The 57,671-nt window shown below is 71.7% G+C and carries 34 protein-coding genes (2 of these 34 running past the window's edge); 17 read left to right on the top strand and 17 right to left on the bottom strand.

Annotated features, from left to right (window positions below; translation table 11 throughout):
* Positions 1 to 17,479, bottom strand: partial view of a non-ribosomal peptide synthase/polyketide synthase gene (locus K8612_RS06825; protein ID WP_223761662.1) — the 5' portion only. Its footprint begins 14,024 nt before the window's first position; only the first 17,479 of its 31,503 coding nucleotides appear in the window; the start codon lies at positions 17,477 to 17,479; the stop codon falls past the left edge of the window.
* Positions 17,480 to 17,799: 320 nt separating this feature from the next.
* Between K8612_RS06825 and K8612_RS06820 the strand changes: the two genes are divergently transcribed.
* From K8612_RS06820 to K8612_RS06780, 9 genes are all read left to right on the top strand, one after another.
* Positions 17,800 to 19,401: an MBL fold metallo-hydrolase gene (locus tag K8612_RS06820; RefSeq protein WP_223761661.1), complete on the top strand. Its 1,602-nt coding sequence runs from the start codon at positions 17,800 to 17,802 to the stop codon at positions 19,399 to 19,401.
* Between the two features lie 89 nt (positions 19,402 to 19,490).
* Entirely contained in the window at positions 19,491 to 20,498 is a 1,008-nt protein-coding gene (locus K8612_RS06815) for a CPBP family intramembrane glutamic endopeptidase (RefSeq protein WP_223761660.1), read from the top strand.
* A 78-nt stretch (positions 20,499 to 20,576) separates the two neighbouring features.
* A complete protein-coding gene (locus K8612_RS06810) occupies positions 20,577 to 21,056 on the top strand; it encodes a hypothetical protein (RefSeq protein WP_223761659.1) in 480 nt (159 codons plus the stop codon).
* 154 nt (positions 21,057 to 21,210) lie between these two features.
* Positions 21,211 to 22,308 (top strand): 6-phosphofructokinase, encoded by a 1,098-nt coding sequence (locus K8612_RS06805; RefSeq protein WP_223740248.1) that lies wholly within the window; start codon positions 21,211 to 21,213, stop codon positions 22,306 to 22,308.
* A gap of 22 nt (positions 22,309 to 22,330) precedes the next feature.
* Positions 22,331 to 24,397 carry a serine/threonine-protein kinase gene (locus K8612_RS06800; RefSeq protein ID WP_223761658.1) on the top strand — a complete coding sequence of 689 codons (2,067 nt, stop codon included), beginning with the start codon at positions 22,331 to 22,333 and terminating at the stop codon, positions 24,395 to 24,397.
* Entirely contained in the window at positions 24,394 to 25,392 is a 999-nt protein-coding gene (locus K8612_RS06795; RefSeq protein WP_223740250.1) for a tetratricopeptide repeat protein, read from the top strand. The genes K8612_RS06800 and K8612_RS06795 overlap by 4 nt, the downstream gene beginning before the upstream one ends.
* A 20-nt stretch (positions 25,393 to 25,412) precedes the next feature.
* Entirely contained in the window at positions 25,413 to 27,311 is a 1,899-nt protein-coding gene (locus K8612_RS06790) for a sigma 54-interacting transcriptional regulator (RefSeq protein WP_223761657.1), read from the top strand.
* A gap of 19 nt (positions 27,312 to 27,330) precedes the next feature.
* Entirely contained in the window at positions 27,331 to 27,915 is a 585-nt protein-coding gene (locus K8612_RS06785; RefSeq protein WP_223761656.1) for a hypothetical protein, read from the top strand.
* Positions 27,912 to 29,549 (top strand): carboxypeptidase regulatory-like domain-containing protein, encoded by a 1,638-nt coding sequence (locus tag K8612_RS06780; RefSeq protein ID WP_223761655.1) that lies wholly within the window; start codon positions 27,912 to 27,914, stop codon positions 29,547 to 29,549. Before K8612_RS06785 ends, K8612_RS06780 begins: the two co-directional genes overlap by 4 nt.
* A 13-nt stretch (positions 29,550 to 29,562) precedes the next feature.
* Here K8612_RS06780 and K8612_RS06775 read toward each other — a convergent pair whose 3' ends face one another.
* From K8612_RS06775 to K8612_RS06765, 3 genes are all read right to left on the bottom strand, one after another.
* Entirely contained in the window at positions 29,563 to 30,072 is a 510-nt protein-coding gene (locus K8612_RS06775) for a hypothetical protein (protein WP_223740254.1), read from the bottom strand.
* Positions 30,073 to 30,169: 97 nt separating this feature from the next.
* Positions 30,170 to 31,186, bottom strand: coding sequence for a tetratricopeptide repeat protein (locus K8612_RS06770; RefSeq protein ID WP_223740255.1), 1,017 nt, complete (start codon positions 31,184 to 31,186; stop codon positions 30,170 to 30,172).
* Positions 31,187 to 31,318: 132 nt separating this feature from the next.
* The gene (locus K8612_RS06765) at positions 31,319 to 32,053 is read right to left on the bottom strand and encodes a hypothetical protein (RefSeq protein ID WP_223761688.1); all 735 of its coding nucleotides are present in this window, start codon (positions 32,051 to 32,053) and stop codon (positions 31,319 to 31,321) included.
* A 181-nt stretch (positions 32,054 to 32,234) separates the two neighbouring features.
* Between K8612_RS06765 and K8612_RS06760 the strand changes: the two genes are divergently transcribed.
* Positions 32,235 to 32,660 (top strand): YciI family protein, encoded by a 426-nt coding sequence (locus K8612_RS06760; RefSeq protein ID WP_223761654.1) that lies wholly within the window; start codon positions 32,235 to 32,237, stop codon positions 32,658 to 32,660.
* Between the two features lie 4 nt (positions 32,661 to 32,664).
* Here K8612_RS06760 and mutL read toward each other — a convergent pair whose 3' ends face one another.
* On the bottom strand, positions 32,665 to 34,542 hold the full coding sequence (gene mutL, locus K8612_RS06755; protein WP_223761653.1) for a DNA mismatch repair endonuclease MutL: 1,878 nt from the start codon (positions 34,540 to 34,542) through the stop codon (positions 32,665 to 32,667).
* A 102-nt stretch (positions 34,543 to 34,644) separates the two neighbouring features.
* On the opposite strand from mutL, the gene K8612_RS06750 reads away from it, so the two are divergent.
* Both K8612_RS06750 and K8612_RS06745 read left to right on the top strand, forming a co-directional pair.
* Positions 34,645 to 35,616: an SDR family oxidoreductase gene (locus K8612_RS06750; RefSeq protein WP_223761652.1), complete on the top strand. Its 972-nt coding sequence runs from the start codon at positions 34,645 to 34,647 to the stop codon at positions 35,614 to 35,616.
* Complete coding sequence (locus tag K8612_RS06745; RefSeq protein ID WP_223761651.1) at positions 35,613 to 37,709, top strand: 1-acyl-sn-glycerol-3-phosphate acyltransferase; 2,097 nt, start codon at positions 35,613 to 35,615, stop codon at positions 37,707 to 37,709. Before K8612_RS06750 ends, K8612_RS06745 begins: the two co-directional genes overlap by 4 nt.
* Positions 37,710 to 37,738: 29 nt before the next feature.
* Here the strand turns inward: K8612_RS06745 and K8612_RS06740 are convergent, their stop codons facing one another.
* The gene (locus K8612_RS06740) at positions 37,739 to 38,617 is read right to left on the bottom strand and encodes a GGDEF domain-containing protein (protein WP_223740260.1); all 879 of its coding nucleotides are present in this window, start codon (positions 38,615 to 38,617) and stop codon (positions 37,739 to 37,741) included.
* A 97-nt stretch (positions 38,618 to 38,714) separates the two neighbouring features.
* On the bottom strand, positions 38,715 to 41,306 hold the full coding sequence (locus tag K8612_RS06735; protein ID WP_223761650.1) for a carboxypeptidase regulatory-like domain-containing protein: 2,592 nt from the start codon (positions 41,304 to 41,306) through the stop codon (positions 38,715 to 38,717).
* A gap of 194 nt (positions 41,307 to 41,500) precedes the next feature.
* Here K8612_RS06735 and K8612_RS06730 point away from each other — a divergent pair, with 194 nt between their 5' ends.
* Positions 41,501 to 41,800 (top strand): DciA family protein, encoded by a 300-nt coding sequence (locus K8612_RS06730; RefSeq protein ID WP_223740262.1) that lies wholly within the window; start codon positions 41,501 to 41,503, stop codon positions 41,798 to 41,800.
* The gene (locus K8612_RS06725; RefSeq protein WP_223761649.1) at positions 41,797 to 43,407 is read left to right on the top strand and encodes a CAP domain-containing protein; all 1,611 of its coding nucleotides are present in this window, start codon (positions 41,797 to 41,799) and stop codon (positions 43,405 to 43,407) included. The genes K8612_RS06730 and K8612_RS06725 overlap by 4 nt, the downstream gene beginning before the upstream one ends.
* Positions 43,408 to 43,530: 123 nt before the next feature.
* Here K8612_RS06725 and K8612_RS06720 read toward each other — a convergent pair whose 3' ends face one another.
* Positions 43,531 to 43,764, bottom strand: coding sequence for a hypothetical protein (locus K8612_RS06720; RefSeq protein WP_014396719.1), 234 nt, complete (start codon positions 43,762 to 43,764; stop codon positions 43,531 to 43,533).
* A gap of 294 nt (positions 43,765 to 44,058) precedes the next feature.
* Between K8612_RS06720 and K8612_RS06715 the strand changes: the two genes are divergently transcribed.
* On the top strand, positions 44,059 to 46,191 hold the full coding sequence (locus K8612_RS06715; protein ID WP_223761648.1) for a transglycosylase SLT domain-containing protein: 2,133 nt from the start codon (positions 44,059 to 44,061) through the stop codon (positions 46,189 to 46,191).
* A 4-nt stretch (positions 46,192 to 46,195) separates the two neighbouring features.
* On the opposite strand, the gene cmk is transcribed toward K8612_RS06715, so the two are convergent.
* From cmk to K8612_RS06700, 3 genes are read right to left on the bottom strand one after another with little or no spacing between them, the layout of a single operon-like run.
* Positions 46,196 to 46,891, bottom strand: a complete 696-nt coding sequence (gene cmk, locus K8612_RS06710; protein ID WP_223761647.1) for a (d)CMP kinase — start codon at positions 46,889 to 46,891, stop codon at positions 46,196 to 46,198.
* The gene (hisC, locus tag K8612_RS06705) at positions 46,888 to 47,979 is read right to left on the bottom strand and encodes a histidinol-phosphate transaminase (RefSeq protein WP_223761646.1); all 1,092 of its coding nucleotides are present in this window, start codon (positions 47,977 to 47,979) and stop codon (positions 46,888 to 46,890) included. The genes cmk and hisC overlap by 4 nt, the downstream gene beginning before the upstream one ends.
* Before the next feature lie 14 nt (positions 47,980 to 47,993).
* A complete protein-coding gene (locus tag K8612_RS06700; RefSeq protein ID WP_223761645.1) occupies positions 47,994 to 48,962 on the bottom strand; it encodes an acetyl-CoA carboxylase carboxyltransferase subunit alpha in 969 nt (322 codons plus the stop codon).
* Between the two features lie 93 nt (positions 48,963 to 49,055).
* On the opposite strand from K8612_RS06700, the gene K8612_RS06695 reads away from it, so the two are divergent.
* Together K8612_RS06695 and K8612_RS06690 are read left to right on the top strand one after the other, a co-directional pair.
* The gene (locus tag K8612_RS06695) at positions 49,056 to 49,748 is read left to right on the top strand and encodes a tetratricopeptide repeat protein (protein WP_223761644.1); all 693 of its coding nucleotides are present in this window, start codon (positions 49,056 to 49,058) and stop codon (positions 49,746 to 49,748) included.
* A gap of 114 nt (positions 49,749 to 49,862) precedes the next feature.
* Positions 49,863 to 50,330, top strand: a complete 468-nt coding sequence (locus tag K8612_RS06690) for a hypothetical protein (RefSeq protein WP_223761643.1) — start codon at positions 49,863 to 49,865, stop codon at positions 50,328 to 50,330.
* 23 nt (positions 50,331 to 50,353) lie between these two features.
* On the opposite strand, the gene K8612_RS06685 is transcribed toward K8612_RS06690, so the two are convergent.
* The 6 genes from K8612_RS06685 to K8612_RS06660 all read right to left on the bottom strand — a co-directional run.
* On the bottom strand, positions 50,354 to 52,333 hold the full coding sequence (locus K8612_RS06685) for an ArsA family ATPase (protein ID WP_223761642.1): 1,980 nt from the start codon (positions 52,331 to 52,333) through the stop codon (positions 50,354 to 50,356).
* Between the two features lie 328 nt (positions 52,334 to 52,661).
* A complete protein-coding gene (nla6, locus tag K8612_RS06680) occupies positions 52,662 to 54,101 on the bottom strand; it encodes an enhancer binding protein Nla6 (protein WP_206794183.1) in 1,440 nt (479 codons plus the stop codon).
* A 72-nt stretch (positions 54,102 to 54,173) separates the two neighbouring features.
* Entirely contained in the window at positions 54,174 to 54,836 is a 663-nt protein-coding gene (locus K8612_RS06675) for a histidine kinase dimerization/phospho-acceptor domain-containing protein (protein ID WP_223761641.1), read from the bottom strand.
* A 256-nt stretch (positions 54,837 to 55,092) separates the two neighbouring features.
* Entirely contained in the window at positions 55,093 to 55,551 is a 459-nt protein-coding gene (locus K8612_RS06670) for a cytidine/deoxycytidylate deaminase family protein (protein ID WP_120617863.1), read from the bottom strand.
* 83 nt (positions 55,552 to 55,634) lie between these two features.
* Positions 55,635 to 56,525, bottom strand: a complete 891-nt coding sequence (locus tag K8612_RS06665; protein ID WP_223761640.1) for a S1C family serine protease — start codon at positions 56,523 to 56,525, stop codon at positions 55,635 to 55,637.
* Positions 56,526 to 56,674: 149 nt separating this feature from the next.
* Positions 56,675 to 57,671, bottom strand: the end of a protein-coding gene (locus K8612_RS06660) for a serine protein kinase PrkA (protein WP_223761639.1). 1,253 nt of this gene lie beyond the right edge of the window; only the last 997 of its 2,250 coding nucleotides appear in the window; its start codon lies beyond the right edge, outside the window; its stop codon occupies positions 56,675 to 56,677.

The following is a 57,671-nucleotide window of genomic DNA, read 5'->3' as shown; positions in this document are numbered from 1 at the left end:
TGTCGCCCGGCACGTCCTCGCGCGCCAGCACGACGACCTCCGCGACGCCGGGCAGGCCGCTCATCGCGGCTTCGATTTCCGGCAGCTCGATGCGGAAGCCGCGCACCTTCACCTGGAAGTCGACGCGGCCCAGGAACTCCAGCGCGCCGTCCGGCAGGTAGCGGACGCGGTCGCCCGTGCGGTACACGCGCGCGCCCGGCTCCGGGTGGAACGGATCCGCGAGGAAGCGCTCCATCGTGAGGTCCGGCCGGCCCAGGTAGCCCCGGGCCACGCCCGCGCCGCCGATGAACAGCTCGCCGGGCACGCCCACGGGGACGGGCTGGAGCGCCGCGTCCAGCACGTACATCCGTGCGTTGGGCAGCGGACGGCCCAGCGGCACGGAGGCCGTGGCCGACAGTTGCGTGCCCCGCGCCACCTTCCACGTCAGCACGCCGACCGTGGTCTCCGTGGGGCCGTAGTGGTTGAAGACCTCGAGCCCGGGCACGAGCGCGTGCACGCGCGCCACGAGCGCCGGATCGGACGCCTCACCGCCCAGCACCAGCCGCTTGCGAGGCAGGACGCGCTCGGGCGACGGCGACGACAGGAGCGCCGTCAGGTGCGAGGGGACGATCTTCAAGCAGTCCACCGCGTGGCGCTGGAAGTACTCGCCCAGCGCGGCCGGGTCGGACGCGCGGTCGCGGGAGATGAGGTGCAGCGTGCCGCCGCCGCTCAGCGTCGGGAAGACGGCGGTGTGGCCCAGGTCCGCGGCCAGCGTGGACACCGACGCGAAGCTCGCCGCCGGGGGCAGCTCCAGCCGGAGCGTCACGCCCTCCACGTAGTGGTTGAGCTGACGGTGCTCGATGGCCACGCCCTTGGGCCGGCCCGTGGAGCCGGACGTGAAGATGACGTAGGCCAGGGAGCTCGCGTCGCCCAGGCGCGTGGGGTCGTCCTCACGCTCGCGCGACAGCATCGCGGCGTCGGAGTCCAGGCACACGTGTCCCCTGGAGGCGTCCGCCACGTGCGCGGCGAGCGAGGCCTGCGTCACGACGAGTGAAGCCGACGCGTCCTCCAGCACCGTGCGCAGGCGCTCCGGCGGATGCGACGGATCCAGCGGCACGTACGCGCCGCCGGCCTTGAGGATGCCCATCATGCCGACGATGGCCTCCGGGGTGCGCTCGGTGAGCAGGCCCACGCGCGCATCCGGGCCCACGCCGCGCGCGCGCAGCCAGTGCGCGAGCTGGTTGGCCCGGCGGTTCAGCTCCCCGTAGGTGAGCTGGCCGTCGTCGCAGACCACTGCCACCGCGTCCGGCGTGCGGGCCGCGTGGACGGCGAAGCGCTCGTGGACGCAGGTGTCGCCCGCGGGCTGGGAGCCCGTGGCGTTCCACTCCACCAGCAGCTTCTGGCGCTCCGCGTCCGGCAGCAGCCGCGCGTGCTCGTGACGCGCGTGCGGGTTGGCGGCCATCGCTTCGAGGGCGCGGAAGTAGTAGCCCGCCAGCGCCTCCGTCTGGTCCGCGTCGCGCTGCGTGCCGTTGGTGCGCAGCACGAGCATCAGCGCGCCGGTGTCCGGGCGCTGGAGGAACAGCGTGCTCAGCGGCAGCTCCATCCACGCGGTGGACGGCGTCTCCTCCAAGAGGCGCACGCCTTCGAGCTGCGACAGGCCTCCGGCCACGTGGAAGTGGACGAAGTTGAAGATGGTCTCGAACAGCCGCTGGCCCCCCAACTGCTGCTGCAACCGGCCCATGGGGTAGCGGCGGTGCGGCCAGATGTCGCCGTCCGCCTTGGAGACCTGGCGCACCAGGTCCAGCCACGTGCCGTCCTCCAGCGTCACCGGGAACGGGATGCTGTTGAGGAACAGGCCGACCATGCGCTCACTGTCGGCCGTCTCCGGACGGCCGTTGGAGACCACGCCCGTCACCACCGAGCGCTGTCCCTCCATGAGCGCGCGCACGCGCAGGTGCGCCGCCAGCAGCACGGTCTTCAGCGGCACGTTGGCCGCCTGCGCCACGCGCTGCAGGCCGTCCTGGAGCGCGGCGGGCACGTCCACCTGCCGCATGCTCAGCACCGGCTCCTGGCCCGCGGGCAGCGGCGCGCGGGGAGCAGGACGGTCCACTTCCGACAGGCGCGACTTCCAGAACCGCTCGCCCTCGCCGGAGGTGAGCGACTGGTGCTCCAGCGCGACGAACTGGCGGTAGGTGACGGCCAGCGGCGCCGCCTCCGGGGCCGGCGTGCCGCGCAGCAGGTTCACGTAGCCGCGGAACAGCTCCGACAGCAGCGTCGCGAGGCTCCAGCCATCCAGGATGGCGTGGTGGAAGATGAGCGAGAACTGGAGCGTCTTCTCCGAGCGCCGGTAGATGGCGAAGCGCAGGAGCGGCGCGCGGCTCCAGTCGAACGGACGGCAGCGGTCCTCCTCCACGAGCTTGCGCAGCAGCGCGTCCTGCTCGGAGGCAGGCACGTGGCGCACGTCGTGGAGCTCCAGCGGCACCTGGGCCTCGCGGTGCACGAGCTGCAACGGCTGCTCGTAACCGGTGAGGTCGAACGACGTGCGCAGGATGGCGTGGCGGCGGGCCAGCTCGGCCAGCAACTGGCGCATCTTCGCCTCGTCCAGCGCCATCTCCAGGTGGTAGCTGGTGGCGTCGTGGTACATGCCGGACGCCTGGTCCAGCTCGCTCTGGAAGAGCATGCCGGCCTGGAGCACGGCCACCGGGTACGCGTCCTCCACGTCCGAGGGCAGGCGCGCGCGGTCCGCGTCGGACAGCAGGCTGAAGGGCTCCGAGCCCGGGATGGCCTGCGCCGCGGCCTTCGACGGGGCCGCGTGCACCAGGTTGCCCAGCGCGCGGATGGTGGGCTGACGCAGCAGCTCCACCATGGGCAGATCCAGCCCGCGCTCGCGCAGCTTCGCGATGAGCTGGATGCTGCGGATGGAGTCACCGCCCAGGTCGTAGAAGCTGTCGTCGATACCGACGCGCTCCACGCCCAGCGTCTCCGCCCACACCTCGCACAGCGCCGTCTCCTCCGGGGTGCGGGGCGCGGCGTACGCGGTGGACATCTGCGGACGCTCGCTGCCGGGCACGGGCAGCGCGCGGCGGTCCACCTTGCCGTTGGGCGTGAGCGGCAGCGCGTCCAGCGCCATCAGCGCCGTGGGCACCATGTACGCGGGCAGCTTGTCGTGCAGGAACGCGCGCATCGTGTCCACGCCCAGGGGCTCCGCGCCCTCCTCCGTGACGACGTAGGCCACCAGGGCCTTCTCGCCCGCGACCTCCTGCACGGCGACGGTGACGTCGAGCACGGACGGGTGTCCGCGCAGCGCCGCTTCAATCTCTCCCGGCTCGATGCGGAAGCCGCGCACCTTCACCTGCTGGTCGATGCGGCCCAGGAACTCCAGCGTGCCGTCCGCGCGGAAGCGGACCAGATCGCCGGTGCGGTACAGCCGCGCGCCCGGCACGGTGCTGAACGGATCCGGGATGAACTTCTCCGCCGTCAGCTCCGGCTGGTTCAGGTAGCCGTGCGCCAGACCGTCGCCGCCCGCGAACAGCTCGCCGGGGGCGCCCAGGGGCACGGGCTCCAGGGACGCGTTGAGGACGTGCACGCGCGTGCCGTTGATGGGACGGCCGATGGGCACGGAGATGCCCAGCGCGCTCGCGTCCTCCACCGGGTAGCACGCGGTGAACGTCGTGTTCTCCGTGGGGCCGTAGCCGTTGATGACGCGGCAGCCCGGCAGTTGCTCCATCACGCGCAGCACGTGCGCGGGGGACAGCACGTCACCCCCCGCCAGGAGCTGGCGCACGGGACGCAGGCCGTCCAGGTTGCCGTCCACCATCTGGTGGAACAGGCCGGCGGTGAGCCACAGCGTGCTCACGCCCTCGCGGGTGATGACCTGGCCCAGCTCGTCCAGGGTGGGCGCGCGCGGCGGGAACACGGCCAGCTTCGCGCCGTTGAGCATCGCGCCCCACAGCTCGAGGGTGGACGCGTCGAACGCGAGCGGCGCCAACTGGAGGAAGACCTCCTTCGACGACAGGCTCACCCACTCCGGTCCGCACACCAGGCGCACCACGGCGCGGTGGGGCACGGACACGCCCTTGGGCCGGCCCGTGGAGCCGGACGTGTAGAGGACGTACAGCTCGTCCTCGCCCGTGGGCGCGGTGTCGAGGTTCGCCTCCGGACGCTTCGCGAGCGCGGCCGCGTCGTCATCCAGGCAGACCACCTGGAGCCACTGCGCGGGCAGCTCGTCCGCGATGGCGGAGACGCTGACGAGCGCGGACAGGCCCGCGTCCTCGATGAGCATCGAGAGGCGCTCGGTGGGGAAGCTGGGGTCGAGCGGCACGTACGCGCCGCCCGCCTTGGCGATGCCCAGCACCGCCACGACGAGGTCCAGCGAGCGCTCCAGGGACACGCCCACGCGCTTGCCGGGCCTGACGCCCAGCGCGCGCAGGTGGTGCGCGAGCTGGTTGGCGCGCGCGTTGAGCTGGCCGGCGGTGAGCGTCTCACCCTCGAAGCTCACGGCCACCGCGTCCGGGGCGCGGGCGGCCTGCGCCTCGAAGACGCGCGACACGGGCTGGCCGTGCGGGTACGTCCGCGGGCGGTCGTTCCACGCGGCGAGCGTATGGCGCTCATCCGGCGTGAGCAGCGGCAGCGTGCCGATGCGGCGCTCCGGGTCGTCCACGACGGCGCGCAGCAGCGTCTCGAAGTGGGCGAACAGGCGCTCCGCCGACGCGCGGTCGAGCACGTCCGTGTTGTGCTCCACCGTGACGGTGAGCCCGCCCTGCCACGGGAACACGACGACGAGCAGGTCCCACTTCGCGGTCCCGTTCGTCTCCGCGTCCAGGAGGCTCAGCTCCAGGCCGGGGAGCTGGAGCGGCGGCAGCGGCGCGTTCTCCAGCACGAACTTCACGTTGAAGAGCTGGCCACCCGGCTCGCGCGGCGGCTTGAGCGCCTGCACCAGCGTGCCGAAGGGCAGGTCCTGGTGCTCGTACGCGTCCAGGGTCCCCTTGCGCACGCGGTCCAGCAGCGCGCGGAAGGACAGGTCGCCCGACACCTGCGTGCGCAGGACGAGCTGGTTGGTGAAGAAGCCGACCAGGGACTCCAGCTCCTCGCGGGCGCGGTTCGCGATGTCCGTGCCCACGACGATGTCGTCCTGGCCCGTGCGGCGGTGCAGGAGCGCGTCGAACGCGGCGAGCAGCACCATGAACAGCGTGGCGCCCTCCCCTCGTCCCAGCGCCTCGATGCGGGACGTGAGGTCCGGGGACAGGTGGAAGCGGCGGCTGTCACCGTGGAAGCGGTCGCCCGCGGGGCGCGGCGCGTCCGTGCGCAGCGTGATGCGGGGCGCTCCGGCGAGCTGCTTCTTCCACCAGGAGATCTGCTGCTCCAGCACGTCGCCGCTCAGCCACTGGCGGTGCCAGAGCGTGTAGTCCGCGTACTGCACGGGCAGCGCGGGCAGCGGCGAGGGCTCGCCGCGAGAGAACGCGGTGTAGAGCGCCTGGAGCTCGTTCATGAACACGCCCACGGCCCAGCCATCCACCACGATGTGGTGCATGGCGAGGCACAGCACGTGCTCGCGCGCGCTCAGCTTCAGGAGCTGGGCGCGCAGCAGCGGGCCCTGCACCAGGTCGAACGGCCGGGCGGCCTCCGCGTTCAGGTGCTTGCGGGCCTCGGCCTCCGCCTGGTCGGTGGGCAGCGAGGACAGGTCCACCACGGGCAGCACGAACGGCTTCGCCGGCAGGACGACCTGCACGGGAGAACCGGACGCGTCCTGGTGGAAGACGGTGCGCAGCGCCTCGTGGCGCCGGACGATCTCCTCCAGGCCGCGGCGGAGCACGTCGACGTCCAGGTCGCCGCTCAGGCGGGCCGCGCTGGGCACGTTGTAGATGGGCGTGCCCGGCGTGAGCTGCTCGAAGAGCCAGAGGCGCTCCTGATCGAACGACAGCGGCAGCGAGCCCTCGCGCGAGGCGGGCTTGAGCGGCGGCGTCTTGAACTTCCGCTCGGCGCCGGTGGCCTCGTCCACGCGGGCGGCCAGGGCGGCCACCGTCGGGGACTCGAAGAGCGCGCGCAGGGGCAGCTCCACCTGGAACTCGCCGCGCAGGCGCGACACCAACTGCGTGGCCATCAGCGAGTGGCCGCCCAGCTCGAAGAACGAATCCTCCGCGCCCACTCGCTCCACGGTGAGCACGCGCGCGAAGAGGGCGGCCACGCGCTCTTCCGTCGGCGTGCGCGGGGCCACGTAGGCGTCAGGACGCGTGAGCGCGCCCGTGGGGGCCGGCAGGGCCTTGCGGTCCACCTTGCCGGCGGGCGTCATCGGCAGCGCGTCCAGCACCATGAACGCCGCCGGAACCATGTACTCCGGCACGCCGTCCTTCAGGTGCTTGCGCAGCGAGGCCACGTCCACCGTCCGTCCCGGCTGCGGCACGACGTAGCCGACGAGCCGCTTGTCACCCGGCACGTCCTCGCGAACCACCACCGCCGCCTCGCGCACGTCCGCGTGGCGCAGCAGCACGGCCTCGATCTCTCCCAGCTCGATGCGGAAGCCACGCACCTTCACCTGGTGGTCGATGCGGCCCAGGTATTCGATCTCGCCCTCGGCCAGCCAGCGCACGCGGTCGCCGGTGCGGTACAGCCGCGCGCCGGGCTCGTTGCTGAACGGATTGGGGACGAACTTCTCGGCCGTCATGTCCGGCCGGCCCTGGTAGCCGCGCGCCAGGCCTTCGCCCGCGACGTACAGCTCGCCGGCGACCCCCACGGGCACCGGGTGGTGCAGGGCGTCCAGCACGTACACCTGCACGTTCGCCAGCGGCTTGCCGATGGTCAGGCGCTCCGCCCGGACGCCGCCGTGCGTGAGGGTCGCGCAGACCGTGGTCTCCGTGGGGCCGTACGCGTTGATCAGCGTCCTCCCCTGCCCCCACTTGCGAGCCATCTCCACGCTCAGCGCCTCACCGGCGGAGACGATGGTGGACAGCCCGTCCAGCCCGTCCGTGCTCAACTGCGCGAGCACCGACGGCGTCAGCGTCACGGTGGTGATGCGCTGCTGCTGAAGCAGCGTGCGCAGCGGCTCGTCCGGCAGCAGCCGGTCGCGAGGCGCGAGCACCAGCGTGGCCCCGGACACGAGCGTGCTGAACACCTCCCACACGCTGGCGTCGAAGCTGGACGCCGCGTACTGCAATGCGCGGCGGCCCGTGCCCAGGCCCTTCGCCGCGGCGGCCTGCCGGGCGGTGTTGTTGAGGCCCCGGTGCGGCAGGAGCGTGCCCTTGGGGCGGCCCGTGGAGCCGGACGTGTAGATGACGTACGCCAGGGTGTCGGCGTTGGCGCTGGAGGCCGGAGCGGTCTCCGGCAGCGTCCGGAGGTGCGCCGACTCCACGTCCATGCGCACCACGCGCAGGCCGTCGGTGGGCAGTTGCTGGCTCAGCGACGCCTGCGTCACCAGCACGGGCGCACCGCTGTCCTCCAGCATGAAGGACAAGCGCTCACGCGGGTAGGACGGATCCAACGGCACGAAGGCGCCACCGGCCTTCTGGATGCCGAGCATCGCCACCGCGAGCTCCAGCGAACGCTCCACGCAGAGCGCCACGCGCACCTCGGGCCCGACGCCCAGCGTGCGCAGGTGGTGCGCCAACTGGTTCGCCCGCGCGTCCAACTGCGCGTACGTCAGCGAGGCATCCTCGAACACCAGCGCCTGCGAGTCCGGCGCGCGACGCACCTGGGCCTCGAAGAGCACAGGGAACGTCACGTCGCCCGCGACGTCGCCGCGCGTGTCGTTCCACGCCACCAGCACCTGGTGACGCTCCTGCACGCCCATCAGCGCCAGCTCGGACAGCTTCGCCGAGGGACGCGCCGACACGGACTCCAGCAGCACCCGCAGGTGCTCCGTCATCCGCCGCGCCGTCGCCGCCGCGAACAGGTCGGTGTTGTACTCCAGCGTCCCTTCCAGCCCGCCCGCCGTCTCCGTCAGGGACAGCGTCAGGTCGAACTTCGACGACTTGGACTCCACCTCGTACGGCGACAGCTCCACGCCCGAAAGCTTCAGGTGCGGCAGCACGTCCTGCTGCAACGCGAACATCACCTGGAACAACGGCGCGTGGCTCAGGCTGCGCTGAGGCTGAAGCTCCTCCACCAGCTTCTCGAACGGCACGTCCTGGTGCGCGTACGCGCCCAGCGTCGTCTCGCGCACCTGCTGGAGCACCTGCTGGAAGCTCGGGTTGCCCGAGAGCTTCGCGCGCAGCACCAGCGTGTTGACGAAGAAGCCGATGAGCCCTTCCGTCTCCGCCTGCGTCCGGCCCGCGATGGGCGAGCCCACCGAGATGTCGTCCTGGCCGCTGTAGCGAGCCAGCAGCACCTGGAACGCCGCCAGCAGCAACTGGTACGGCGTGACGCCTTCCTGCTTCGCCAGCGCGTTCAGCGTGCGGCTCAGCTCCGCGCCCAGCTTCACCGGGACGTTCGCGCCGCGGTACGTCTGCACCGCCGGACGCGCGAAGTCCGTCGGCAGCTCCAGCACCGCCGGAGCCCCGGCCAACTGCTGCTTCCAGTAACCGACCTGCTTCTCCAGCACCCCGCCCAGCAGCCACTCCCGCTGCCACTGCGCGAAATCCGCGTACTGCACCGCCAGCTCCGGCAGCGGCGACTTCTGATTGAGAACCTGGGCCTCGTAGAGCGCGGCGACCTCGCGCACGAGCACGCCCATGGACCAGCCGTCGGAGACGATGTGGTGCATCGTCACCAGCAGCACGTGCTTCGCCTCGCCCAGCTTCAGCAGCTTCGCGCGGAAGAGCGGGCCCGTGCCCAGCTCGAACGGGCGCGCGGCTTCTTCCTCCGCCAGCCGCCGCGCTTCCGAGTCCAGGACACCGGAGACCTCCACCACCGGCAGCTCGAAGGACTTCGCCGGGTGGATGACCTGCACCGCCTGACCGTTCTCCTCGCGGAAGGTCGTGCGCAGCGACTCATGCCGGCGGACGATCTCCTCCAGGGCCCGCCGCATGGCTTCCACATGCAGCGCGCCCTCCAGCTTCACACCGCCCGCCACGTTGTAGAAGGCGCTGCCCTGCTCCAACTGGTCCAGGAACCACAGACGCTGCTGCGCGAACGACAGCGACTCCGTGGCGCTCCGGGGCCGAGGCGTGATCGCCGGGGCCTTGGACGCATCACGGCCCGAGATGGCCGTGTCCACGGACGCGGCCAACGTCGCCACCGAGGGCGACTCGAAGAGCGCGCGCACGGGGATCTCGACACCGAAGGCGGCGCGCAGCCGGGAGACCAACTGCATCGCCAGCAGCGAGTGGCCGCCCAGCTCGAAGAACGAGTCCTCCGCGCCCACGCGCTCCACGCGCAGCAACTGCGCGAAGAGCGTGGCCACCTGCTCCTCCGTCGCCGTGCGCGGGGCCACGTACTGGCCCTGCGAGGTCTGGGCCTCCGGCGCCGGCAGCGCCTTGCGGTCCACCTTGCCGTTCGGATTGAGCGGCAGCGCGTTCAGCACCACGAACGCCGACGGCACCATAAACTCCGGCAGCCGCGCCTTCAGCCCCTTGCGCAGCTCGGCCACATCCAGCGACGCGCCCGCGACGTACGCCACCAGGCGCTTGTCACCGGGCACGTCCTCGCGCACCAGCACCACGGACTCGCGCACGCCGGGCTGCGTGGACAACACCGACTGCACTTCACCCAGCTCGATGCGGAAGCCACGCACCTTCACCTGGAAGTCGAAGCGGCCCAGGTACTCCAGCTCGCCGTTCGGCAGCCAGCGCACGCGGTCGCCCGTGCGGTACATGCGCGCGCCGGGCTCGTCGCTGAAGGGATTGGGGAGGTACTTCTCCGCCGTCAGCGCCGGCTTGCCCAGGTAGCCTCGCGAGAGGCCCGCGCCCGCGATGTAGAGCTCGCCCGGCACGCCCTGAGGCACCGGACGCAGCCACGCATCCAGCACGTACCCCCGTGAGCCCGTGAGGAGCCGGCCCACCGTCGGCTCCCGCGTCGCGCCCTTCTCCACGAGCAGGTACGTCGAATACGTCGTGTCTTCCGTCGGACCGTAGAAGTTGTAGACGGCCTCCACGTTCTTCAGTCCGTAGACGGACTGCGCCAGCCGGTTCAGCAGCGGCTCGCCCGCGAGGTTCACCGTCCGCACGGTCTCCGGCACGCCCTGGCTGCGCACGAGCTCCGCCATCGCGGAGGGCACCGTGTTCACCAGCGTCACCCGGCTCGCGTCCTTCATCGTCGGGAGCGCCAAAGCGTTCTCCGCGACGATGACCGCACCACCGACGCTCAGCGGCGCGAAGACCTCGAACACCGAGATGTCGAAGTTCAGCGACGTCGACGCCAACATGCCCGACAGTTGCCGCGGCGTGAAGAACGCCGTCGCCCAGCGCAGGAAGGCCACCACACTGCGCTGTTCAATCGCGACGCCCTTCGGACGGCCCGTCGAGCCCGACGTGTAGAGCACGTACGCCAGGTTCCCCAGGCTCGTGCGCGCATCGACGCGCGACACAGGGTGCTTGGAGATGGTCTCCCAATCCGTATCCAGGCAGACGTTGCGCGCCGAGTGCGCAGGCAGCGTGCCCAGCAGCTTCTGCTGGGTCAGCACCACGGGCGCCTGCGCGTCCTCCAACATCCAGCCCAGGCGATCACGCGGGTACGCCGGATCCAGCGGGACATACGCGCCACCGGCCTTCAGCACGCCCAGCAGCGCCACGACCATGCGCGCCGAGCGCTGCATGCTCACGCCCACCAGCGTGTCCGGGCCCACGCCCATGCCACGCAGGTGGTGCGCGAGCTGGTTCGCCTGCGCCTCCAACTGCGCGTACGTCAGCACCTGCCCGTCGAAGTAGACGGCCGGCGCATCCGGCGTGCGCGCCGCCTGCGCCTCGAAGAGCGCCTGCATCGTCCCACTCACCGGGGCCGGCAGGTCCGTCCCCGAGATGTCCTTGAGCAGCGACTGCTTCTCCTGCGCGCTCATCAGCGCCAGGTCGAACACCTTCGCCATGGGGCGCACGGCCACGGACTCCAGCAGCACCCGCAGGTGCTCCGTCATCCGCCGCGCCGTCGCCGCGGTGAAGAGGTCGGTGTTGTACTCCAGCGTTCCTTCCAGGCCGCCCGCCGTCTCCGTCAGGAAGAGCGTCAGGTCGAACTTCGCCGTCTTGGACTCGACGTCGTACGGCGACAGCTCCATGCCCGACAGCTTCAGGTGCGGCAGCACGTCCTGCTGCAACGCGAACATCACCTGGAACAGCGGCGCGTGGCTCAGGCTGCGCTGAGGCTGGAGTTCCTCCACCAGCTTCTCGAACGGCACGTCCTGGTGCGCGTACGCGCCCAGCGTCGTCTCGCGCACCTGCTGGAGGACCTGCTGGAAGCTCGGGTTGCCCGAGAGCTTCGTGCGCAGCACCAGCGTGTTGACGAAGAAGCCGATGAGCCCTTCCGTCTCCGCCTGCGTCCGGCCCGCGATGGGCGAGCCCACCGAGATGTCGTCCTGCCCGCTGTAGCGGGACAGCAGCACCTGGAACGCCGCCAGGAGCAACTGGTACGGCGTGACGCCCTCCTGCTTCGCCAGCGCGTTCAGCGTGCGGCTCAAGTCCGCGCCCAGCTTCACCGGCACCGTGGCGCCCCGGTACGTCTGCACCGCCGGGCGCGCGAAGTCCGTCTGCAGCTCCAGCAGCGCCGGAGCCCCGGCGAGCTGCTGCTTCCAGTAGCCGACCTGCTTCTCCAGCGCGCCACCCAGCAGCCACTCCCGCTGCCACTGCGCGAAGTCCGCGTACTGCACCGCCAGCTCCGGCAGCGGCATGGCGCGGCCCTGCGAGTGCGCCTCATAGAGCGCGGCCATCTCGCGCACGAGCACGCCCAGCGACCAGCCGTCGGAGACGATGTGGTGCATCGACACCAGCAGCACGTGCTTCGCTTCACCCAGCTTCAGCAGCTTCGCGCGGAAGAGCGGGCCCGTGCCCAGATCGAAGGGCCGCAGGGCCTCTTCGTTGACGCGGTGCTGGGCCTCCTTCTCGCGGGCCGCCTCGGCCACGGCCGACAGGTCCACCACGGGCAGGTCCATCCGGCCCGCGGCGTGGATCACCTGCACCGCCTCGCCGTTGTCCTCACGGAACGTCGTGCGCAGCGACTCGTGCCGCGTGACGATCTCCTGGAGCGTCAGCCGCAGTGCCTCCACATCCAGCGCGCCCTCCAGACGCACCGCGCCCGGCACGTTGTAGAGCGCGCTGCCCTGCTCCAGCCGGTCCAGGAACCACAGGCGCTGCTGCGCGAACGACAGCGGCAACGTGCCCTCACGCGACACCCGCTTCATCGGCGGCAGGTTCGCGCCTTCCGCCTGCTGCTTCTTCCCGTCGACGAACGACGCGAGCGAAGCCACCGTGCTCAGCTCGAAGAGCGAACGCAGCGGGACCTCGACGCCGAAGGCCGTGCGCAGCCGGGAGACCAACTGCATCGCCAGCAGCGAGTGCCCACCCAGCTCGAAGAACGAGTCCTCCGCACCCACGCGCTCCACGCGCAGCAACTGCGCGAAGAGCGTCGCGACCTGCTCCTCCGTCGCCGTGCGCGGCGCCACGTACTGGGACCGGGCCTGAGCCTCCGGCACCGGCAGCGCCTTGCGGTCCACCTTGCCGTTCGGATTGAGCGGCAGCGCGTTCAGCACCACGAACGCCGACGGCACCATGTACTCCGGCAGCCGCGCCTTCAGCCCCTTGCGCAGCTCGGCCACGTCCAGCGACGCGCCCGCGACGTACGCCACCAGGCGCTTGTCGCCGGGCACGTCCTCGCGCACCACCACCACGGACTCGCGCACGCCGGGCTGCGACGCCAGCGCCGATTCGACCTCACCCAGCTCGATGCGGAAACCACGCACCTTCACCTGGAAGTCGATGCGGCCCAGGTACTCCAGCTCGCCCGTCGCCAGCCACCGCACGCGGTCGCCCGTGCGGTACATCCGCGTTCCAGGCTGCTCCGAGAACGGGTTGGGCACGAAGCGCTCCGCCGTCAGCGAAGGCTTGGCCAGGTAGCCGCGCGCGAGGCCCGCGCCCGCGATGTACAGCTCGCCCGGCACGCCCTGAGGCACCGGACGCAGCCACGCGTCCAGCACGTACGCGCGCGAGCCCGTCAGCGGACGGCCAATCGTCGGCTCCCGCGCGCCGTCCTTCTCCACGCGCGTGTACGTCGAGTACGTCGTGTCTTCCGTCGGGCCGTAGAGGTTGTAGACGCCCTCCACGTTCTTCAGCCCGTAGATGGCTTGAGCCAGCCGGCTCAGCAGCGGCTCACCGGCGAGGTTCACCGTCCGCACGGACTCCGGCACACCCTGGCTGCGCACCAGCTCCGCCATCGCGGAGGGCACCGTGTTCACCAGCGTCACCCGGCCCGCGTCCTTCAGCGTCGGCAGGGCCAGCGCGTTCTCCGCGACGATGACGGCGCCACCGCTGCTCAGCGGCGCGAAGACCTCGAACACGGACAGGTCGAAGTTCAGCGACGTCGCGGCCAGCACGCCCGCCAGTTGCTGCTTCGTGAAGGCCGCCGTCGCCCAGTGCAGGAAGGCCACCACGCTGCGCTGCTCGATGGCCACGCCCTTCGGACGGCCCGTGGAGCCCGACGTGTACAGCACGTACGCCAGGTTCCCCACGCCCGTGCTCGTCGCGACAGGCGTGGTCGGCTGCCGCGCGATCACGGCCCAGTCCGTGTCCACGCAGACGGTCTTCGCGGAGTGCTCGGGGAGCACGCCCAGCAGCTTCTGCTGCGTCAGCACCACCGGGGCCCGAGCGTCCTCCAACATCCAGCCCAGGCGATCACGCGGGTACGCCGGATCCAGCGGCACGTACGCGCCACCGGCCTTCAGCACGCCCAGGAGCGCCACCACCATCCGCGCGGAACGCTCCAGGCTCACGCCCACCAGCGTGTCCGGGCCCACGCCCATGCCACGCAGGTGGTGCGCGAGCTGGTTCGCCTGCGCGTCCAACTGCGCGTACGTCAGCACCTGCCCGTCGAAGTAGACGGCCGCCGCGTCCGGCGTGCGCGCCGCCTGCGCCTCGAAGAGCGCCTGCATCGTCCCGCTCACCGGGGCCGCCAGGTCCGTCCCCGACACGTCCTTCAGCAGCGTCTGCTTCTCCTGCGCGCCCATCAGCGACAGGTCGGACAGCTTCGCGCCCGGATCCGTGAGCAGCGACTCCAGCAGCACCCGCAGGTGCTCCATCATCCGCCGCGCCGTCGCCGCCGCGAACAGGTCCGTGTTGTACTCCAGCGTCCCTTCCAGCCCGCCCACCGTCTCCGTCAGGTAGAGCGTGAGGTCGAACTTCGCCGTCTTCGACTCCACGTCGTAGGGCGACAGCTCCACGCCCGGCAGACGGAAGTGCGGCAGCACGTCCTGCTGCAACACGAACATCACCTGGAACAGCGGCGCGTGGCTCAGGCTGCGCTGAGGCTGGAGTTCCTCCACCAGCTTCTCGAACGGCACGTCCTGGTGCGCGTACGCGCCCAGCGTCGTCTCCTTCACCTGGGCCAGCAGCGCGCGGAAGGACGGGTTGCCGTCCAGCTTCGTGCGCAGCACCAGCGTGTTGACGAAGAAGCCGATGAGGCCCTCCGTCTCCGCGCGCGTGCGGCCCGTGATGGGCGAACCGACCGAGATGTCGTCCTGCCCGCTGTAGCGCCCCAGCAGCACCTGGAACGCCGCCAGGAGCAGCATGTACGGCGTGACGCCTTCCTTCTTCGCCAGCGCGCCCAGCGCCTTGCTCAGCTCCGCGCCCAGCTTCACCGGGACGTTCGCGCCGCGGTACGTCTGCGCCGCGGGACGCGCGAAGTCCGTCGGCAGCTCCAGCACGGCGGGCGCTCCGGCCAGCCGCTGCTTCCAGTAGCCGACCTGCTTCTCCAACACGCCGCCCAGCAGCCACTCCCGCTGCCACTGCGCGAAGTCCGCGTACTGCACGCGCAGCTCGGGCAGCGGAGAACCCCGCCCGCCACGGAACGCGTCGTAGAGCGCGGCGACCTCACGCACGAGCACGCCCATGGACCAGCCGTCGGAGACGATGTGGTGCATCGTCACCAGCAGCACGTGCTTCGCCGCACCCAGCTTCAGCAACCGCGCGCGCACCAGCGGCCCCGCGCCCAGGTCGAACGGGCGCACGGCCTCTTCGTCCACGCACCGCCGCGCCTCCGCCTCGCGCGACGCCTCCGGGAAGCCCGTCAGGTCCACCACCGGCAGCTCGAAGGCCTTCGCCGGGTGGATGAGCTGCACCGCCTCGCCGTTCTCCTCGCGGAAGGTCGTGCGCAGCGACTCGTGCCGGCGGACGATCTCCTCCAGGCTCCGCCGCAGCGACTCCGCATCCAGCGCGCCGTCCAGCCGCACCGCGCCCGGGATGCTGTAGAGCGCACTGCCATGCTCCAGCCGGTCCAGGAACCACAGGCGCTGCTGCGCGAACGACAGCGGCTGCGTGGCACCTCGCGGCCGGGGCGCGAGCGCCGCCGCCTTCGGCTCCTGCTTCGACGCGGTGACCCGCTTCGCCAGCTCCACCAGGCTCGGGCCCTGGAGCAGCAGCTCCATGGGCAGCGAGATCCCCAGCCCCTTCTCCACCGCGTGCGCCAGCTCCACCGCGCTCAGCGAGTCCAGGCCGTAGCGCGTGATGGGCTCACGCACGTCCACCGTCTTCGCCGGCACCTTCAACTGCTCCGCCACGCGCTCCACCAGCCACGTCAGCGTGGCCCGGGCGGCCTCCGGCACGTCCTCACGGACCGGCGCCGCGGCGGGCTCCGGGGACTCCTCCGACGCCTCCGCCTCCTCGAACCCCGGCTCGCGCCACACCAGCACCGTGCGCAGCTCGTCCGCGAGGAACTGCGCCTTGCACGCGTGGCGCTGGATCTTCCCGCTGGAGGTCTTCGGGATACTGCCGGGCTCGATCAGCGCCACGGCGTGCACCTGCACCTCGTGCCGCTCGGCGACGCGCTGGCGGATCTCCTTCACCGCCGCCTCCGCCATGTCCACCTGCTTGCGCAGGTTGCCCGCCTTGCGCAGGTCGATCTCCTGCACCACCACCAGGCGCTCCTCGCCCGCCACCTCCAGGGACACCGCCGCGACGCTGCCGGCGCGCAGCGCGGGGTGGCTCTCCTCCACCGTCTGCTCGATGTCCTGCGGGTAGTGGTTGCGGCCGCGGATGATGATCAGATCCTTGGCCCGGCCGGTGACGAACAGCTCGCCGTCCCGCATGAAGCCCAGGTCGCCCGTGCGCAGGAACGGCCCTTCGTCCGTGCCCTTCACGCGAGCCTGGAACGCCTCCGCCGTCGCCTCCGGCTTGTTCCAGTAGCCCTGCGCCACGCTGGGGCCGCGCACCCAGATCTCCCCCACGCCGCCGGGCGCGCACGCCTCGCGCGTCTGGGGATCCACGATGACCACGGGGTGTCCCGGCCGCTCGTCGCCGCAGCCCACCAGGACGCGCGCCTCCGGCTTCGCCGCGTCCACCAGCACCGCCCGGCGCTGCTCCAGCGCCTGGGCATCCAGCGCGCAGCGCACCGGCGGCGCCTCCACGCGCCCGCCCGACACCAGCAGCGTCGCCTCCGCCAGGCCGTAGCACGGGAAGAAGAACTCACGCTTGAAGCCGTGCGGCCCGAAGGCCTGCTCGAAGCGATCCAGCGTCGCCGGGCGGACGGGCTCCGCTCCGGTGAACGCCACCCGCCACGAGCTCAGGTCCAGCGCCTGCCGCTCCTCCGCCGGGATGCGCCGCACGCACAGGTCGAACGCGAAGTTGGGCCCGCCGCTGATGGTGGCCTTGTAGCGGCTGACGGCCTCCAGCCACACGCGCGGGTTCTTGAGCATCGTCAGCGGCGACATCAGCGCCGCGTGGAACGTCGCGTACAGCGGCGTGAGGATGCCGCCGATGAGCCCCATGTCGTGGTACGGCGGCAGCCAGATGACGGCCGAGCTGCTGGGGCCCAGCTCGAACGCGTCCGTGATCAGCGCCAGGTTGTGCGCCAGGTTCCCGTGGCTCAGCATCACGCCCTTGGGCGAGCCCGTGGAGCCGGACGTGTACTGGAGGAACGCCAGCGTCGACGCGTCCACCGCCGGCGGCGTCCAGTCCGCCTCGCCCCCCGCCGGGAGCTCGTCCGTCCCCATCCAGTGCAGCGAGCGCAGGTCCGGCGCCTGCTCGAAGACGAACTCCGTCATGGACAGGATGCCGGACGTGGTGAGCACCACCGTCGCGCTCGCGTCCTGGATGATCGCCCGCAGGCGCGGCAGCGTGCGCTCCAGCCGCATCGGATCCGGCGGATACGCCGGCACCGCGACGAGCCCCGCGTAGAGGCAGCCGAAGAAGCCCGCCACGTACTCCAGGCCGGGCGGATACAGCAGCATCACGCGCTCGCCCGGCTTCGCCACCTTCCGCAACGCCACCGCGATCCGCCGGGCCCGCGCGTCCAGCCCCGCGTAGCTCAGCGTTCCGTCTTCCTGACCCGCGTCATCCAGGAAGGTGTACAGCGGCTGATCGGACCGCGACTCGGCCCGGCTCCGCAGGATTTCGACGAGGGTGGAATGCGAGGGCGTCAGCTCAAGGGAACGCGACAAGGAAGAACCCATCAGGAAAGCCGGAGAACACCGCAAGGGCTTCAGTGGGCCGACTGCCTGTAGGGCTCACGCACACAACGTGCGTGGCACAGGCGCCCTTGCAATGGATCCGGGGGAGCAGAACTGGATACGAGAATACCACTAGGAATGGGTTCTACTGAACTTGAACAATTTGCTCGAATCGCTCAGATTCGCTTGTCAGCTCTGCATCCTGGTCTTCAGCATCCGCCCCGACCTGCCTTGACTCCGCGAGTTCCACCCTCGGAACCGCTTGGAGCTTTGTCAGGGTGTGGGCGTCTCTCCGATTGCACGCACCCATCATGACCGCTCCCCTGTATCGCCTCGCGGACGCCACTCTCGTTGAACCGCTCGTCCAGGATTTCCAGGCCTGGTGGATGACGGTGGCGCCCATGCCCGCGAGCCTGCATCTGCAGGCCTACCTGCTGCCGCTCCTGAAGGCCTACCTGCAGACGCCGGACTTCCACGCGAAGGCGGCGAAGGACCCGGCGCTGAGCGGCAGCTCCTTCGTGGGCATCGCGCCGGAGCGCGCGGACGAGGTGCGGGCGCTCATGCAGCGGATGACCGCCGCGCAGGAGGACAACATCAAGCTGGCGGAGGCGTTCGACGAGTTCCAGACGCAGTTGTTGGCGGAGGCCAAGGGCCAGTCCCTGGAGCCGCTGTACGCGCGGCTGCCGGAGCCGCTCAAGGGCGTGGTGGAGCTGGTGTACGACTACGTGAACCGCCCGTCGATGCGCGTGCACGAGGGCCTGCTGTACCGGGGGCGCCACTACAAGTCGGACCTCCAGTCGATGCGGATCCGCCGGCTGAAGGCGGACGCGGAGCGCGACTCGCTGCTCACCACGCCGCGCCTGATGGAGGCAGGGCACCTGGACTGGAAGGTGCCCTTCCACGACGAGCGCCTGGACAAGCTGTTCAGCCTGGACCTGGAGCCCAAGCCGCTGGAGTGGATCCGCGACCTGCTGGGCGACGCGGTGAAGTCCGACGCGGACCTGATGCCCCTGCTCACGGAGGCGCCGCAGACCCTTCCGGAGACGTGGAGCGGGCCGGGGCCGCGCATCCGCTACGTGGGCCACGCGTGCGTGCTGGTGGAGTGGAAGGGCACGTCCATCCTCATCGACGCGGTGGTGCCGGTGCGGCCGGAGAAGGTGGGCCCGCTGGAGCGCATGTCCTTCGCGGACCTGCCCCGCCGCATCGACTACGTGATCGTCACCCACAGCCACCCGGATCACCTGGACATCGAGACGCTGCTGCGCCTGCGCCACCGCATCGGGACGCTGATGGTGCCGCGCGCCAGCGGCGCCCTGGCCGGTGACTACTCGCCGCGGCTGTTGGGCAAGGCGCTCGGCTTCAAGAACGTGCTGGAGCCCTACTTCTACGAGTCGCTGCCCATCGCGGACGGGGAGATCATCGCCGCGCCGTTCATGGGCGAGCACGGCGACGTGGCCCACGCCAAGACGGCGTGGATCATCCGCACCGGCGACGAGCGCCTGTTCTTCGCCGCCGACTCCATGTGCGTGGACGAGACGACGTACCGCGACCTGCGAAGCACGGTGGGCGAGCTGCACACGGTCTTCATGAACACGGAGATCGAAGGCGCCCCGCACACGTGGATGATGGAGGGCTTCTTCCCCAAGAAGCGCGACCGCAAGCTGGAGAAGAACCGCCGCTGCCGCGGCAGCAACTCCACCGAGGGCCTGCGCCTGCTGGAGCTCGTGGGCGCGAAGCGGCTCTTCAACTACGCCATGGGCCTGGAGCCCTGGATGGAGCACATCATCGGGCCGGCCGCCACGCCGGAGACGCCCCGCATGAAGGAGTCCGATCTGCTGCTCACCACCGCCCGCGAGCGCGGCCTCCAGGCCGAGCGGCTCCAGGGCGCGCAGCAGGTCCACCTCAAGGGCTGAAAAGCGCACGCGGGCGCGGGGCGGCCTGGCCCGCCCTCCCCTCGTACGTAGGGCTCGACGGGACGAGCCCAACCGGTATGCTCCGGAACATGAGGAATCCCCGGAAAGAAACCCTCACGTTCATCGCGGTGACGCTCGCGGTGAGCTGGACGATGGCCGTGGCGTTCATCGCCGGCGGCGAGAAGTCCGTGTGGTTGATGCGCTGGATGATGTGCGTGCCCGGCATCGTGGGGCTGGCGTGCTCGTGGTTCTTCCGTCGCGAGCCGCCCTCCGCGGTGGGCTTCGCCTTCCCCGGCTGGAAGTGGTGGCTCGTGGGGCTGGCGCTGCCCCTGGCGTACGGCGCCGTCATCGCGCCGCTGGCCTACGCGATCCGCTTCGTGACCGGGGACGCGGCCTTCATCACGTACCAGCCGGAGCTGCTCAAGGGCCCGTTCGGGGTGACGGGCCTGGCGACGGTGCCGGTGATGATCCTCCTGTTCTGGGCGCTGACCATCACATGGTGGCTGGCCGCGGCGTCCGTGCGCTGGCGCTGGGTGGAGAAGCTGGGCGCGAAGCTGCCCGAGCGCTGGCGCTGGCTGCGCCACGGCCTGTTCGCGCTGGTGTGGTGGCCCGTCGTGGGCTTCGGCGTCCCCAGCGAGCTGGGTGAGGAGGTGGGCTGGCGCGGGACGCTGGCGCGCTGGTGGATGCACCGGCCTGCGCTGGCCGCGGCCATCACCATGCCGGTGTGGGCCGCGTTCCACCTGCCGCTCATCTTTTCCTCCACGCAGCGCGGGCACGTGGGGCAGAACGTGACGTTCCTTTTGTCCATCGCCGTGGCCGCGGTGGTGTTCGCGCAGCTCTACATGGCGTCGCGCTCCATCTGGCCGCCCGCGCTCTTCCACGTGAGCTGGAACCTCATCAACCCGCTGCTCTTCGGCAGCGTCTACAACGGCCGGCCGGGGCTCTTCGGCGGTCAGGTCTGGGTGTTCAACGGCGAGGGCGTCTTCGGGCTGCTGCTCAACGGGCTGGTGGCCGTGTGGCTCTTCCGCCACTGGAGGCGGAGCGCCCGGAGCGCGGAAAGCGCGGTATTGCCGGAGTCCTCCGCGACGCCCGCCTGAGAAGCGATGCGGCCCGCCGAGCGCAGGCTTTTCCGCATGTGACATCCCGGGTGGGCAACAGTTACTCTGCCGCGCGAGATGACCCCTGCCGCCCGGGCCGACATGGAAGCACGTGCCGACCGCGCCCTGCGCCGGGGTGAGCTGGCGGAGGCGTTCGAGCTCTTCGAGCACCTGCTCGCCGCCTTTCCGCGCGAGGAGGCGCTGGCGGCCAAGCTGGCCCACCTGCGCGACAGCCTCCAGCCGGAGGAGCTGCAGCACCTGAAGAACCGCGTGCGCGAGCCCCAGCGCCTCCCGCTGGGACCGGCCTCGCCCATGCAGGAGGGCGAGCGGCTCTTCACGCTGGGCGACTACGTGGGCGCCGCCGCCGCGTACCGCCGGGCGCTCCAGGAGCGCCCCGGCAACGAGCTGGTGCTGGAGCGGCTGGAGGAGCTGTACCGGATGGCCCGCGAGATGCCCGTGCAGTCCCCCACGGACCGGGCCCTCCCCGCGCAGAAGGAGGACCGCCTCCAGGCCCTCCTGGACCGGCTGGCCTCCCGGCGTCGCATCAAGCGCGACTGAGGGGCCGCCCCCGCGTCCCTCCGAGCGCGGATCCGACAGCACCGCTGATTCGTGCGTTGCACCCCCTGGGGGTGGCACCTACTATCCGCACCGACGTTGCTGTCATAGTGTCGCCCGTCCCCACTGACACCCGCGTCCGACTTTCATCGTTCCTATGGCTCGACCTCTTCGACTTGGCGTCCTCACCGGCGGTGGTGACTGCCCCGGACTCAACGCGCTCATCCGAGGCCTCGTGCGACGGGGTGTGCTCGAGTTCGGCCACTCGTTCGTCGGCATCGAGAACGGCTACATGGGCCTGGTGGAGCCGGAGCTCGTCCGCCCGCTCGGCCTGGAGGACACGCGCGGCATCCTGCCCAAGGGCGGCACCATTCTTGGCACGTCCAACAAGGCGAACCCGTTCTCCTACCCGGTGCGTGAGGGCACGGGCTGGGTGACGCGGGACGTGTCGGATCAGGTCCTGCGCCGCTGCGAGGAGCTGCGGCTGGACGGCCTGGTGGCCATTGGCGGGGACGGCACGCTGTCCATCGCGCACCAGTTGGCGGAGAAGGGGCTGAAGGTCGTCGGGTGTCCGAAGACCATCGACAATGACCTGTCCGGCACGGACCAGACGTTCGGGTTCGACACCGCGCGGCTCATCGTCACGGAGGCGCTGGACCGGCTGCACTCCACCGCGGAGGCGCATGACCGCGTGATGGTGGTGGAGATCATGGGCCGCCACGCGGGCTTCCTCACGCTGGAGAGCGGCATCGCCGGCGGCGCGGACCTCATCCTCATCCCGGAGATTCCGTACCGCGTGGAGTCCCTGCTGGAGACGCTGAAGAAGCGGGCCACGCGGCGGCGCAGCTTCTCCATCATCGCGATTTCGGAGGGCGCGTATCCGGAGGGCGGCGCGCTGTCCGTGCTGGCGGAGGCCGCGGACATCCCGGGCCGGGGCGTGGTGCGGCTGGGCGGCTCCGGCAAGGTGTGCGCGGATCTGCTGGCCAGCCACATCGAGGCGGAGATCCGCGTCACCGTCCTGGGCCACCTGCAGCGCGGCGGCAGCCCGAGCGCGGCGGACCGGGTGCTGGCCACGCGCTACGGGTGCAAGGTGCTGGACCTGGTGCGGGACGGACAGTGGGGGCACATGGTGGCGCTCAGGAACAACGACGTCATCCCCGTGCCGCTGAGTGAGTCTCGCAAGGAGCGCCGCGTGGACGTCCGGGGAGACCTGGTGCGGTTCGCGCGGAGCATGGGCATCGGGTTCGGGGACTGAGGGAGAGCGCGCAGCGCACGCCATGACGCTCGTCGGCCGCCATATCGGTCGCTATCGCATCCTGGAGGAGCTGGGCTCCGGGGGCATGAGCGTCGTGTACAAGGGCCTGGACACGGCCCTGGACCGCGAGGTCGCGGTGAAGGTGCTGCACCCGCACCTGGCCGGCAAGGACGAGTCGCGCCGTCGCCTGGCGCGCGAGGCCCGCGCGGTGGCGAAGCTGCACCACCCCAACATCCTGGAGGTGTTCGACTTCTCCTCGGCGGAGGCGCACGACGCCTTCATCGTCACGGAGTACATCCGGGGCCGGACGCTCAAGACGTACCTGGACGAGGGCCCGCTGGAGCCGCCGGAGCTGGCGGCGATGATCATCCACGAGCTGGCGGCGGCGCTGGCGCACGCGCACGAGGCGGGCGTCATCCACCGCGACCTGAAGCCGGAGAACGTCATGGTGCGCGAGGACGGGGTCCTCAAGCTCATGGACTTCGGCATCGCGCGGCTGCTGGACATCGAGGACCGGATGACGGTGACGGGCGCGCTGGTGGGCTCGCCCGCGCACATGTCGCCGGAGATCATCGAGGGCCTGGAGGCCGGGCCGGAGGCAGACGTCTTCAGCCTGGGGATCATGTTCTACGCGCTGATGACGGGCCGGCTGCCCTTCACGGCGTCGAACACCACGGCGACGTTGAAGCGCATCCTGGACGGCGCGTACGAAGACCCGCGCCGCCGCGTGCCCACGCTGTCGGACGAGCTGGCGGAGATCTGCGCGACGTGCCTCCAGCGCGACCCGGCGCGGCGCTACCCCAACGCGGGGAAGCTGCGCGACGCGCTGGCGGACGCGCTGGCGGGGCTGGGGTTCTCCCGGGTGGGCGAGGAGCTGATCTCGTTCTTCGCGGATCCGCCGTCGTACCAGCGGCTCGCGCGCCAGCGCATCGTCGCGGCGCTGCTGGAGCGCGGGGAGCGGCAGCTCGCGGAGAAGCGGACGCCGCGCGCGCTGGCGTGCCTCAACCACGTGCTGGCGCTGGACGCGACGAATGAACGGGCGCTGGGGTTGCTCAAGGGCATCCAGCGCCAGCAGCGGCGGCGCACGTGGCGCAGGCGTGGCATCCGCGTGGGAATCGGGGCGGGCGTGGCGCTCGCGTTGGGGCTGGGCGGCTGGCAGGTGTCCCGGATGAACGCGAGCGCGCCCGAGACGCCGAAGGCTCCGGGAGCGCAGGTCGCGGCTGGCGCCGCCGCGTCCGCGGGAACGCAGGGCACGGGCGGCACGGTGGTCCCCAACGGCACGGGCACCCTTCACGGCGGACAGGGCACGGGCGGCCCGGCGGGTTCACCCGGCGGTACGGGCATCCCCAATGGCGCGCAGGGCACGGGTGGCGTAACGGGTTCACCCGACGGTAAGGGCGCCCTTCACGGCGGCACGGGCACGGGCGGCACGGCGGGTTCGCCCGACGGTACGGGCGCCGCGCAGGCCCCGGGCTCGCGGCCCACCGGCACGGGGACTCCCGGTCGCGACGCACCCGCGCCTCCCACGGACTCCTCGCCCCGCGTCCCCTCCCCTCCGGAGCGCACGCCCTCGCGCCCCACGGTGGTCGCCAGCCTCGACCCCCAGGACGACTCCAGGCCCGCGCGCGCGGGCAGGATCCCCGTGTCCATCCTCGTGCGCCCCTACGGCTCCATCCGCGTGGACGGCGGCCCCGCCGGCACGCAACAGCTCGCGCAGCACGACGTGCACCTGTCCCCGGGCCAGCACACCGTCACCGTCTCCTGCGGCTACTGCGAGGACGCCACGGAGACCATCGACGTGAAGCCGGACGGCGAGAACGTCTTCCGCCTGCGCGCCCTGCTGAAGGCCTCGCAGCTCGCCATGGACTACCAGCCGCCGGACGCCACCGTGCGCGTGGGCGACGTGGAGCGCACCGCGCACGACAGCCTCCAGCACCCCTTCGACATCCGCTCCCCCCGCGGCCCCGCCAGCTTCCAGCACCGCGTGGAGGTGGAGATCTCCTCCCCCGGCTACAAGACGGAGAAGCGCGTCGTCCTGCTGGAGCCCGGCAAGCCCACCACCCTGCGCGGGAGACTGGCCCCCGAATGAGCCGTGGCCCGTTGCTCCTCGTCGTCCTCCTGCTGGCCGCCCTGCTCGGCCCCGCGTCCGCGCGCGCCCAGACGCCCATGGGCGCGGATCCGGAGGTCGCCGCGCTGCGCTCGTCATTCGAATACGGCAAGTACGCGGAGGTGCTGGAGCGCGCCGGCCAGCGGATCGACCGGGGCGACCTGCCGGAAGAGGACCTGGTGGAGCTGCACAAGCTCGCCGGCCTGTCCGCCTTCAACCTCAACAAGACGGACGAGGCCGAGCGCCACCTGCGCGCCGTGCTCCGGTTGGATCCCGACTTCAGCCTGGACCCCTTCGTCGTCCCGCCCCCGGCCGTCGCCTACTTCGAGGACCTCAAGAACCAGATGTCCGGCGAGCGCGAGTTCCTCCGCCAGGAGCAGCGCCTGCGCCTGGAGCGCGAGAAGGCCGAACAGGAGCGCCGGGAGCAGGAGCGCGTCGCCCTGGAGACGCAGCGCCGCCGCGCGGAGGAGCTGGCCCGCCAGGTCACCGTGCGCACCGTGGAGAAGCGCAACTTCCTGGTCAACTTCGTCCCCTTCGGCGCCGGCCAGTTCCAGCAGGGCCGCAACGGCATGGGCATCGCCATCGCCGCCACCGAGGGCGTGCTGGCCATCACCAGCATCATCGCGTTCTTCGCGTACGACTCGCTCTTCGAGGAGCGGCTCGTCAACCTGGACAACGTGCTGGATGAGGACGGCCGGGCCTCCATCCCCATCCGCTACATCCCCACGGACCGCGCCCGGCAGGCGGACACCTGGCAGTTGCTCAAGCTCGCGTCCGCCACCGGCTTCTACACCGTCTACACCCTGGGCGTGGTGGACGCCGTCTACCACCACGAGGACCAGGTGGTGACCAGCACCACCGTCGAGTCCCGCCCCGAACCGAAGCCCTCTCCCTCCGTCTCCCAGGCCGCGCCGCCGCGCGTGCGGCTGTACTCCACCCGTGGTGGGCTGGGCGCCGGCTTCTCCCTCACGTTCTAGCCCCGAACCAAAGTCCACCCATGGCCAGCCTCACCGTCCGCACCCCCGATGGAAAGGTCCGCACGGTCTCCCTGCTCAAGCGCATCACCAGCCTGGGGCGGGGATCCGACAACGACGTGCCGCTGGAGGACTCAAGCGTCCCCGCCAGCGCCCTGCACGTCACCTTCGACGGCACCCGCTACGAGGTGGGCAGCCTGGGCGCCACCTTCCACGTCAACGGCAAGCGCCGGGACAACCACGCGCTCGCCACCGGCGACGTGGTCAAGGTCGGCGGCACCGAGCTGACCTTCTCCCGCGAGGACGCCCCCCGCGAGCCCGTGCGCCGCGAGGTGCCCGAGCGCGAGGTGTCCCTGCCCTCCGCCGCCACCGCGTCGTCGGATTCACACACGGCGGAGCTGCCCGGCGTGGTGGGCCGGGAGCTGGTACTGCTCAAGCGGCTGACGGCCTTCAGCGAGCGGCTCTTCGGCAGCTACGACGTGGACCGCATCCTGGAGAGCCTGCTGGACGAGGCGATTGAGGTCACCCGCGCCGACAAGGGCTTCCTCATCCTGATGGAGAGCGGCGAGCCGCGCGTGAAGGCCGCGCGCAACGTGGCCCGGGAGAACATCGAGGACGCGGTGGAGAAGCTGTCCGACTCCATCATCGCCAAGGTGGTGAAGGACCAGAAGGCCATCATCGTCGCGGACGCGCTGGACGCGCCGGAGTTCAAGGCCAGCGAGTCCGTGGTGAACCTCAAGGTCCACTCCGTCATGTGCGTGCCCGTCATGCACAAGGGCGACCTGTTCGGCGTGCTCTACGTGGGCAACGACCGGCTGGTGAACCGCTTCGAGCCCAAGAGCCTGGACATGCTCACCGTGTTCGCGGCGCAGGCGTCCCTGCTGTTGCAGAACGCGCTGCTCGTGAACGACCTGAAGCTCGACAACACGGAGCTGCGCCGCAAGCTGGAGGACCAGCGCTACGGCGACATCGTGGGCGCGTGCCAGGGCATGCGGGACGTGTACAAGCGCATCGACAAGATCGCGCCCACGGACATCTCCGTCCTCATCACCGGCGAGACGGGCACGGGCAAGGAGCTCATCGCCCGGGAGATCCACCGCCGCTCGCCGCGCACCAAGGGCCCGTTCATCACGGTGAACTGCGGCGCCATCCCGGAGAACCTGCTGGAGAGCGAGCTGTTCGGCCACGCCAAGGGCGCCTTCACCGGCGCGGTGGCCACGCGGCCCGGCAAGTTCCAGGCGGCCATCGGCGGCACGCTCTTCCTGGACGAAATCGGAGAGATGCCGCTCCAGCTCCAGGTGAAGCTGTTGCGCGCGCTCCAGGACAAGGTCGTCTACAAGGTCGGCGAGAACCGCGGCGAGCCGGTGGACATCCGCGTGGTGGCCGCGACGAACAAGGTCCTGGAGGAAGAGGTGAAGCGGAACACGTTCCGCGAGGACCTCTACTACCGGCTCAACGTCGTCACCGTGAAGCTGCCGCCCCTGCGCGAGCGCGGCGAGGACGTCATCGTCCTGGGCCGCTTCTTCCTGCAGAAGTACGCGCGCGAGTTCAGCTCCAAGGCGCGCGGCTTCACGCCCGCGGCCGCCGTGTCCATGAAGAAGTACGGCTGGCCGGGCAACATCCGGGAGCTGGAGAACCGCCTGAAGAAGGCGGTGGTGCTGGCGGACAAGCCGCTGCTCGGCGCGGACGACCTGGACCTCAAGCCGGAGAACCTGGAGCCCATCATGCCGCTGCTCCAGGCCAAGGAAGAGTTCCAGAAGCGTTACATCAACGAGGTCCTGGCCCGGAACAACGGCAACCGCACCAAGACGGCCAAGGACCTGGGCGTGGATCCCCGCACCATCTTCCGCCACCTGGAGAAGCTGGAGGCGGAGAAGACGGGCGGTCCGCTTCCTCCCGAGGAGAACGAGGAACTGTTATAGCGTTCCTCCAAGCCACGCCATGCACCGTCACGCGACGCGACAGTCCCGGGGCCTCCTCCAGCCGCTGGTGACGGCCCTGGGGATCGCGGCGATCGCGACGGGCTCCGGGTGCCTCATCCCCCAGGACGAGGCGCTGCTGGAGAGCGTGCCCCAGTTCAAGAACCGGCCGCCGCGCATCCTGGAGGAGCAGGTGGAGCCCTCCGAGCGCATCCTGCGCGCGTTCGGCGTGGGGAGCTGCACCCAGGACTTCAACGTGGTGGTGGAGGACCTGGACGTGGACGACCGCATCACCGTGGAGTGGTACGTGGACTACAACCCGTCCAACCCCACGGGCTTCTACCGGCAGATCGTCCTCGCCAACACCGGCCAGCCCCGCCGTGACGACCGGGGCACGCTGCGCATGGACCTGCGCTCGGCCAACAACCCGCTGGCCCCGCCGGGCATCCACCTGGTGGAGGCGCTCGTCACCGACCGGCACCTCACCAACCGCCAGCCGGATCCGCCGGACGAGGTGTTCCTCGCGGACGGCGGCGTGGTGAAGAACCCGGGCTTCGTCACCTCGTACTCGTGGGTGGTGAACACCGTGGCGGGGGACTGCCAGTGAGGCGCGCGCTCCGGGCCCTGGCGCTGGCGCTCGGGCTGACCGGGGCCGGGTGCGACTTCCTGAAGGAAGAGCCGCCCCCGGAGCAGTTGGTGTGCCGCTCCGACGCGGAGTGCGCCGCCGGCCAGGTGTGCTTCGTGGACGGCTGCGGCAACCCCGGCGGCGACATCGTCGTGGAGGTGCAGCCCCACCCCAAGGCGGGCCTGCTCGCGCAGGACTTCCCGGTGGACCGGCTGCGGGCGGAGCAGAACCTGGAGCTCTTCAGCCCCGTGCGCCTGGCGGGCACCGTCACGCGCGGCACCACCGCCGCGGCGGACGGCGGCACGGCCCCCCTGCCCTACCGCGCCCCCATCCACCTGCTGGCCACGGGCGACAGCCGCCTCATCCCGGGCGTGGCGCGGCGCTATGAGACGACGCTCACCCCGGACGACGGCGCGTGGGTGCTGCCCGTGGGCAGCGGCAGGTACACCGTGACGCTCACGCCGGTGGACCCGACCCTGCCGCCCCTGTCGCGCGACGCCGTCGTGGATCCCTCCTCGGGGGGCGCGGTGGCCTTCGACCTGCCCACCGCCTCGCGCGTGGTGACGCTGACGGGGACGCTGGTGCTCCAGGGCTCGAAGCGGGTGGACGCGGACATGGAGGTGCAGGTGCTGGATGAGTCCCTGCGCCCGCTGTCCCAGCGCGCCCGCGTGGCCCGCGACACGGGCGCGTTCCAACTGGTGCTGAGCGCGGAGGACGCCGCGCGCGCCACGGTGCTCCTGCGCGCGACGCCCGTGGACGCCGCGGACCTGGTGCCCTGGAAGACGTTCGTGGTGGTGCCGTCCAGCACCCTCCCCGCCCCGCTGGAGCTGGGCGACCCCGGCGCGCCCGTGCGGGTGGAGGGCCGCGTGCTGGAGATGGACGGCCAGACGCCCATGGCCGGCGCGCGCGTGTCGCTCCAGGGCCGCGTGGCCGGCGGCGGCACCTTCAAGGGCGTGCCGGTGCTGACGGACGCGCAGGGGCGCTACCAGCTCACGTCCCTGCCCGGCGCCGCGGAGTCCCCGCTCACGCTGGTCATCGTCCCGCCGCCGGGCTCCCGCTCGCGCCTGACGCCCCAGCAGGTGGCGGTGGCGGCGGTGGACACGGTGCTGCCGGACGTGGCGTGCCCGGCGCGCATGACGGTGGCGGGCAGCGTGAGGAACCCGGAGGGCACCGGCCCCGCGTCGGGCGTGCGCGTCGTGGTGGAGCCGGTGGGGGCCCTGGAGGGCTATCCGCAGCCGCCCCTGGGCTTCGAGTCGCCCCTCACCACCAACAGCGAGGGCAGCTTCTCGCTGGCGCTGGACCCGGGCGAGTACCGGCTGGACTTCCTGCCCGGGGAGAACCTGCCGCGCGTCAGCCGCTTCGTCACCGTGCCGGCGGGCACCGCCGAGTCGGACGTGATGACGCTGGCCGCCTTCACGCTGTCACGGGGCCGTTCGCTGAGCGGCCGCATCACCCTGCCCCCGGACCCGGCCCTGGCGCCGGACGGCATCGCGGCGAACGCGTCCGTGCGCTTCTTCCGCGTGGTGACGGTGGGGGGACGGCCGGAGTCCATCCTGCTCGCGCAGACGGTGTCCGACAGCACCGGGCGCTACTCCACCGTGCTGCCCACGCGCTGAAAGCGGCGCGCGTCTACCGGCCGCTGTCCTTGCGGCGCGCGGTGTCGAAGGCGGCGTGCAGCGCGTCCACCGCGCCGCCCACCTCGCCCGCGTACTGCACCGCGTGGATGGTGTAGAGGTCCTGCACCCGCGTGAGGTGGCGGTACACCGAGCGCAGCTCCACGCGCGCCGGATCCCGCGACTCCAGGGCGCACTCGGACTCGGACTTGCGCACGCGCGTCAGCCAGTCCGTGCGGAAGCGCATCCACTCCTGGTCGACCTTGCGGGCGGGGAGGACGTGCACCAGCTTCTCGCGCTCGGACTCCAGGTCCTTCCAGTGCGCGGTCGCGGCGTCCAGGCACTCGCGCACGGTGAGCGGCGGCGTCACCGGCGGGGGCCTGGAGGGCGTCATCGCCGCGACGGAGTGCCCCACGTTCCAGATCAGCCACAGCGAGACCAGCGAGGCCAGCGTGATGTGGACCGCGTACGCGGCGCCACGGTAGCGGCGGAAGCGGGGGTCTTTCTGCGAGTCGGGAGCGGACACGGGGTCCAGGTCTTACGACCCTGGACCCCGGGTGGCAATGCTTCCCTTGCGCACCGTCCGGAAGGCGAACCCTCCGGGAGGACGCCAACGGCGGGGACTACTGGCCGGGGGTGCCCACGGCCGGAGCGGCCTGGGGCGCGGCGGCCGGAGCGGCGGCGGGCACCGCGGCGGCGTCACCACCGGCGGCGGCGCGCTTGGCGGAGCTCAGCCGGCCGCGGAACTGCGACAGGTACTGGGTGGCCGGGTACGTGGCCAGCGCGTCGCGCACCGTGTCCGCCGCCTTATCGAACGCGCCCGTCTCCTGGTACGACTGGGCCAGCAGCAGCATGGCGTAGTCACGCGTCTTGGACTTCCTGTCGCCTTCCACGAAGCGGGCCAGCAGCGGCACGGCCTTGTCGTGCTGACGGAGCTGGTTGTAGGCGGTGCCCAGGAAGAAGGACGCGTCCAGCGCGTCGGCCTCCTGCGGGTTCATGGCCAGGAAGCGCGACAGGTTCTCCACCACGGCGGGCATCTCGTTCTTGCGGAAGGCGATCTTCCCGCGCTCCAGGGCGGCGTCGCCCGTCTCGCGGCGCAGGATGGCGGCGCGGTCGTTCAGCGCCTGGCGCTCCAGCGAGGACAGCTTCTGCGTGTCCAGCTTCACCAGCGCGTCGATGCCCTTGAGCCGCTCGTCGCCCGGCAGCGTGGTCATCATCTTGTAGACTTCGTTCGCGGCGCGCTGGGCCGTCAGGTGCGCCGTGGTGTCCGCGCGCTGCTTCTCCAACTGCGAGGACAGGTCCGCGACCTGCTTCTCCAGCCGCTCCCGCTCGTTGGTGTTGCTGGAGCTGCGAGCGCCGTTCACCAGCACCGCGCCACCGACCGCCAGCACCGCGAAGAGCGCGTAGGCCACCGCCGAGGAGATCCACTGCCGCTTCTGGAAGTCCTCGTGGCGCTTGCCCACCGCCTTCACCTCCGCGTGGAGGTTCTTCAGCAGGTTGTCCGTCTTGATGACGAGGTTGCGCGACTCGATGACCTCGCGACGGAGCTCGGAGAGTTCCTTCTCGACGTCGGTCTTCGGTTGTTCAGAGGGCATGGACATCTTCCTGGGACCGGAAATGACTTCGGCCGACTCACGCATGCTAGGGGACTCTCCGGGATGAGGGGCGGGTTCTTTTTCCGCTCCCCAACAGGGCCCTTGGTGGCCACCATTCCCCGAAGTCCCTGCTCCGCGCGCGCTCGCCTGCCCTGGTGTTGGAACTTTTCCAGACCTCTAGAACGAGGCCATGGGACGGGATGGATTCGGCGGGAACGTATACGTCAGTCCGAGCGCGAACCAACTGCCTCCGTGACTGAAGCTGAAGGGCCCGCGCCACGCCTCCGCGTTCGGGGACTCCACGGGGCCGCGCAGGAACATGAAGCGGTACTCGGCGGTGATGCCCCACTCCGCGGACAGGCGGAGCGTGGCGCCGAGCGAGCCCACCCAGGCCTGTGAGACCTGCTCCTTGAGGGACGAGCCCTCGCGCGTCGAGGAGATGACCGCGGGCCCGGTGAGCACGCCCGCGAAGGGCACCAGTCCCTGCGGCCCCACGTCGAGCACGCCCTGGAAGCGCAGGCCCAGCAGCGCGCCGTAGGACACGGTGCTGACCTTGCGGAAGACGGTGCCGTCGGCCCCGGGCTCGGACAGGCGCAGGTTCTGAGCGGTGCCGAACAGATCGATGCCCACCTCCACCAGGTCCGACACCGCGTAGGCGAACGAGGCCACGCCCAGCGGGCCCCCGGAGGACTCCGGCGCGCGCTCCAGGCCGGCCCCCGGTCCCTTGGCGCCATACCAGGCGTCCTGGAGCGTGCCGTTGGAGGTGAGCCGGTAGCCGGCCTGCACGGTGATGCGGCCCACGCCATCCAGGTCGGTGGGGGCCCGCTCCGCGCCCCAGTCGCCGTCATCCTGGGCGAGGGCGAGGGCGGGCGCGACGGCGAGGGCGAAGACGAGCGGCAGACGGCGGAGCATCAAGGCGCGGATCCCGGGGCTTTCTGCCGGCACGGGCGCTCGCGGCCCGGTGCTACAGGCGTGTCGCACACCGTAGCCGGGGACCCCGCCGCGTCAATTTTCCGGACCGTCCTCCGCCGTGTCGATTCCGCGCCCTACCATTCGTCGCCATTTCGAACCCGACGTTCCAGGAGAACTCCCCATGCGCTTCATGATGATCGTCAAGGCCAGCAACGAGAGCGAGACCGGCCGCCTCCCCTCTTCGGAGGAGCTGGGCGAGATGGGCAAGTACAACGAGGAGCTGGTGAAGGCCGGCATCCTGCTCGCGGGGGAAGGGCTGTACCCCAGCTCCAAGGGGTCGCGCGTGACGTTCTCCGCCACGGGCTCCACGGTGACGGACGGCCCCTTCGCGGAGACGAAGGAGCTGGTCGCCGGCTTCTGGATCATCGAGGTGAAGTCGCGCGAGGAGGCCATCGCCTGGGCCCGCCGCGTCCCCTTCAAGGACGGACAGGTGGAGGTGCGCCAGGTGTACTCCGCGGAGGACTTCGCGCCCAGCGACCCCACGGGCGAGCATCGCGCGAAGGAAGAGGAGCTGCGCGCGCAGGTCGAGGCGAAGGCCAAGGCCTGAGCCGTCAGCGGGCGCGCCGCTCCAGCTCCAGGAGCGGCATCTCCAGCACCACCACCGTGCCGTGCGTGCACGAGGGGGTGAAGTCCGCGCGATCCAACTCGCCCAGCAGCGCGCGCAACTGCGCGTCCGTGAGCGGCGAGGAGGACGCGCGGCGCGCGGCGTGACAGGCCATCACGCGCACGGCCTCCGCCAGGCTCGTCACGTCCAGCGGAGCGCTGCGCGGAGGCAACGCGCGTGACAGGGCCTCCAGGAGCGCGCGCGGGTCCACGCCCTCCAGGCCCGCCGGCACCGACTTGAGCGCGAGCGCCGTGCCGCCGAAGGGCTCCACGTCCACGCCCAGCTTGAGCAGCGCCTCGCGGCCGTCCACCAGCGCCTTCACCGCCGCCAGGGACAGGTCCACCGTGGTGCCGAACAGCGACGGCGGCGGCGCCTTCGCGTCGTCCTCCAGCCGGCGCAGGTACGCGGTGAGGCGCGCGCGCTCCAGCGCGGCGTGCGGATCCAGCACCACCAGCGTGCCGCCGGGGCCCTCACAGACATGGAAGCGGCTGCCCAGCAGGCCCATGGGGCGCAGCGCCGCGAAGTAGCCCGGGGGCGGCGCCTCGTTGAGCTGCGGCTGCGCCTCGCCGAACCCGAGCGACCGGCCCGGCACCTGGGGCGCCTGGAACGGACCGGGGAACGCGCCGCCCTGCGCTCCGCCGTTGGGCGCGAAGTAGGACGGCGTCAGCGGGCGCGCGGGCGTGGAGCCCCCCGGTGCGTCCATCGCGGTGGGCAGCGGCGCGCCCCAGGTGGCCTCCTGCGCGCGGGTGAGGAAGCGCTCCACGGCGTGCGCGTAGTGCGCGGCGTCCCGGGGCTGCGGGTTCGCGGCCTGCTCCTCCGGCGAGCCCAGCCACGGGGCCGCGCGCAGCACGCGCGAGAGGGCGGCGCTGATCGCGTCCTGCACGCCGCGCGCGTCCGCGAAGCGCACCTCCATCTTCTGCGGGTGCACGTTGACGTCCACCGCGGCGGGCTCCACGTCGATGTGCAGCACCACCACCGGCTGGCGGCCCGCGGGCAGGTAGTCCTGGAACGCGCGCTGCACGGTGCTGATGAGGCCGCGGTCGCGGATGTAGCGGCGGTTGACGAAGGTGTAGAGGCCGCGCGCGTTGGGCAGCGTGTACTCCGGCGACGCGAGGTAGCCCGTGACGACGACGCCCAGCCGGCGCTCCTCCACCGGGAACAGGTGCGGGAAGGACGCGGGGCCCAGGGCCGCGGCGATGCGCTCGCGCGGATCATGCTCGCTGGCGGGGCTGGAGAAGAGCTCGTTGCCCTCGTGCGAGGCGAAGAAGCCGACCTCCGGGTGCGCGAGCGCCAGGCGCACCACGGCCTCCTCGCAGTGCTTGAGCTCGGTGGCACCCTGGCGCATGAACTTGCGGCGCGCGGGCACGTTGAAGAACAGGTCCTCCACGGTGATGACCGTGCCCACGCGGGGCGGCGCGTCCTCCACCGTGGGCGGGCCACCGCCCTCCACCGTGACCTTCGTGCCCTCGTGCGCGTCCGGCTCCGCGGTGTGCAGCGTGAAGCGGGACACGGAGGCGATGGCGGGGATGGCCTCGCCCCGGAACCCCATGGAGTCGATGTGGAAGAGGTCGTCCAGCTCGCGCAGCTTGCTGGTGGCGTGGCGCTCCAGGCAGAGCGTGGCGTCCTCGCGGCTCATGCCGTGGCCGTCGTCGGAGATGGTGATGCGCCCCACCCCGCCCGCCTCCAGCTCCACGCGCACGGTGCGGGCGCCGGCGTCGAGCGAGTTCTCGCACAGCTCCTTCACCACGGAGGCGGGGCGCTCCACCACCTCGCCGGCGGCGATCTTGTTGATGAGCACGTCGCTCAGGCGCGCGATTCGGGACATGGCGATCAGCCACCCTCCGCCACCTGGATGACGTTGTCCAGAACATCACGGGCGCGCTCGGCTGACATTCCTGGACGGCTGGGCTAACACCCGCCCCTGCGAATGGAAGTGATCCGAGCAGGCAAGGGCCCGATGCGAATCGCGGTGACAGGCGCCAGTGGCGACTACGGCAGGCTGTTGCTGCCGAGGCTGGAGGCGGACCCCGGCGTGGAGAGCATCCTCGTGCTGGACACGAAGGAGCCCCCGCCCATCAGCAAGGTGGAGTTCCACCGCGTGGACCTCACCCGCTACGACGCGGAAGCGGAGCTGACGGACGCGCTCACCGAGCGCCCCGTGGACGCCCTCTTCCACCTGGCGTTCCTCTTCGGGCCCATCCTCAACGGCCCGCTGGCGCACGAGCTGGAGGTCATCGGCACCATGAACGTGCTGACGGCGGTGGGCCGCGCCCGGCTGCCCCGGCTGGTGGTGCCGTCGCTGACGGTGACGTACGGCGCCAGGGGCAACAACCCGGCGCTCCTGCGCGAGGGCTCGCCGCTGTTCGGCTGCCCGCACAGCCGCTTCGTGAACGACAAGGTGGAGGTGGAGGGCCAGGTGCGGGCGTTCCGCGAGCGCAACCCGGACACCCGCACGCTGGTGTTGCGCTTCGCTCCCCTGCTCGGCCCGAGCCTGGACAATCCGGCGACGCGGTTGCTGTCGCACGCGGTGGTGCCCACGCTCCTGGGATTCGACCCGCTCTGGCAGGCCATCCACGAGGAGGACGCGGGCCGGGCGCTGCACCTGGCCCTGCGGGCGGAGGCGGCGGGAGAGTTCAACATCGTGGGGCGCGGGGTGCTGCCCCTGTCCGGGCTCATCCGGCAGGCGGGCGCGCAACCGCTCCCCCTGCCGGGGCCGTTGTTTCGTGGAGCACTTCGCGCGCTCGGGGTGGTGGGAGCGGGCACGTTGCCGGTGGCCCTGCTCGACTACATGCATTACTCCTGGGTCGCGGACGGGGAGCGCGCCGAGTCCGCGCTGGGGTTCGTGCCCCTCCACCATGTCAGGGACGCCGCCTCGGCGCTCAGAAGGAGCCAGTCATGACCAAGGGTGTCCTCGGGAATGATCCCTTCCAGCGGGGCGCCGCGCCTCGCACGGGCGAGGTGAAGGACGACGCGGCCCACCCGAAGGCCGCGAAGAAGTCCGCGGCGGCGAAGGGCGCGAAGTCAGCGGGCAAGGCGAAGAGCGCCAGGGGCGGCGCGTCGAAGTCCGGCGCCCAGGCGAAGGCGCCAAAGGGTGGCAAGGCCGCGGAGGCGAAGCAGGGCCCCGCCACGCCGAAGACGCCCGCGGCCAAGGTCCACAAGTTCGAGGCCCGCTCCCACGAACGCGGCGGCGCGAGGCACGAAGAGGACGCGCACGCCTCGGGCCAGCACCCCGCGGGCGAGGACGTGTCGCCCCTGCGCGAGCCCTCCGTGCCCGGCCCCGCCGCCGGGCCCCGTGCGTCGCGGCCCCAGGTGCTCGCGGACGAGGTGGGCGGCTCGCGGCCCCAGGAGCGCACGGTGGACCGCGCCCTGACGGAGGCCATCGCCTCGGAGGCGGCGGAGACCGCGGCGAAGACGGCCGTGGATGAGCTGTTCGAGGGCCGCACGGGGCCGGACCGCGACATCGAGCGCGTCCTCGCGACGGAGCTCGTCGCAGAGGTGGCCGAGTCCGCCGTGCGGCAGGTGCTGGACCTGGGCAACGGTGACGCTGGCGAGCGCGAGGTCGCCACCGCCATCGCCACCCAGGTGGCCGAGGCCACCGCGGGCGTCGCCGTGGACGAGGTGATGGATCGCAACGCCGCCAGCCCCGAGGAGCGCACCCTGGCCTCCGCCGAGGACCGGCCCGGCGAGGCGCGGGGCCTGGACGAGGACGAAGGCGCCGACGAGGTCTGGACCGCCGACGCCTGGCGCCGCGACCCGAAGGACGCGCCGCCGCCCGAGGAGCTCGAGGAGGTCTGGACCGCCGACGCCTGGCGCCGCGACCCGGAGGGCATGGCCGCGCCGGAGGAACCGGACGAGGACGACCGGGTCACCGGCGTCGAGCGCGTCGAGGAGGACGGCGTGCACATCTCCGTCTCCATCATCGAGGGCGCGGCCCCCACGGACGTGGAGCCGGAGGTGGAGCTGCCCGACGAGTCCCACGACGAGCTGCCGCCCAGCCGCCGGCCCCTGTCGCTCGTGAGCGACCCCGGCGAGGCGCCGCTCCCGGACGAAGCGGAGCGGGACGCGCGGGGCTTCGGCCGTCCGGAGGAGCCGGCCGCGCCGTCAGGCTTCGCGGGCCGCGCCGCGGGCATGTTCTCGCTGGCGAAGGAGATCGCCGGCCAGGCGCTCGCGAGCGAAGGCCTGGGCCGCGCCGTGGGCGCCATGCACGGCCTGATGGAGGCCATGCGCACCAGCCTGGGCACCGGCGGCGGCAGCCGGCTGGACGACTACGGCAAGGACGCGGGGCTGGTGGAGAGCCTCCAGCCCGTGCTCGACTTCCTCTACGAGCAGTACTGGCGCGTCTCCGTGGAGGGCGTGGATCAGGTGCCGCGCGGCGCCTCCATCCTCGTCGCCAACCACTCCGGCGCCCTGCCCTACGACGGCCTCGTGATGGCGCAGGCGCTGCTGCGGGAGCGCCCGGATCTGCTCGAGGCCCGCTGGCTGGTGGAGGATCAGGTCTTCCACGCGCCCATGCTGGGCACCCTCTTCAACCGCCTGGGCGCCGTGCGCGCCTCGCCGGAGAACGCGCTGCGGCTGCTCGACGAGCACCGGCCGCTCGTCGTCTTCCCGGAGGGCTACCAGGGCGCGAGCAAGCCGTTCGCGGAGCGCTACCGCCTCAAGCGCTTCGGCCGGGGCGGCTTCGTGAAGCTGGCCCTGCGCACCGGCGCGCCCATCGTCCCGGTGGCCATCGTGGGCGCGGAGGAGACGTCCCCGCTGCTGGGTCGCATCCCCGGTGGCTTCCTCGGGTTCCCGTCGCTGCCGCTCACCGCGCCCGGCCCGCTGCCCGCCAAGTGGACCATCCGCTTCGGCGAGCCCCTCACCATGGAGGGCCTGGCCCCGGAGGCCGCGGACGACCTGGGCGAGGTGCAGCGGCTCACCGAGCGCACCCGCGAGTCCATCCAGCGCATGCTCCAGGCCCTGCTGCGCGAGCGCCGCTCCGTCTTCACGGGCTGAGGGCCCGGCGGGAGGGGTCCCCGGGGGCGTCAGCCGCAGATGCGGTTGCGCCCCTGGCTCTTCGCCGTGAAGAGGTGCTCGTCCGCCGTGCGCACCAGCTCCGCGGGCTCGCGGTGGTGTGGCTCCAGCGTGGCCACGCCCATGGACAGCGTGACGGGAATGACCTGCTTGTCGAACTCGAAGCGCTGCCGCTCCACCAGCTTGCGCACCTTCTCCGCGAGCTGGCGGGCGCCGGTCAGGTGGATCTCCGGCAGGAGCAGCGCGAACTCCTCGCCGCCGTAGCGGGCGAAGACGTCCTCGCGCCGGATGCGCGTGCGCACCGTGGACGCCAACTGCTTGAGCACCGAGTCCCCGGCCAGGTGCCCGTAGGTGTCGTTCACGTCCTTGAAGTGATCCAGGTCGAACATCACCAGCGACAGCACGCGCTCGTAGCGGCGGCTGCGGGAGACCTCGCGGTCCAACTGCTCGTCGAAGTAGCGGCGGTTGTAGATCTGCGTGAGGCCGTCCATGGTGGTCAGCCGGTAGATCTCGTCGTGGTACGCCGCCTCGATGTTGCCGCCCGCGATGAACTTGAAGATGGTGCGGCCAATCTTCACCAGGTCGCCGTTCTGCAGCGACCGCGCCGACGACGCGATGTCGTCGTTGACGAACGTGCCGTTGGTGGACCCCAGGTCCTCGATGCGCACGCCCTTGGTGGTGTTGGTGATGCGCGCGTGGTTGCGGCTCACCGCCTCCTGATCAATCTGGATGTCCGCCTTGGACGACCGGCCGATCAGCGTCTCCTGACGCGCCAGGTCGTACTTGCGCCCCAGGTCCAGGCCGTAGATGACCACCAGCGCCGCGTCCAGGTTGACGGGGCGCTCGGAGATCTTCGAGATGACGGTGACGACCGTCTCCTTCTGGCCCATGACGCCGCCAAACGTATCACCGCGCAATTCGCGAAAGCGAATTCACGGCCGGCGCGGGTACCCCGCCAGGTCGTAGACGCACTGACACCCCAGCACGTCAGGGCACCCGCACCGTGCGCGCGGCGCTGACGGCGGGTCTCAGCGGCAACCCCAGCGTATCCACCAGGGACGCCACCACCGTCACCTCCGCTCCGGAGCAGGAGGTGGGCAGGGCGAAGGACACCTCGCCCGAGCGCGAGGCCACGTCGATCCGGGCCTGCGCGAGGAAACACTCCACGCCGCCGCCGCTCAGCGTGATCAGCACGCCGCCCTCGTCGCCGTTGGCGGGATTCGCGCCCACCTGGAAGCCGTCCACCCGCAGGCGCAGGGTCGCGCCGCGAGCCACGGTCGCCCCCTCGGACGGCGCCAGCCACGTCACCTGGGGCCGGCCGTAGTTCAGCGTGGACACGGCGCGCACCGACCGGACGAGCGGCTCGGGCGAAAGGCCCCCGGACTCCGCCAGCGAGGAGAGGGTCTGCGAGCGGCCCTCGGACGGCGCCACCGTCAGCGCCTCCACCGCCAGCGACGCGCGCGAGCCCTCCGTGTCGCCCTGGAAGGTGCGGTCCTCCAGGCCCGCGGGAGGCACGGGCAGGCGCACGCCGGTGACGGAGCGGCGGCTGTCCACCCAGACCGTCCAGCGCCGGCCCGCGGCGTTGGTGAAGGTCGCGCGCACGAGCGTCGCGCCTGACACGGAGGCGTCCATGCGCCACTCGCGCGGCAGCAGGCCATGCCATGGCAACACGTCCGGGTTGTAGCGGGCGCCCTCCGGGATGCCGAGGAACGCGTCCGCGAGCGGCACCGGCTGGAGTCCCTCCGGATCGAAGCGGGGCGCGTCCAGCGGGGCCGTCACCGCGCTGGTGGCCCGGCCCACGGGCTCCTCGCCGCCCAGCGCTCCGGACGACGCGACCGCGACCAGCCGGTACGCCTGTCCCTCCAGGCCGTGATGGGCCGGCGCCATGCGCACGCGCACGAGGCCCGGCGAGGACAGCAGGGGCTGCGTGTCCGTGTTCGGATCCACCGGGTTGGCGTTGACGGCGGCGCCCAGGCCCAGCGGCACGGTGCCCTGTCCGGGCGCGGTCACCGAGCCCACCACCAGCGCGCGCGCCAGGTAGCTGTCGCGGAAGCGCGGAAGCGGCGGGACGCGCACCACGAACGGGAAGGCCAGCGGCACCTGCTGGAAGTCCAGCGACGTCAGCGGCCCGGCGGGCGGAAGCCGCCCTTCGATGGGCGCGTACAGGGGGAAGCGCACGTCGCGATGGACGGCGGAGGAGAACCGCCCCGACTGCGGCAGCGCGCGCGCCAGGAGCAGCAGCGGATCCGTGCCCGGATCCATCATCCCCGCCGGCAGCTCGCCGGACGGCACCTGCGCGGTGAGGGCCCAGGCGGTGCGCGTGCCACAGGTCCCGGTGCGGGTGGCCGTCTCCGGATCCGTCCCGTCCGCGAGCGCCGCGTCGCACACGCCCGGGATGCCCGGCACCTCCACGGACTCCAGCGGAAGGACGCCCAGCCCGTTCACCCAGACGTTGGCGGGCACCTGGAACGGGCGCGTCACCCCGCCAAGCGACAGGTCCACGCTCCGGTCCGGCCCCTGCACCTGGGCGGAGGCCGAATCCGACAGGAGCCCCGGCACGGACAGCCCCGCCAGGCCCAGGGCCAGCGCGCCGCCGGTCCCCACGGGCGCCAGGTGGGTGAACCGGGCGCGCACCCCGCCCACGCGGTCCGCCGGGTTGCGGCGCAGCGGCAGCCGGAGGTCCCGCGTGCCGTTCACGTCGTAGTTCGCCACGGTGAGGTAGCCGAAGTCCGGGTGGAAGACGGACACCGTCGAGTCGCTCCGGGCCGCCAGCACGGCCACGCCCAGCGCGTCCGTGGACTCGCGCGCCGTCTCGCCGCCCAGCGCGTCCGCCACCACCACCGAGGCCCCCTGGACGGGGTACCCCGTGAGCGCGTCCGTCACCACCACCCGCACCTGCCCCGAGGCCGTGTGCGGCGGCAGCACGGTGACGCGCGCACGGCACGCGACGGAGCCCACCCGGGCCTCCACCGCCTCCTCCTCCGCGCCCGCCGCCTCCAGCGTGAACGTGGCCCCGGCGCCGGTGCCTCCGCCCTTCACGCGCGCCGACACGGCGGCCCAGGTGAGCCCGTCGCGCGGGACGACAGGCTGGCCCGCGACATCGGACACCCAGGCCTCGAAGCGCAGGGCGGCGCCCACGGGCGCGATGACGCGCTCGGGCACCACGTGGCAGGCCGCGACGCGGGACTCCGCAGGGGGCGCTCCACAGGCGCCGTCGCGGCACAGCTCCCCGTCCTCGCAGTCAGCGTCTCCGGTGCAGAGGGCGGGGACGCAGCGGCGGGCATCACAGCGGCAGCCCAGCGCCTGCGACTCACAGCCTGCGATGGCGTTCAGCTCCCCTCGGCGCTGCTCCGAACAGTCGAGGTCCGTCCGGCACGCGGGCTCGCAGCGCGACAGGGCGGTGTTGCAGAAGAAGAGCGCCGGGTCCCCGCAGTCCTGATCCACCGTGCAGAAAGCGTCCGCCCTGCCCCCCTGGATGAACGGCGCATCCATGTCGGACATCGCGCAGCCCATGGCGCACGCCAGCAGGCATGCGAGCACGAGGCCGGGGGACCGGACCGGGTGGGGGATGGAACGCATGGGAACTCCGAGGGGGACCGGCCTTGCCCCGACCTTACAGGGGGATGGGCCGCGACGCACCCGCCGATGACACCGGACCGGCGCGCGCTGAACGTCCGGATGCCGGGCGGAACCGGGGGCCCGGGAAAATCGGACGGACGGGCAGGCAAGTGTCGGTTGGCTTCCGTCGCCAGGGGTTCCAGAATCACCGGACGATGGCGCGCGGTGAACCGAAGACCTTGGAGAGCCTGCTGCCCCGGGTGCTGACGCGCCTGGCGGGAGAGTCGGGCCGCGCGTCGTCGCTGATGCCGCTGTGGACCGCCGCGGTGGGAGAGAACATCGCGCGCCACAGCCGGCCGCACCAGTTGGACGGCACCACGCTGATCGTCACCGTGGAGAGCGCCGAGTGGGCCCAGGTCCTCTCCCGCCAGGCCGACTCCCTGCGCGAGCGGTTCAACGAGAAGCTGGGCGCCGGCACCGTGAAGGCGCTCGTCTTCCAACTGGAGTCGCGATGAGGGGCGCGCTCTGGGGCCTGCTGCTCGCGGGCGCGGCCGTCCTCCCCGCCTCCGCCGCGCCGCCGGCCCCGGCGGTGGCCTCCGTCTCCCTCCCCGCCCCGGAGGGCCAGGAGTCTCCGCCCCGCGTGCCAGAGGAGACGCCCCAGGCCCACGAGGCCCGGGCCCGGCTGCACGTGCTGCGCGAGTTCGAGCGCGTGGGCCGCCGCGCCCCCACCAGCGACAAGGCGCTGGAGGCCGCGGCCCGGAGGCTCGCGCGCGAGGCCCTGAGCGAGTTCACCACCGGCGCCCCGGACCTGCGCACGTTGACGGAGGCGGTCAGCGACTCGGGCGCCGCGGATCCGTCCCCCAAGGTGCTGGTCATCCGCGCCTGGGTGCGCGCGCACGCCATCGAGACGTTCCTGGCCCGCACGGACTTCAACGACGAGCGCGTGAGCCACTTCGGCGTGGGCGTGGCCTTCCTGGGCGAGCGCGCCGCGCTGGTGCTGCTCGTCGCGGACCGCAAGGCGGAGGTGCTCCCCGTGCCCCGGACGCTCGCGAAGGCCGGGACGGAGAAGCGCGTGTGCGGCCGGCTCGTGCCGCCGCTGCGCGCCCCACAGGTCTTCGTCACCCGGCCGGACGGAGAGGTGGAGGCCGTGGCCCTGAGCCGCGCGCCCTCCGGCACCAACGGCTTCTGCGCCCTGGTGGGCTTCGACCTGCCCGGCGGCTACACCGTGGAGGTGGTGGGCCAGGGGAACGCGGGGCCGGAGGTGGCGTCGCTGTTCCTGGTGCAGGTGGGGGCCCGCGCCGCGCGCGGCGGACAGGAGTCCCAGCAAGAACCCACCACGCTGGCCGAGGCCCGCGCCGCCCTCTACGAGCGAATCAACACCCTGCGCCGCGCGCACCAGCTCCCGGAGCTCACGCCGGACTTCACGCTGGAGGACGTGGCGCTGCGCTACAGCACGCGCATGGCGACGGAGGGCTTCTTCGCGCACATCGCGCCGGACGGCTCCACGCTCACGCGCCGCCTCCCGGAGGGCACGCGCTACGTGCGCGCCGGGGAGAACCTGGGGCTGGCGGCGGGCCCGCTCGCGGCGCACTTCGGCATCGAGCACAGCCCCGGCCACCGCAAGAACCTGCTGGACCCCGCGTTCCGCTTCATGGGCGTGGGCGTGGCGTTCCAGAAGGTGGACGGCCGCGACCAGGCCATCGTCACGGAGGTGTACACCGCGGCCTCGCCCGGCGCGGCGCTCCCGGTGGACCCCGTGTCGGACGTCTATGACGCCCTGGCCCGGCACCGCGCCGCGCTCAAGCTGCCGCCCCTGGTGCGCAGCGAGGCCCTGGAGCAGTTGGCGCGAGGTCACGCCCGCCGCGCGCTGTCGCAGGACGAGCCCTCGGCGGGAGACGGAGACCCGTCCCCGCTGCACGAGCGGGTGTTCTCCGCGCTGCCGGACGCGGGCACCGCTTCGGTGGACTTCTTCGTCGTGGGAGACCCGGGTGCCGTCCCGGAGTCGCGCAGCCTGGCCACCGCCACCTACACCCGGGTGGGCGTAGGGCTGGTGCGGGGCAACTCCAAGCGCTTCGGCCAGGGCCAGTACTGGGTGGCCGTCATCTACGCCGCGGTCCCCTGAAGGGGAGGCACCGGCTCCGCGGAGAAACGCCGACGCGGACGCCGGCCACGTCCGGTGTTTCGGGCGTGACCGGTTGCAAGCTCGCGCGGGGCCGGTGGACCGGCCCCATGTCAGACGTCCCGGTTAGACAGGCCGGCGCTGCGTGGCGTACGCCTCCAGCCCCATCTGCGGAGGCGCGAGGTTGGCGTACATCGGGCACTTCATGCACGTGAACGACTGCCAGCCGCGACGCACGGCCTCATCGAGGCAGTTGTCGTAGTGGTTGCAGTTCAGGTTGCGATGCGTCTCGACGCCTGCCCGCTTCGGGCCGGCTTCGGGATTGATGGTCTGCGGCAGATCGGACGGACACGGCTTCATGGAGCCTCCCCTATGAGCTGTTTCCCCCCCCGAGGTCTGTGAACGAGCAGTGCTACCGACGACAGGTCTGACTGACACACATCGGTCCGGAGTAGCGCTCAACAGCGGCGCAACGTAAGGATTCCCTCCGGAGAGCGCAACGGGTCGACAACCCCGCGGGACGAGCCCGCGGCGGCGGGATCTAGGACTTGTCGGGCCGACTGTCAAACCGACCCCCGCCCACCTGGTGGGGAATGTCGACTGCAAACCTCTCGTTCCGAAGCCGCAAGGCCGCGAAGTGAAAGGAAGAAATCCATGAGTTGGACCGGCTGGGTGGCGGGATGGGTGACGGGGGTGGCGCTGGGGCAGTCCCCGGCGACGCTGGAGGCCGTCCGCCTGCACCGGTCCGACGCGGCGGCGCTCGCCCGGGCGGAGCTCACCGCCTGTGAGCAGGCGAAGTGCCCGGACGCGGGCCGCCTGGGCCTGCTCGCCGGCACCCTGGTCCTTTCGGACGGGGACGCCGCCCAGGCCCGGGACCTGCTCACCCGCCACGCGCCCCCCGCGCCCCTGGAGGCCTTCCACGCCTTCTACCTGGGCCAGGCGCGCTTCTACGCGGGGGACCCCAACGGCGCGGCGAAGGACTTCGAGCGGGCCCTGGAGAAGGCCTCCCCCGCCCTGGCCGTGCGCGCCCGCGCCCGCCTGGGGGAGTCGCTCCTGGACGCACACCGGCCCAGGGACGCGGCCCCGGTGCTGGAGTCCGCGGCGGCGGCGCAGCCCACCCCGGAGCTGCTCTTCCAGCGCGCCCAGGCGCGCGCGGCCACCGGCAACGCGGCGGGCCAGCGGGCGGACCTGAAGACCGTGGCGCTGCGCTTCCCCACCCACCCCTACGCGGACGAGGCGCTGGAGCAACTGGCCGCGCTGAAGCCCGCGGTGAAGCTCACCCTGCCCGAACACCTCCAGCGCGCCCGGGGCTTCCTCTCCGACGACGCGGCGCGGGCCGAGGCGGAGCTCGTCACGGCGGAGAAGCGGGGGCTGGTGAAGGGCGCCCCCGCCCAGGCGCAGGTGGCGCTCCTGCGCGCGCAGGTGCTCTTCGCGCGAGGCAAGCGCGAGGAGGCGGAGAAGGCGCTCGCGGTGGCGCGCAAGGGGCCGCCGGCCATCGCCGCGGAGGCCGCGCTGGTGGTGGCGCGCCGGGCGCTGCGCTCGGATGACAACGAGAAGGCCCGCAAGCTGATGGCGGCGCTGGACAAGGCCTATCCCTCCCAGGCGGCCGGCGAGGAGGGCGCGTTCTTCGCCGCGTGGCTGGACCTGCAGGGCGGCCGCTTCGAGGACGCGGCGAAGTCCTTCGCGGACTACGAGAAGCGCTACAAGGGCTCGCGCCGCCGCGATGAGGCGATGTGGTTCCGCGCCCTCTCGCACATCCGGCTGGAGCAGCACGCGAAGGCGCGCCAGGCGCTGGACGACCTGGTGACGGCCTATCCGAAGACGAGCCTGGCGCCGCAGGCGCGCTACTGGATGGCGCGCACGGAGGAGCTGGGCGGCGGCAAGCCGGCGACGGTGGGGCCCGCGTATGAGGCCGTCATCAGCGCGGCGCCCGCGTCGTTCTACGCGCTGCTCGCCACGGAGCGGCTGCACGAGCTGGGACGCACGCCGCCCGCGGCCTTCCCGCAGCCTCCGAAGCAGCTCACCCTCCCCCGCCCGCCGGAGCTGGAGCTGGCGGTGGCGCTGACGCGCGCGGGCCTCTTCCGCGACGCGGCGGACGAGGTGCAGTCGCGCGTGTCGGGCCTGCGCGGCCCGGACCAGGCGCTGCCGTTCGCGCACGCGCTCCTGCAGCTTGGCGAGTTCGGCCACGCGCACGTCGTGGCGGCGCGCTACCTGTGGGGCCGGGCCTTCGGGGCGAAGGCGCCGGACGCGCTGGCCGCGTTCTACCCTCGCGCGTTCGCCCAGGCGGTGGAGACGGAGGCCACGCGGCAGGCGCTGGATCCGTTCCTCGTGTGGGCCATCATGCGGCGGGAGAGCGCCTTCCGGCCGGAGGTCATGAGCGCGGCGGACGCGCGCGGCCTCATGCAGATCATCCCGCCCACCGCGACGGAGATCGCCCAGAAGATGGCGGAGCCCGCGCCCGCGCCCGCGGACCTGTTCGCCCCGGAGCGCAACATCCGCTACGGCGCGTGGTACCTGGCGCAACTGATGAAGCGCTTCGCGCACCCCGCGCTCGCGGCGGCGGCCTACAACGCGGGCCCCAAGGCGGCGGTGCGCTGGACGCAGGAGCGCGGCGGCATGCCCCTGGACCTGTTCGTGGAGTCCATCCCGTACCGGGAGACGCGCGGCTACGTGAAGCAGGTGGTGGCGGACCTGTACCTCTACCACCGCTTCTACGAGAAGGACGGCCCCCAGGCCCGGCTGGCCCTGACGGTGCCCGCCCCCAGCACGGACGGCGTCAGCTTCTGACGGCTCAGGCGCCGCGCACGGCCCGGCGGCGCTCGATCTCCTGCTCCAGCGACTGCACGACCTCCGACAGCGGCATGCTGCTGGAGTCCACGTGCACCGCGTCCTCGGCGGGCTTCAGCGGCGCCACCTCGCGGCCGGAGTCCGCGGCGTCGCGGCGCGTCTGATCCTGGAGGACGCCCTCCAGGCTGCTGTCCACGCCCTTCTGGAACAGCTCCTCGAAGCGGCGGCGCGCGCGCACCTCCGGGTTCGCCTGGAGGAAGAACTTCACGTCCGCGTCCGGGAACACCACCGTGCCGATGTCACGGCCCTCCAGGATGGCGCCCGACGCCGCCTCCAGCGCCAGCCGCCGCTGGAGCGCGAGCAGCCCCGCGCGCACCACCGGCCGCCCGGACACCTGCGACGCCCCCATGGAGATGGGCGGCGTGCGGATCTCCGACGACACGTCCTCGCCGCCCAGGAAGACGTGGTTCTCCTCGCCCACCACCTGGAAGTGGATGCGCACGCGCCCGAGCAGCTCGCCCAGCTTCGCGTCGTCGTCGAACGCGATGCCCTCGCGCGAGGCCATCAGCGCCACGCAGCGGTAGATGGCGCCGGTGTCCACCAGCGCGAAGCCCAGCCGCCGCGCGAGCAGCTTGGACACGGAGGACTTGCCCGCCCCGGCCGGCCCGTCGATGGCGACGATGAACGGACGCGCGCTCATGACAGGACCTCCTTCAGCGCGGCCACGCAGCGCGCGTTCTCCTGGGGCGTGCCCACGGAGATGCGCAGGCAGTTCGGGTGGCCGTTGCCCGCCATGGGCCGCACGATGACGCCCCGGCGCAGGAGCTGCTCGTACACCTCGCCGGACGGACGGTGGCAGTCCACGAAGACGAAGTTCGCATGGCTGTCCGTCAGCGTGAGCCCCAGCTTCGGCAGCTCCTCCGCGTAGAAGCGCAGGCCCTCGCGGTTGTTCTCCCGCGTGCGCTGCACGTGCTCCGTGTCCTCCAGCGCGGCCATGCCCGCCGCCTGCGCCACCGTCGTCAGGTTGAACGGCATGCGCGTGCGGTGCACGTAGCCCGCGAGCTTCGCGTCCATCACCGCCGAGCCCAGACGGATGCCGGCCAGCCCGTGGATCTTGCTGAAGGTGCGCAGCCCCACCAGGTTCGGGTGCGCGTGGAACAGCTCCACGGCGCTCGCGTAGTCGGGCCAGTCGACGAACTCCGCGTAGGCCTCGTCGTGGACCACGAGCACGTCCTTCGGCACCGCCGCCAGGAACGCCTCCAGGTCCTTGCGCCCGAACGTGGTGCCCGTGGGGTTGTCCGGGTTGGCCAGGAACACCATGCGCGTGCGCGGCGTGACGGCGCGGGCCATGGCCTCCAGGTCGTAGCGGAAGCCCTCGCGCATGGGCACCTCCACGAACGCGCGGCCGTGCGCCTGCGCGGAGATGCGGTACGCGGGGAACGAGCCCTTGCACAGGAGGATCTCCTCCTCGGGCGTCGTGAACGTGCGCATCAACAGCTCGATGAGCTCGTTGGAGCCGCTGCCCAGCACGACCTCCTCCGGCTTCACGCCCAGGTGCGCGGCGAGCTTGCGCACCAGGTGGAAGCTGGTGGCGTCCGGGTAGAGGTTCACCTGGGCCGCGGCGTTGCGCATGGCCTCCACCGCGCGGGGCGACGGGCCCAGCGGGTTCTCGTTGGAGGCCAGCTTGATGACGCCCTTGAGGCCGTACTCCCGCTCCGTCTCCTCGATGGGCTTGCCCGGGACGTAGGCCTTGAGCGTCTCGACGTAGGGAGGGACGAGCGGTCGCATGCGGTGGGAACCCTCTACTTGCCGGAGAACATGCCGAGCGCGCGGAACTTGTCGTAGCGGTCGCGCACCAGCGCGTCCGGCGACAGCTCCGCCAACTGGCCCAGGTGCTTGCGCAGCGTCTTGCCCAGCGCCTCCGCCGCCTTGGCCGGGTCGCGGTGCGCGCCGCCCGGGGGCTCCGGAATCACCTCGTCGATGATCTTCATCTCCAGCAGGTCCTGCGCCGTGGGGCGCATCGCGTCCGCGGCCTTGTCCGCCTTGGTCGCGTCGCGGAAGAGGATGGAGGCGCAGCCCTCCGGGGAGATGACGGAGTAGACGCTGTTCTGGAACATCAGCACGCGGTTGCCCACGCCGATGGCCAGCGCGCCGCCGGAGCCGCCCTCGCCCACCACGGTGGAGATGATGGGCACGCGCAGCCGGCTCATGACCTCCAGGTTGATGGCGATGGCCTCCGCCTGACCGCGCTCCTCCGCGCCGATGCCCGGGTACGCGCCCGGCGTGTCCACGAAGGTGAGGATGGGCTTCTCCATCCGCTCGGCCAGCTCCATCAGCCGGCGCGCCTTGCGGTAGCCCTCCGGGCGCGGCATGCCGAAGTTGCGCGCCATGTTCTCCTTGGTGTTGCGCCCCTTCTGGTGCCCGATGAGCATCACCGTCTTGCCGTCGAAGCGCGCGAAGCCGCCGACGATGGACGGGTCCTCTCCGAAGTGCCGGTCGCCGCACATCTCGAAGAAGTCCGTGAAGAGGTGGTGGACGTAGTCCAGGAAGTACGGGCGCGCGCTGTGGCGCGACAACTGCACCACCTGCCAGCGGGTCAGGTCGCTGAAGATCTCCGTCTGGAGCTTCTTCGCCTTCTTCTCCAGCTTGGAGATTTCAGAGGAGAAATCCACGGTGCCGCTGGTGGAGAGGGCCTTCAGCTCCTCGATCTTCTTCTCCAGCTCGATGAGCGGGCGCTCGAAGTCGAGCGCGTAGCCAATGCCGGTTGCCATGGCGCCGAACTAGCACCAGGGTTCAGGCCAATCAACGCGCAAGCGGTTACGCACCCCCTGGAATGTCCGGGGAGACCGCCCGTCTGGAGCAACATGGTCCTCGCCCTGTCCCTGCTGGCCCTGACACTGTCCGCCGCCCCGGCCGCGCCCCCTCCCGGCCGGGCCCTCAACACGCAGGGGTTCCGGCTGTACCAGTCCGGCCGCTATCCAGAGGCCCTGGAGAAGTTCCAGGCCGCTGCCCGGGCCACCCCGGACTACGCCCTGGCCCACTACAACGCCGCCGCCACCCTGGGCGTCCTGCGCAAGCAGGGCAAGGTGTGCGAGTACAGCGCCCACCGCGACGCCATCATGGAGGAGCTGGCCACCGCCGTGCGCCTGGACGCGCGCCGCCTCCAGCGGGCGAAGGAGGACCGGGACCTGGACGTCATCCGGGACACACTCGGCTGGCAGAAGCTGCTGGGCCGCACGCCCGAAAAGGAGGCCGACGTGCCGGCCCTCCTCCGGGCGGTGTCCTGGTACGGCCCCGGCGTGGGCGTCTACGGCACCATCCGGGCCCTGCAGTTCCAGGGCGGGGGCCGCGTGGAGCTCTGGAGGCGGGAGGTGGGCGACTCCGGCGCGCCCCGCGAGTCCCGGACCCCGGGCACGTACACCGTCCGGGGCCGCACGGTGGAGGTGAAGCTCCCCAACGCCGCGCCCGTCACCGGCACGCTCAGCACCACGGGCGCCCTCACCTTCCCGGAGCCCCTGGGCGCCTTCACCGACAGCCCCTCGGAGTGCGACGCCTGAGGTGGGCGCCGTGAAGTGACGCCCGGTGCACGCCTACCCGCGTCCACGGGACAGCGCCCTGGCGCGCCTGCCTGCCGGTGCCCACCTTCCTGCCGCAAGCCGAGGGGGGAAGCCGTGCACCGACTCAACGCCAGACACTGGGGGCTGGTCGCCATCGTCGCGGTCGCGCCCGTCATCCTCGCCTTCGTGCTGGGAGCCCTGGCGCCTCCGCTGCTGGAGCCGGTGCTGGGCACCCCGGTGGGCGGGCTGAGCTGGGGGCTGGCCACGGTGCTGGGGCTCGTGGGCGGCGCTCTCTTCGCGCGCATCCTCGCGGCCCTGCAGCGCCCGCGCATCCAGGCGTCGCCGGTGCTGCGCGTGCTGGGCACGGCGGGCGGCGCCAGCCTGGTGGTGACCCTGTGCATCGTGCCGGCGGTGGCGCTGATGCTGCTGGGGCCGGGCTGGGTGCTCCACCAGCACCTGGAGGTGCCTGAGGCCCCGGCGGTGCGCTCACTGGAGGCGACCGCCGTGGACCTGCTGGGCCAGGTGCGCCGGGCGGATCCCCACCGGCTGCCCCTGTCCCTGCTCCTGCCGGGCCCCCACTGAAGGAGCCCGGCGCGGCGGAAGGCTCAGGCCGCCTTGATCTTCGCCGGCGGCGCGGACAGCGCGTACCAGGCGGTGCGGAACGCCTTCAGCTCGCGCAGCCCCGCGGGGTGACGGCCCAGCGCGGGCGCCATCGTCACGGGCAGGCCGATCTTCTTCTCCATGGCCTTGGCCGCGTTCAGCTCCAGCTTGCGGCGGTTCTCGCACTTCTCGCAGGTGGACTTGGGGCCCACGCGGTTGACGAGCACCCGCTCCACCTGGAGCTTCTTCTCCTTGAGGTACTCCACCAGCCGCTCCGTGCGGGACGACGCCAGGTCCTCGCCGCGCGTGACGACCACGAAGCGCGACTCGCTGGGGGACGCCAGCGCGTCCTCGAAGCGCTTCACGTGCTTGAGCATCGCGGCGAAGTCATCCGCCAGCTCGCCCAGGCCCTTGGCGCGGTGCTTGTTGAGGATGCCGTGCAGCGCGCCCAGCCACGTCTTTGCTGTATCCGCCAGCTCCACCACGCGGACGTTGGTCACCTGCGGCGACGAGTCCACCACGATGCGCTTGAAGCGCTCCTGCACCAGCGCGTCCGTCAGCACGGACATGGCCGCCAGCTCGTCGATGCCCGGGGGCGCGCACTCCAGCAGGTTGCGCAGGTAGAGCAGGTCCGCCGGCACGTCGTTGCCCGCCTTGGGCGCGCCCTCGAAGGCCTTCTCCGCCTTCTCCTTCAGCCGCTTGCGCAGGGCGTTGAACCAGCCCGCCATGTCCAGCTCGCGCGCGTACAGGCCCTTGGTGCCCTTCACCTGGGTCTCGGTGTCGGTGAGCCGGCTCTGGAGCACGTCCGACAGGGAGTGCGCGGGGTCCGTGGAGATGAGGAGCACCGGCCCCTCCTTCTCCGTCAGCGTCACCGCCGCGGCGGCCGCGCAGGAGGACTTGCCCACCCCGCCCTGCCCCACGAAGAAGATGAGCCGCGTGGGCGGCAGCGGAGGCGCCGCGATGGGAGGCATGGACGGGGCGCGCACCAGCGCCGGAGGCCCTTCGGCCGCGCTGAACTCCAGCGCCTTGGTCTCCTTGCCCGCCGCCCACTCCTTGGCGAACTCCTTCAGCCCGTCCAGCCCCCGGGGCGCCACCTCGCGGCGGCCCAGCAGGTTCACGGGCACGGTCTTGTCCAGCGCCTGGTACTTGCGCACGTGCGGCGCCTGCAGACCCCGGCGGCCCTGGCACGCGGGGCAACCCTCGTGGTCCTCCACCTGGTTGACCACCACCTCCGTCACCGGCAGCCCGCGCTCGCGAAGCTGGGTGAAGTACATGCGCGTCTGCGCCTCCGGCACCGGCTCCGCCAGCGCCACCAGGTGGAAGGCCGTGCGCGCCGGATCCTTCAGGAGCGCCAGCAGCTTCTCCGCCTTCTGGCCCACCTGCTCCAGGAAGCCGCCCGAGCCCTCCGCCGCCGCGGCGGCCGCCGCCTTCTTGCCCTTGCCGCTGGGGGCCGGGGCGGCGCGGTCCTGGCCCGCCTTCACGAAGCCCAGGAACTTGCGCAACTGCGCCGGCATGTCGAACAGGCGCAGCGTGTGGCTGGTGGGCGCCGTGTCCACCACGATGCGGTCGTAGTCACCCGACTCCAGCAGGTCCACCACGTGGAAGAGCGCCACCAGCTCCTCCAGCCCCGGCACCGCCTGCTGGTAGAGCTTGCCCAGCTCCTCTTCCGACAGGTGCGTCCCCTTCACCGCCGCCTTCGCCAGCGCCGGCAGGTAGTCCGCCAGGAACGGCTTGAGCAGCGCGGGCGGGTTCAGCTCCGCGCCGAAGAGGCCGCCCTCGCCCTTGCCCGCCTGGAGCTTGGTGGGCTTCGCCGGCAGCTTCTTCTTCACGAGGTCCGACAGGGACTGGACCGGATCCAACGAGACGACCAGCACCCGGTGCTTGGGCGCTTCTTCGGAGAGCCTCACCGCGTACGCTGCCGCGAGCGTGGTCTTGCCGACCCCGCCCTTGCCGCCGAAGAAGTGAAGAACTCGCGCGTCGCTCATTGCGTTGTGGCCTTCCTTGTGCCCCCCCGGCGGCACCCCAGATGACTCACGTCGGACGACCGCACCATGGGGGGCGGACGTGGCCCGAAATGAAACGTCCCGGCCGGGCCCTCACCAACGGGTGGGAGAGGCTCGGAGGATCCCCCGTCCAGGGGGGAAAAGTCAAGAATTGACAGGGGTTTTCGAGACCTCCCCCGCCCGTTTAAACCGGCTTGGGGAGGCCCCGTGCGCGCTCTCCTGGAGCCCGGCCAAGGGCCCGGAATCCGGGCCTTCTTGCCTACCCGTCAGGTCAGCGGCGAGCGGCGGACGGGCCCGGACGGGGCGCGGATCAGCGGGTGAGGAAGCTGCTGGCGCTCATGGGGCCGTCGTTGCCCTGGCCCCCCAGGGGACTGCCGCCGCCCGGGGTGCCCTGCGCCCGGTTCTCCGCCGCGTAGCGGTTGAGCTTGTTGTAGAGCGTCTTCTCGCTCACCCCCAGCACCTCCGCCGTGCGGGCCTTGTTGTTCCCGTTGCGCTGGAGGCTGCCCAGGATGTACTCGCGCTCCACGGCGTCCAGGCTCAGGCCGAACGGCAGCTTGAACGTGTGGCGCTCCGGGCTCTTGCCGGCCATGTCGGGCGGCAGGTGCTCGCGGGTGATGAGCTCCCCGTCGCAGAGGATGACGGCGCGCTCCACGGCGTTGCGCAGCTCGCGGATGTTGCCCGGCCAGTCGTAGTTCTTGAGGACCTCCATGGCGTCCGGGTGCACGCCGGAGACGCGCTTGGCGGAGTCCCCGCGGAACTTGTCCACGAAGTGCTGGACCAGGATGGGCACGTCGTCCCGGCGCTCGCGCAGGGGCGGCAGGTGCAACTGGAACACGTTGAGGCGGAAGTAGAGATCCTCGCGGAAGCGCTGGTTCTTGATCTCCTGCTTCAGGTCGCGGTTCGTGGCGGACAGCACGCGCACGTCCACTTCGATCTCCACCTTGCCGCCCAGCCGGCGCAGGCGCCCTTCCTCCAGCACGCGCAGCAGCTTGGCCTGCAGGTCGATGGGGATCTCTCCCAACTCGTCCAGGAAGAGCGTGCCGCCGTGGGCCATCTCGAACACGCCCGGGCGGCGCTGATCCGCGCCGGTGAAGGCGCCGCGCTCGTGGCCGAAGAGCTCGGACTCAATCAGCGTCGCGGGGATGGACGCGCAGTTGATGGCGATGAAGGGCTTGTCGCGGCGCAGGGACAGGTTGTGCACCGTGCGGGCCACCACCTCCTTGCCCGTGCCGGACTCGCCGCTGATGGAGACGCTGGCCTTGGAGGGGGCCACCTTCTCGATCATCTCGATGACCTTGCGCATCCCGGTGGAGCCGGCGATGAGGTCCGTGGAGCCCAGTTGCTTGAGGCGGCGCCGGAGCGTCTGCACCTCGCGCATCGTCTCCTTCTTCTCCAGCGCGCGGTCGATGCAGACCTTGAGCCGCGCGGTGTCCAGCGGCTTCACGATGAAGTCGTACGCGCCCTCGCGGATGGACTCCACGGCGGTGTCGATGGTGCCGCGGCCGGTGAGGAACACCACCGGGCAGTCCGGCAGCTCGTCGCGCAGGTTGCGCAACAGCCACAGGCCGTCCGTCTCCGGCATGGCGAGGTCCGACAGGACGACGTCGGGCCGGAACTCACCGGCCTTGCGGAGGGCGTCATGCCCGTCGAACGCGGTCTCGACCTTGTGACCCCAGGCGGACAACATCTCCGCCAGGGCCTCGCAGGTCTCACGTTCGTCATCCACGGCCAGGATTCGTGCGCTGCCCAAGGTGAAAACCTCCACTGCGATGAAGCGTGATGAAACCGGATGGAAGACCGACCGCGCCCAGGAGGGGGAAGCTCAGGCGCGCGGGAACACGAGGCGGCACGTCCCCGCCTCCACGAAGAATTCGATGCCAAGCTGGGCCGCGCGGAGCGTCAGCGCGGCCACGGTGTCCGTCGCCCGCTCGGGCGCCGGGGAGCCGTCCGTCACCTCCAGCACCGCGCTCGCGCCCTCGCCGCGGACCGAGACGACGACGGTGGCGCCGGACTCCGCGCGCTGGAAGGCGCGCATCAGCACCTGCACCAGGAAGAACCCCAGCTCGGTGGTGTCCTCCATGTGGGCCTGTACGTCCGGCTCGATGGAGCGCTGGACCTGGAGGCGGCGCCGGCGGCTCTCATGCCCCAGCACGTCCAGGGCCTTGCCGGTGGCGTCCGACAGCGGCGCGTCCCCGGAGGGGCCCGCCCCGCGAAACACGATGAAGTCCGAGAAGAGCTTGAGCAGGCCGTCCACGCGAGCGATCTGCTCGCGCATCGCCTTGAGGTTCTTCTCCTGCGTGGCCGGCACCTGACCGGACTCTCCCTTGAGCTTCTCGGAGAGCACTTCGAGATGGATGGCCAGCGCGTTGAGCGGGTTGCGCACGTCGTGCAGCAAGCTGTCCATCAAGGGCGGAACCGCGTCGTAGCGGGCCGCGCCCACCACCGGGTCCGACACTTCCTGGACAGAAGGCACACTGCTGGCCATGAGAGATGAGTTAACCACCTGGAACTCCTGGGAATTTCCGTCGCCCCACCCCCGCCGCCGCCCTACCGAGGCCAGGATTTAGGGAGCACCCCTGGGATCGTCAACCCTGGGTCGGTAATTCTTGCCGGAGTTCTAAAATTCCCGTGTCGGAACAGCCACTTAGGAGCACTCACAAGTGTCATTCAACGAACGGGAACCCCACCCGGGGAGAACCGCGCGTCCAGGGATTGTACACCCCCGGACAGCGCGTCCACCCTCAGGTCCCGGTTGCGGGCGAGGGCGGCTGCGCGGCGGCGCCCAGGCCCACGAGCTGGAGGCCCAGGCGGGCCGCGTACTCGAAGATGCGGGGGTCCCGGTAGAACTCGCCAAAGACGATGCGGGTGCAGCCGCTGTTGGCGATCAGCTTGAAGCACGGCCAGCAGGGGCTGGCGGTGGTGTAGATGGTCGCCCCGTCGATGCCGACGCCGTTCTTGGCGGCCTGGATGATGGCGTTCGCCTCCGCGTGGACGGTGGCCACGCAGTGGCCGTTCTCCATCATGTGGCCCACTTCATCGCAGTGGGGCAGGCCGCGGATGGCGCCGTTGTAGCCGGTGGACAGGATGGTCTTGTCCCGCACCAGCACCGCGCCCACGTGCTTGCGGTCGCAGGTGGCGCGCGTGGCCACCTGCAGGGCGATGTCCATGAAGTACTGATCCCAATTGCCCCGAGCGGACATGCGCGTGAACCCTCCAGCGAAAGAGCCCGCAGCTCTAACGCTGGATCAGGCCCGCACCAACTTCTCGGTCCGGGGCTGTGGGCTCAGCGACTGGCGGTCTTCTGGGGCCCCGCGCCGTCCACGTCCGGGGAGCGCTCCAGCAGCCGGCCGAAGCCCTTCGCCTGGAGGAAGCCGCGCACCTTGGCGCTGGGCGCGGCGAACGTCTCGCCGGGCATGGGCACGTCGAAGCTGAAGTTCTGGGCGTCGACCTCGAAATCCACCTTCGCGGTGCGGTAGCCCTCCACGATGGCCAACAGCCGCCCCGTCTCCAGGCTGAAGATGCCGCCGCCGGAGGCCCCGTAGCCGATGGGCGCGTCCGTCTTCAGCATGCGCGGGTGCTTCGTCTCCTTGTCCCACTCCACCTGGGACACCATGCCGCCGGAGATGGACAGCGCGCGGCCGTACGGGGACGCCGCCACCACCACGTCCTCGCCCGGCTCCGGCTCGTCGTCCGCGGCCAACTCCGCCACGGGCCACGTCACGCCCGTCACGCGCAGCAACGCCAGGTCCAGGTCCGGCACCTGGCCCATGGCCACCACCTCCGCGGGGTACTCGTGCGTCTCCGCGCGCCGGTCCAGCACGACCTTGAGCACGGGGTCCTCCAGGTCGCCCTGCTCCACCGCGTGCGCGTTGGTGAGCACGTAGCTGACGGGCCCGGCCCCACCGGCCTCCGTGCCGATGACGACGCCCGACGCCGAGCGGCGCACCTTGCCGTCCTCCGTCGTCACCAGCCGCACGTTGAGCGGGAGGATGCGGCGCACCATCGCCTTGCGCGTGGGCTGCGGCGTGGGCTCGGAGCGGGCCAGCGCCCGCTCCACCCGGAGCGGAGCCTGCGTGTGCGCCGCGACCGGAGTGTCCGAGGAGGACTGCGACGGGGCACTGGCGCACGACACGAGGGCCCACAGGAGGGGGGTGCCCAACAGCAACCGGTTCATCAACACTCCAGGCGCAAGGAGGAGGGGGACGAGAAGACGACGACACACGCAACAACTCGGTGTGAGGTCCCATCATCCCGAGCCCTGGCCTGGAATGAAAAGCAGGCGGGCAGGCATCGGCTTACCGGATGCCTGCCCTCCCCCACCCGTCAGGTGTAGCGCTGGCGCATCAGGAACAGGATGGCGTCCTTCGCGCAGAACTCGCAGTAGCCGTAGCGCTCGGCCATCGTCTTGAGCGTGTCCTGCACCTGGGACTGCTCGCGCGCGGTGAGCTGGTTGCGGTCCTCGGAGAGGTACTTGAGGACGTTCTCCTTGTTCTTGCGCAGCACGCGCTTGCGCTCCTCGAAGTAGTGGTCGCGCAGGCGCTTGAACATGTCCGGGAAGATGCGCGGGTAGTCCATGGCGCCGTCCGGGTTGTCCAGCCGGTGCGCGCCGATGCTCGCGATGAGCCCGCGGCGGAAGTCCGCGGGGGCCTCGCCCTGCGGCATCACGATGGCCTCCACCTCCGCCATGCGCGCCTCGTCCGGCTTCTCCATCTCCCCCGTCACGCGGTTGCGCATCTTCTCCCCGCGCACCCAGTGGCTGACGCCCTGGATGTAGCGCTCCACCAGCTCGCGGTACTGGCCCTCCGACACCAGGCCCATGGAGTCGCGCACCTCCGAGTCCACGCGGTCCAGGTACTCGCCCTCCACCACGCGCACGAAGGTCTCGTGGTCGTGGTAGCCGTCCATCACCTCCTGGAGGAGGAACTCGTAGACGCTCTTGTCCTTGCAGAGCGCGTGCAGCTCCTCCAGCACCGCCAGCGCGTGGAGGCACTTGTAGTCCGGGTTCTGCGCGGCGTTGAAGAGGGCCGTCTTGATCTCCCGCGCGCTCGCGCCGGAGCGCCCCTCGTAGTTGGGGTACGCGTCGGACTCCTCGTACATCTCCTCGCGCAGCTTGAGCAGCTCCTTGGTGTTCGCGGAGGACAGCCGCGCGGGCACCCCGGCCTCCTGGTACAGGTGCAGCTTCTCCACCGGGGCCACCTGGTCCACCAGCGGCTTCACGTTGGCCGGGTAACGGTCCGGGATGGGCTTCTTCAGACGCGTGAGCACCGCCCACATCGCGGCCACCTCCGTGGCGTGCGGCGCCACGTGCTTGCCCACGGAG

Origin of the sequence: Corallococcus sp. AS-1-6 (genome assembly GCF_020037015.1) — a bacterium.
Classification (GTDB): domain Bacteria; phylum Myxococcota; class Myxococcia; order Myxococcales; family Myxococcaceae; genus Corallococcus.
The sequence above is the reverse complement of the archived record's forward strand: the minus strand, read 5'-3'. Positions and strand labels throughout refer to the sequence as shown.

Coding starts and splice junctions, on each gene's coding strand:
- K8612_RS06715 (WP_223761648.1), top strand. CDS start 44,059: ATGAGTTGGACCGGCTGGGTGGCGGGATGGGTGACGGGGGTGGCGCTG.
- hisC (WP_223761646.1), bottom strand. CDS start 47,979: ATGCGACCGCTCGTCCCTCCCTACGTCGAGACGCTCAAGGCCTACGTC.
- K8612_RS06810 (WP_223761659.1), top strand. CDS start 20,577: ATGACCCCTGCCGCCCGGGCCGACATGGAAGCACGTGCCGACCGCGCC.
- K8612_RS06820 (WP_223761661.1), top strand. CDS start 17,800: ATGACCGCTCCCCTGTATCGCCTCGCGGACGCCACTCTCGTTGAACCG.
- K8612_RS06720 (WP_014396719.1), bottom strand. CDS start 43,764: ATGAAGCCGTGTCCGTCCGATCTGCCGCAGACCATCAATCCCGAAGCC.
- K8612_RS06770 (WP_223740255.1), bottom strand. CDS start 31,186: ATGCGTGAGTCGGCCGAAGTCATTTCCGGTCCCAGGAAGATGTCCATG.
- K8612_RS06695 (WP_223761644.1), top strand. CDS start 49,056: ATGGTCCTCGCCCTGTCCCTGCTGGCCCTGACACTGTCCGCCGCCCCG.
- K8612_RS06785 (WP_223761656.1), top strand. CDS start 27,331: ATGCACCGTCACGCGACGCGACAGTCCCGGGGCCTCCTCCAGCCGCTG.
- K8612_RS06730 (WP_223740262.1), top strand. CDS start 41,501: ATGGCGCGCGGTGAACCGAAGACCTTGGAGAGCCTGCTGCCCCGGGTG.
- K8612_RS06725 (WP_223761649.1), top strand. CDS start 41,797: ATGAGGGGCGCGCTCTGGGGCCTGCTGCTCGCGGGCGCGGCCGTCCTC.
- K8612_RS06750 (WP_223761652.1), top strand. CDS start 34,645: ATGGAAGTGATCCGAGCAGGCAAGGGCCCGATGCGAATCGCGGTGACA.
- cmk (WP_223761647.1), bottom strand. CDS start 46,891: ATGAGCGCGCGTCCGTTCATCGTCGCCATCGACGGGCCGGCCGGGGCG.
- K8612_RS06815 (WP_223761660.1), top strand. CDS start 19,491: ATGAGGAATCCCCGGAAAGAAACCCTCACGTTCATCGCGGTGACGCTC.
- K8612_RS06740 (WP_223740260.1), bottom strand. CDS start 38,617: ATGGGCCAGAAGGAGACGGTCGTCACCGTCATCTCGAAGATCTCCGAG.
- K8612_RS06790 (WP_223761657.1), top strand. CDS start 25,413: ATGGCCAGCCTCACCGTCCGCACCCCCGATGGAAAGGTCCGCACGGTC.
- K8612_RS06760 (WP_223761654.1), top strand. CDS start 32,235: ATGCGCTTCATGATGATCGTCAAGGCCAGCAACGAGAGCGAGACCGGC.
- K8612_RS06675 (WP_223761641.1), bottom strand. CDS start 54,836: ATGGCCAGCAGTGTGCCTTCTGTCCAGGAAGTGTCGGACCCGGTGGTG.
- K8612_RS06745 (WP_223761651.1), top strand. CDS start 35,613: ATGACCAAGGGTGTCCTCGGGAATGATCCCTTCCAGCGGGGCGCCGCG.
- K8612_RS06735 (WP_223761650.1), bottom strand. CDS start 41,306: ATGCGTTCCATCCCCCACCCGGTCCGGTCCCCCGGCCTCGTGCTCGCA.
- K8612_RS06700 (WP_223761645.1), bottom strand. CDS start 48,962: ATGGCAACCGGCATTGGCTACGCGCTCGACTTCGAGCGCCCGCTCATC.
- K8612_RS06665 (WP_223761640.1), bottom strand. CDS start 56,525: ATGAACCGGTTGCTGTTGGGCACCCCCCTCCTGTGGGCCCTCGTGTCG.
- K8612_RS06805 (WP_223740248.1), top strand. CDS start 21,211: ATGGCTCGACCTCTTCGACTTGGCGTCCTCACCGGCGGTGGTGACTGC.
- K8612_RS06800 (WP_223761658.1), top strand. CDS start 22,331: ATGACGCTCGTCGGCCGCCATATCGGTCGCTATCGCATCCTGGAGGAG.
- K8612_RS06685 (WP_223761642.1), bottom strand. CDS start 52,333: ATGAGCGACGCGCGAGTTCTTCACTTCTTCGGCGGCAAGGGCGGGGTC.
- K8612_RS06795 (WP_223740250.1), top strand. CDS start 24,394: ATGAGCCGTGGCCCGTTGCTCCTCGTCGTCCTCCTGCTGGCCGCCCTG.
- mutL (WP_223761653.1), bottom strand. CDS start 34,542: ATGTCCCGAATCGCGCGCCTGAGCGACGTGCTCATCAACAAGATCGCC.
- K8612_RS06670 (WP_120617863.1), bottom strand. CDS start 55,551: ATGTCCGCTCGGGGCAATTGGGATCAGTACTTCATGGACATCGCCCTG.
- K8612_RS06765 (WP_223761688.1), bottom strand. CDS start 32,053: ATGCTCCGCCGTCTGCCGCTCGTCTTCGCCCTCGCCGTCGCGCCCGCC.